52 protein-coding genes (2 of these 52 cut by a window edge) are annotated in these 57,671 nt (G+C 39.0%); 24 read left to right on the forward strand and 28 right to left on the reverse strand.

Annotation, left to right across the window (positions count from 1 at the left end):
- Positions 1-3,425, forward strand: partial view of a hybrid sensor histidine kinase/response regulator transcription factor gene (locus tag DC498_RS04170; RefSeq protein WP_206197523.1) — the 3' portion only. The gene continues 631 nt to the left of window position 1, outside the view; 3,425 of the gene's 4,056 nt are visible here — the last part of the coding sequence; its start codon lies off the left edge, out of view; its stop codon occupies positions 3,423-3,425.
- A gap of 7 nt (positions 3,426-3,432) precedes the next feature.
- On the opposite strand, the gene DC498_RS04175 is transcribed toward DC498_RS04170, so the two are convergent.
- The 5 genes from DC498_RS04175 to proS all read right to left on the reverse strand — a co-directional run bounded on the left by DC498_RS04175 (position 3,433) and on the right by proS (position 6,663).
- Positions 3,433-3,891, reverse strand: a complete 459-nt coding sequence (locus tag DC498_RS04175) for an RES family NAD+ phosphorylase (RefSeq protein ID WP_116872866.1) — start codon at positions 3,889-3,891, stop codon at positions 3,433-3,435.
- Positions 3,891-4,421, reverse strand: a complete 531-nt coding sequence (parS, locus tag DC498_RS04180; RefSeq protein WP_116872867.1) for a type II RES/Xre toxin-antitoxin system antitoxin — start codon at positions 4,419-4,421, stop codon at positions 3,891-3,893. The genes DC498_RS04175 and parS overlap by 1 nt, the downstream gene beginning before the upstream one ends.
- A gap of 68 nt (positions 4,422-4,489) precedes the next feature.
- Entirely contained in the window at positions 4,490-4,837 is a 348-nt protein-coding gene (locus tag DC498_RS04185) for a CCC motif membrane protein (RefSeq protein ID WP_116872868.1), read from the reverse strand.
- Complete coding sequence (locus tag DC498_RS26740; RefSeq protein ID WP_370443894.1) at positions 4,838-5,164, reverse strand: DUF2752 domain-containing protein; 327 nt, start codon at positions 5,162-5,164, stop codon at positions 4,838-4,840.
- A 20-nt stretch (positions 5,165-5,184) separates the two neighbouring features.
- The gene (gene proS / locus DC498_RS04195) at positions 5,185-6,663 is read right to left on the reverse strand and encodes a proline--tRNA ligase (protein ID WP_116872870.1); all 1,479 of its coding nucleotides are present in this window, start codon (positions 6,661-6,663) and stop codon (positions 5,185-5,187) included.
- Between the two features lie 152 nt (positions 6,664-6,815).
- On the opposite strand from proS, the gene DC498_RS04200 reads away from it, so the two are divergent.
- The 5 genes from DC498_RS04200 to DC498_RS04220 all read left to right on the forward strand — a co-directional run bounded on the left by DC498_RS04200 (position 6,816) and on the right by DC498_RS04220 (position 13,296).
- Positions 6,816-7,700, forward strand: a complete 885-nt coding sequence (locus DC498_RS04200) for a hypothetical protein (protein WP_133176759.1) — start codon at positions 6,816-6,818, stop codon at positions 7,698-7,700.
- 121 nt (positions 7,701-7,821) lie between these two features.
- Positions 7,822-9,378 carry an OmpP1/FadL family transporter gene (locus DC498_RS04205; RefSeq protein WP_116872872.1) on the forward strand — a complete coding sequence of 519 codons (1,557 nt, stop codon included), beginning with the start codon at positions 7,822-7,824 and terminating at the stop codon, positions 9,376-9,378.
- A 140-nt stretch (positions 9,379-9,518) separates the two neighbouring features.
- Positions 9,519-10,112, forward strand: a complete 594-nt coding sequence (locus DC498_RS04210; protein ID WP_116872873.1) for a porin family protein — start codon at positions 9,519-9,521, stop codon at positions 10,110-10,112.
- 144 nt (positions 10,113-10,256) lie between these two features.
- On the forward strand, positions 10,257-12,671 hold the full coding sequence (lon, locus tag DC498_RS04215) for an endopeptidase La (RefSeq protein ID WP_116872874.1): 2,415 nt from the start codon (positions 10,257-10,259) through the stop codon (positions 12,669-12,671).
- Between the two features lie 235 nt (positions 12,672-12,906).
- On the forward strand, positions 12,907-13,296 hold the full coding sequence (locus DC498_RS04220) for a response regulator (protein WP_116872875.1): 390 nt from the start codon (positions 12,907-12,909) through the stop codon (positions 13,294-13,296).
- Positions 13,297-13,302: 6 nt separating this feature from the next.
- Here the strand turns inward: DC498_RS04220 and DC498_RS04225 are convergent, their stop codons facing one another.
- A complete protein-coding gene (locus DC498_RS04225; RefSeq protein ID WP_116872876.1) occupies positions 13,303-14,535 on the reverse strand; it encodes a 4-hydroxy-3-methylbut-2-enyl diphosphate reductase in 1,233 nt (410 codons plus the stop codon).
- Positions 14,536-14,632: 97 nt separating this feature from the next.
- Between DC498_RS04225 and DC498_RS04230 the strand changes: the two genes are divergently transcribed.
- A complete protein-coding gene (locus DC498_RS04230; protein ID WP_116872877.1) occupies positions 14,633-15,928 on the forward strand; it encodes an alpha-amylase family glycosyl hydrolase in 1,296 nt (431 codons plus the stop codon).
- Positions 15,929-15,950: 22 nt separating this feature from the next.
- Here DC498_RS04230 and bshC read toward each other — a convergent pair whose 3' ends face one another.
- Positions 15,951-17,543 carry a bacillithiol biosynthesis cysteine-adding enzyme BshC gene (gene bshC, locus DC498_RS04235; RefSeq protein WP_116872878.1) on the reverse strand — a complete coding sequence of 531 codons (1,593 nt, stop codon included), beginning with the start codon at positions 17,541-17,543 and terminating at the stop codon, positions 15,951-15,953.
- A 671-nt stretch (positions 17,544-18,214) separates the two neighbouring features.
- Between bshC and DC498_RS04240 the strand changes: the two genes are divergently transcribed.
- The 4 genes from DC498_RS04240 to rpiA all read left to right on the forward strand — a co-directional run bounded on the left by DC498_RS04240 (position 18,215) and on the right by rpiA (position 23,779).
- Positions 18,215-18,985 carry a 3'-5' exonuclease gene (locus tag DC498_RS04240; protein ID WP_116872879.1) on the forward strand — a complete coding sequence of 257 codons (771 nt, stop codon included), beginning with the start codon at positions 18,215-18,217 and terminating at the stop codon, positions 18,983-18,985.
- A gap of 58 nt (positions 18,986-19,043) precedes the next feature.
- A complete protein-coding gene (locus tag DC498_RS04245; RefSeq protein ID WP_116872880.1) occupies positions 19,044-19,826 on the forward strand; it encodes a polyprenol monophosphomannose synthase in 783 nt (260 codons plus the stop codon).
- Positions 19,827-20,037: 211 nt separating this feature from the next.
- On the forward strand, positions 20,038-22,944 hold the full coding sequence (locus DC498_RS04250) for an alpha/beta hydrolase family protein (RefSeq protein WP_116872970.1): 2,907 nt from the start codon (positions 20,038-20,040) through the stop codon (positions 22,942-22,944).
- A 166-nt stretch (positions 22,945-23,110) separates the two neighbouring features.
- Positions 23,111-23,779, forward strand: a complete 669-nt coding sequence (gene rpiA, locus DC498_RS04255; protein ID WP_116872881.1) for a ribose-5-phosphate isomerase RpiA — start codon at positions 23,111-23,113, stop codon at positions 23,777-23,779.
- Between the two features lie 129 nt (positions 23,780-23,908).
- Here rpiA and DC498_RS04260 read toward each other — a convergent pair whose 3' ends face one another.
- Positions 23,909-25,102: a cytochrome-c peroxidase gene (locus tag DC498_RS04260; protein ID WP_116872882.1), complete on the reverse strand. Its 1,194-nt coding sequence runs from the start codon at positions 25,100-25,102 to the stop codon at positions 23,909-23,911.
- 209 nt (positions 25,103-25,311) lie between these two features.
- Between DC498_RS04260 and DC498_RS04265 the strand changes: the two genes are divergently transcribed.
- Positions 25,312-26,679, forward strand: a complete 1,368-nt coding sequence (locus tag DC498_RS04265) for a glycoside hydrolase family 140 protein (protein WP_206197524.1) — start codon at positions 25,312-25,314, stop codon at positions 26,677-26,679.
- On the opposite strand, the gene DC498_RS04270 is transcribed toward DC498_RS04265, so the two are convergent.
- Positions 26,671-28,215 carry a sulfatase family protein gene (locus tag DC498_RS04270; RefSeq protein WP_116872883.1) on the reverse strand — a complete coding sequence of 515 codons (1,545 nt, stop codon included), beginning with the start codon at positions 28,213-28,215 and terminating at the stop codon, positions 26,671-26,673. The genes DC498_RS04265 and DC498_RS04270 overlap by 9 nt on opposite strands.
- A 135-nt stretch (positions 28,216-28,350) precedes the next feature.
- Here DC498_RS04270 and DC498_RS04275 point away from each other — a divergent pair, with 135 nt between their 5' ends.
- Positions 28,351-28,695: a hypothetical protein gene (locus DC498_RS04275; protein WP_133176760.1), complete on the forward strand. Its 345-nt coding sequence runs from the start codon at positions 28,351-28,353 to the stop codon at positions 28,693-28,695.
- Between the two features lie 80 nt (positions 28,696-28,775).
- On the opposite strand, the gene DC498_RS04280 is transcribed toward DC498_RS04275, so the two are convergent.
- On the reverse strand, positions 28,776-29,228 hold the full coding sequence (locus DC498_RS04280) for a hypothetical protein (RefSeq protein ID WP_116872885.1): 453 nt from the start codon (positions 29,226-29,228) through the stop codon (positions 28,776-28,778).
- Between the two features lie 681 nt (positions 29,229-29,909).
- On the opposite strand from DC498_RS04280, the gene DC498_RS26505 reads away from it, so the two are divergent.
- Complete coding sequence (locus DC498_RS26505; RefSeq protein ID WP_240627852.1) at positions 29,910-30,086, forward strand: HopJ type III effector protein; 177 nt, start codon at positions 29,910-29,912, stop codon at positions 30,084-30,086.
- Positions 30,087-30,117: 31 nt separating this feature from the next.
- Here DC498_RS26505 and DC498_RS04290 read toward each other — a convergent pair whose 3' ends face one another.
- Positions 30,118-31,008, reverse strand: a complete 891-nt coding sequence (locus DC498_RS04290) for a DUF72 domain-containing protein (protein WP_116872886.1) — start codon at positions 31,006-31,008, stop codon at positions 30,118-30,120.
- Positions 31,009-31,182: 174 nt separating this feature from the next.
- Here DC498_RS04290 and DC498_RS04295 point away from each other — a divergent pair, with 174 nt between their 5' ends.
- Together DC498_RS04295 and DC498_RS04300 are read left to right on the forward strand one after the other, a co-directional pair.
- The gene (locus DC498_RS04295; RefSeq protein WP_116872887.1) at positions 31,183-32,079 is read left to right on the forward strand and encodes an ABC transporter ATP-binding protein; all 897 of its coding nucleotides are present in this window, start codon (positions 31,183-31,185) and stop codon (positions 32,077-32,079) included.
- 26 nt (positions 32,080-32,105) lie between these two features.
- A complete protein-coding gene (locus tag DC498_RS04300) occupies positions 32,106-32,915 on the forward strand; it encodes an ABC transporter permease (protein ID WP_116872888.1) in 810 nt (269 codons plus the stop codon).
- Positions 32,916-32,943: 28 nt separating this feature from the next.
- Here the strand turns inward: DC498_RS04300 and ybaK are convergent, their stop codons facing one another.
- The 6 genes from ybaK to DC498_RS04330 all read right to left on the reverse strand — a co-directional run bounded on the left by ybaK (position 32,944) and on the right by DC498_RS04330 (position 36,079).
- Positions 32,944-33,420: a Cys-tRNA(Pro) deacylase gene (gene ybaK / locus DC498_RS04305; protein WP_116872889.1), complete on the reverse strand. Its 477-nt coding sequence runs from the start codon at positions 33,418-33,420 to the stop codon at positions 32,944-32,946.
- A gap of 249 nt (positions 33,421-33,669) precedes the next feature.
- Positions 33,670-34,233 carry a DUF4256 domain-containing protein gene (locus DC498_RS04310; protein ID WP_116872890.1) on the reverse strand — a complete coding sequence of 188 codons (564 nt, stop codon included), beginning with the start codon at positions 34,231-34,233 and terminating at the stop codon, positions 33,670-33,672.
- 50 nt (positions 34,234-34,283) lie between these two features.
- Positions 34,284-34,862, reverse strand: coding sequence for a YdeI/OmpD-associated family protein (locus DC498_RS04315; RefSeq protein ID WP_116872891.1), 579 nt, complete (start codon positions 34,860-34,862; stop codon positions 34,284-34,286).
- A 27-nt stretch (positions 34,863-34,889) separates the two neighbouring features.
- On the reverse strand, positions 34,890-35,276 hold the full coding sequence (locus tag DC498_RS04320; protein WP_116872892.1) for a DoxX family protein: 387 nt from the start codon (positions 35,274-35,276) through the stop codon (positions 34,890-34,892).
- A gap of 5 nt (positions 35,277-35,281) precedes the next feature.
- Positions 35,282-35,749 (reverse strand): SRPBCC family protein, encoded by a 468-nt coding sequence (locus tag DC498_RS04325; RefSeq protein ID WP_116872893.1) that lies wholly within the window; start codon positions 35,747-35,749, stop codon positions 35,282-35,284.
- A gap of 6 nt (positions 35,750-35,755) precedes the next feature.
- On the reverse strand, positions 35,756-36,079 hold the full coding sequence (locus DC498_RS04330; protein WP_116872894.1) for an ArsR/SmtB family transcription factor: 324 nt from the start codon (positions 36,077-36,079) through the stop codon (positions 35,756-35,758).
- Between the two features lie 166 nt (positions 36,080-36,245).
- Here DC498_RS04330 and DC498_RS04335 point away from each other — a divergent pair, with 166 nt between their 5' ends.
- Positions 36,246-38,273, forward strand: a complete 2,028-nt coding sequence (locus tag DC498_RS04335; protein WP_116872972.1) for a M3 family metallopeptidase — start codon at positions 36,246-36,248, stop codon at positions 38,271-38,273.
- 516 nt (positions 38,274-38,789) lie between these two features.
- On the opposite strand, the gene DC498_RS04345 is transcribed toward DC498_RS04335, so the two are convergent.
- Positions 38,790-39,050, reverse strand: coding sequence for a hypothetical protein (locus DC498_RS04345; protein WP_116872896.1), 261 nt, complete (start codon positions 39,048-39,050; stop codon positions 38,790-38,792).
- Between the two features lie 299 nt (positions 39,051-39,349).
- On the opposite strand from DC498_RS04345, the gene DC498_RS04350 reads away from it, so the two are divergent.
- Together DC498_RS04350 and DC498_RS04355 are read left to right on the forward strand one after the other, a co-directional pair.
- A complete protein-coding gene (locus DC498_RS04350) occupies positions 39,350-40,102 on the forward strand; it encodes an OmpA/MotB family protein (RefSeq protein WP_165813743.1) in 753 nt (250 codons plus the stop codon).
- 168 nt (positions 40,103-40,270) lie between these two features.
- Complete coding sequence (locus DC498_RS04355; RefSeq protein WP_165813744.1) at positions 40,271-41,005, forward strand: DUF4241 domain-containing protein; 735 nt, start codon at positions 40,271-40,273, stop codon at positions 41,003-41,005.
- A gap of 11 nt (positions 41,006-41,016) precedes the next feature.
- On the opposite strand, the gene DC498_RS04360 is transcribed toward DC498_RS04355, so the two are convergent.
- Both DC498_RS04360 and DC498_RS04365 read right to left on the reverse strand, forming a co-directional pair.
- Positions 41,017-41,706: a hypothetical protein gene (locus tag DC498_RS04360; RefSeq protein WP_116872899.1), complete on the reverse strand. Its 690-nt coding sequence runs from the start codon at positions 41,704-41,706 to the stop codon at positions 41,017-41,019.
- A gap of 124 nt (positions 41,707-41,830) precedes the next feature.
- On the reverse strand, positions 41,831-43,636 hold the full coding sequence (locus tag DC498_RS04365) for an ABC transporter ATP-binding protein (RefSeq protein ID WP_116872900.1): 1,806 nt from the start codon (positions 43,634-43,636) through the stop codon (positions 41,831-41,833).
- A 100-nt stretch (positions 43,637-43,736) separates the two neighbouring features.
- Here DC498_RS04365 and DC498_RS04370 point away from each other — a divergent pair, with 100 nt between their 5' ends.
- The gene (locus DC498_RS04370; RefSeq protein ID WP_116872901.1) at positions 43,737-44,720 is read left to right on the forward strand and encodes a DUF6454 family protein; all 984 of its coding nucleotides are present in this window, start codon (positions 43,737-43,739) and stop codon (positions 44,718-44,720) included.
- Positions 44,721-44,803: 83 nt separating this feature from the next.
- On the opposite strand, the gene DC498_RS04375 is transcribed toward DC498_RS04370, so the two are convergent.
- Positions 44,804-46,072: a tetratricopeptide repeat protein gene (locus DC498_RS04375; RefSeq protein ID WP_116872902.1), complete on the reverse strand. Its 1,269-nt coding sequence runs from the start codon at positions 46,070-46,072 to the stop codon at positions 44,804-44,806.
- A 48-nt stretch (positions 46,073-46,120) separates the two neighbouring features.
- Positions 46,121-48,694 carry a DNA gyrase subunit A gene (gene gyrA, locus DC498_RS04380; RefSeq protein WP_116872903.1) on the reverse strand — a complete coding sequence of 858 codons (2,574 nt, stop codon included), beginning with the start codon at positions 48,692-48,694 and terminating at the stop codon, positions 46,121-46,123.
- Between the two features lie 214 nt (positions 48,695-48,908).
- Here gyrA and DC498_RS04385 point away from each other — a divergent pair, with 214 nt between their 5' ends.
- Together DC498_RS04385 and DC498_RS04390 are read left to right on the forward strand one after the other, a co-directional pair.
- A complete protein-coding gene (locus tag DC498_RS04385; RefSeq protein ID WP_133176761.1) occupies positions 48,909-49,268 on the forward strand; it encodes an NUMOD4 domain-containing protein in 360 nt (119 codons plus the stop codon).
- 219 nt (positions 49,269-49,487) lie between these two features.
- Positions 49,488-50,786: a saccharopine dehydrogenase C-terminal domain-containing protein gene (locus DC498_RS04390; RefSeq protein ID WP_116872973.1), complete on the forward strand. Its 1,299-nt coding sequence runs from the start codon at positions 49,488-49,490 to the stop codon at positions 50,784-50,786.
- A gap of 730 nt (positions 50,787-51,516) precedes the next feature.
- Here the strand turns inward: DC498_RS04390 and DC498_RS04395 are convergent.
- From DC498_RS04395 to DC498_RS04405, 3 genes are all read right to left on the reverse strand, one after another.
- Positions 51,517-52,212: an SIR2 family NAD-dependent protein deacylase gene (locus DC498_RS04395; RefSeq protein ID WP_116872905.1), complete on the reverse strand. Its 696-nt coding sequence runs from the start codon at positions 52,210-52,212 to the stop codon at positions 51,517-51,519.
- Between the two features lie 38 nt (positions 52,213-52,250).
- Positions 52,251-53,159 (reverse strand): DUF4349 domain-containing protein, encoded by a 909-nt coding sequence (locus DC498_RS04400; protein WP_116872906.1) that lies wholly within the window; start codon positions 53,157-53,159, stop codon positions 52,251-52,253.
- 201 nt (positions 53,160-53,360) lie between these two features.
- Positions 53,361-53,855: a DUF4328 domain-containing protein gene (locus tag DC498_RS04405; protein ID WP_116872907.1), complete on the reverse strand. Its 495-nt coding sequence runs from the start codon at positions 53,853-53,855 to the stop codon at positions 53,361-53,363.
- Positions 53,856-53,963: 108 nt separating this feature from the next.
- Between DC498_RS04405 and DC498_RS04410 the strand changes: the two genes are divergently transcribed.
- Together DC498_RS04410 and lipB are read left to right on the forward strand one after the other, a co-directional pair.
- The gene (locus DC498_RS04410) at positions 53,964-54,758 is read left to right on the forward strand and encodes a TIGR00266 family protein (RefSeq protein WP_116872908.1); all 795 of its coding nucleotides are present in this window, start codon (positions 53,964-53,966) and stop codon (positions 54,756-54,758) included.
- A gap of 282 nt (positions 54,759-55,040) precedes the next feature.
- Positions 55,041-55,790: a lipoyl(octanoyl) transferase LipB gene (lipB, locus tag DC498_RS04415; protein WP_116872909.1), complete on the forward strand. Its 750-nt coding sequence runs from the start codon at positions 55,041-55,043 to the stop codon at positions 55,788-55,790.
- On the opposite strand, the gene DC498_RS04420 is transcribed toward lipB, so the two are convergent.
- The 3 genes from DC498_RS04420 to DC498_RS04430 form a co-directional block, all read right to left on the reverse strand.
- Positions 55,768-56,571 (reverse strand): hypothetical protein, encoded by an 804-nt coding sequence (locus tag DC498_RS04420; protein ID WP_116872910.1) that lies wholly within the window; start codon positions 56,569-56,571, stop codon positions 55,768-55,770. The two genes, lipB and DC498_RS04420, sit on opposite strands and share 23 nt — an antisense overlap.
- A gap of 63 nt (positions 56,572-56,634) precedes the next feature.
- Positions 56,635-57,576, reverse strand: coding sequence for a 1-aminocyclopropane-1-carboxylate deaminase/D-cysteine desulfhydrase (locus tag DC498_RS04425; protein WP_165813745.1), 942 nt, complete (start codon positions 57,574-57,576; stop codon positions 56,635-56,637).
- Positions 57,545-57,671, reverse strand: partial view of a hypothetical protein gene (locus DC498_RS04430; RefSeq protein ID WP_116872912.1) — the end only. 371 nt of this gene lie beyond the right edge of the window; only the last 127 of its 498 coding nucleotides appear in the window; the start codon falls outside the window, past its right edge; it ends in the stop codon at positions 57,545-57,547. Before DC498_RS04430 ends, DC498_RS04425 begins: the two co-directional genes overlap by 32 nt.

The following is a 57,671-nucleotide window of genomic DNA, read 5'->3' on the forward strand; positions in this document are numbered from 1 at the left end:
ACGAGCTCTGGATAACAGTTCCGCTGTCTATAACACATGGCGGCATTTACTATTTTAAACCTTCTTCCAATACGCTTTATTATTTTTCTAAAGAAACTGCCGGTATACAGCTAAACTCGAATATTGTTTCCGGCATTGTACAAGGTAATGACGGTAGAATATGGATCGGTACTGACCATGGTGGCGTAAATATTATTGAGAAGAAAAACATGCAGGTACAATACCTGATGAACGATGCAGAAGATCATACGAGCATATCTCAAAACAGTATATGGAGTATTTATAAAGATAATGCCGGGGTAATATGGTTAGGCACTTTTAAGCAGGGTATTAATTATTATAGCAGTCAATTAGCTTTATTCAGTTTATTCAAACACAAAATATCTGATCCCGGCAGTCTTCCTTTTGAGGATGTGAATAAGTTTGTTGAAGATAAAGAAGGCAACCTGTGGATAGGAACAAATGGCGGAGGACTTCTGCATTATGACAGGCGATCAGGAAAATTTAAAAGTTTCCGGCACGATCCTAAAAACATAAACAGCATCAGCAGTGATGTTGTGGTTAGTTTATGCATTGATCATGAAAATAAAGTATGGATAGGAACATATTATGGAGGATTGAATTGTTACGACGGTAAAAAGTTTATACATTTTCGGCATAATGCGGCAGATACAAGCAGTATATCCGACGACAGCATCTGGGAAATATTTGAAGATGCGGATAAAAAGCTTTGGATTGGAACATTAACCAGTGGAATGAACCTGTTCGACAGAACTACGCAAAACTTCCGGCATTTTGATGTAGAAAACCGTTCGCTTCATTCAAATTATATTTCAGTAATTATTGAAGATAAAGAAAAAAATCTCTGGCTGGCAACATCCAATGGTATTGATGTGATGGATAAAAAATCAGGCGCGTTTCGCTATTATGGCCACGATGATAAAGATCGTTTCTCTTTAAGCAATAACAATGTAATGTCCATCTTGCAGGATAGTCGTGGCAGGATATGGGCCGGCACCCGCGAGGGATTGAATGTATTAGATACTGAAAAGAAAAAATTTACTGTATTCAGAAAAGAAAATGGTCTGCCTGATAATACCATACTTACAATATTGGAAGATGATGCTCATAATTTATGGATAGGCACTCCCAATGGATTAAGCAATGGTATTGTAAGTACCGATAAAGAAGGGAATATCAGTATGCGGTTCATTAATTATGATGAATCGAACGGTTTGCAGGGCAGGGAATTCAATGATAAGGCAGCTTATAAATTAAGATCAGGTGAGCTTGCTTTTGGCGGACCTTATGGGTTTAACATATTCCTTCCGGCAAAATTTCCTTCCGCAAATGAGCTTCCTGAAGTAGTAATTACCGCTTTAAATATATTCAACCAGTCCGTAGAACCTTTTAAAAAAATAGACGGACATGAAATACTTTCTGAAGCTATTACAGAAACAAAAGAAATTACACTAAAGTATAATCAAAATGTATTCTCCATTTCTTTTTCAGCGCTTGGCATAGGTATGTCGCCCAAGAACAAGTTCAGGTATATGCTTGAGGGCTTTAATAAAGAATGGCTTACTACCGATGGACGGCAACGAATGATAACATACACTAATATTGACCCCGGTAAATATACTTTAAAGATAAAACCTGACAGTGGCGACCCTGCGAACATTGCTGAAGTAACAACACTACAAATAAATGTACTGCCGCCATTCTGGAGAACAATACCGGCATTTCTGCTATATGTTGTTGCAGCAATCGGGATATTACTTTTAGCCAGGCGGCTTACCATTCAGAGAGCCAATATGCGTTTCAGGATGGCACAACAACAAAAAGAAGCGGAACGTATTCATGAACTGGATATGATGAAGCTGAAATTCTTTACCAATGTCAGTCATGAATTCAGAACACCTATTTCACTCATTATTACACCGGTAGAAAAGCTGATGAAAGACCCCGGCGAAGATGTTCACAAAAAACAATACCAGCTTATACACCGCAATGCGAAAAGGTTACTCGGATTGGTTAATCAATTGCTCGATTTTCGTAAGCTTGAAATGAAAGAGTTGAGATTGCAACCTTCAATAGGGGATATCATTGGTTTTCTTAAAGAGCTTACATTCTCATTTACCGATCTCGCTGAAAAGAAGAATATCAATTTTACTTTTTGCTCTGCTGCAGAATCAGTTGAAATGCCCTTTGACGCAGACAAGATAGAACGTATAATGTTTAATCTCCTGTCAAATGCATTTAAGTTTACAAGAGAGAATGGTAAAATCAGTGTGCATGTAAATGTAGCAGGTGGTGCAGAAGCTCAAGAAATGCTTGAAATAAAAGTTTCGGATAGCGGTATTGGTATACCAAAAGAAACCATGGAAAAAATATTTGAACGCTTTTTTCAGCATGATGTTCCGGGCAATATGCTAAACCAGGGAAGCGGTATCGGTTTAGCTATCTCGAAAGAATTTGCAAAATTACACGGTGGTGATGTTAAAGTTGATAGTGTAGTAGGGGAGGGGACTACATTTACGGTGTTACTGCCTTTAATCACTTCAGTTACGCATTCATCTTATAAAAACAATATAGAGGTAGAAGAAACCCTGGTGCAGGCGGTTGAAGAAGAAAACGGGCACACCACAAGCCGGAAGAAAAGCATATTAATTATTGAAGATAATGATGATATACGGTTTTATATACAGGATAACCTCCGGAATAATTATACAGTATACCAGGCAGTAAATGGAAAAGAGGGTTGGAAAAAGGCGCAGGAACTGCAACCTGATATGATCATAAGCGATGTAATGATGCCGGAAATGGATGGTATTGAATTATTGAAAAAAATAAAAACAGACCCTAGTACGTCTCATATACCTGTTATATTATTAACCGCCCGTGTAACTGATGATCAGAAATTGGAAGGATTAAATACCGGTGCGGTAGATTATATAACCAAACCTTTCAGTTTTGAAATGTTACAATCCCGCATAAAAAGCTTGTTGGCGCAGCAGGAGTCTATGCGGAATTTATTTCAGAAGCAAATAGAAATCAACCCTAAAGAAATCAGTGCTACGCCTGTTGATGAAAGATTTATTGAAAAAGCCGTTGAAATAGTAGAGCAAAATATAGCTGAAACTGAATTTTCAGTTGAAGATTTAAGCAAAGCTTTATTCATGAGCCGCGTTGCGCTGTACAAAAAATTACTCTCGCTTACCGGGAAAGCGCCTTTGGATTTTATACGTATCATACGAATGAAACGTGCAGCGCAGCTAATGAAAAAAACACAGATGAGCGTATCGGAAATTGCGTATGAAGTAGGCTTTAATAATCCCAAGTATTTCACCAAATCCTTTAAAAAAGAATTCGGGAAATTACCCTCCGAATATATTACGGAAAACAGGAAGACTGCTAAAAGTTAGTATATCGTCATTTTGAGAAAAACCGTTGATCTATAGGGATATTTCTCCTGTACACAACTTTTACCTTAGAAAAATCGGTGTGATTTGGATTGAGCAGCAGGTTAGTTTCCTCAGGCATAATAACCGAAGGCACCTCCAATGCCAGGAATTCGTTTTGCCTTATAAAATTATCACCAACCATTCCCAATGCCCCGGGCGCAGGATTAAAATACCAGTTAGTGGGCATATCTTTTATATCCGTTTTATCAATTTTATCATCCGGAATTTCAAGGCAGATCATGCAATAGTCAATCAGCGGAATTTTTGCCATGTGCACAACACTTTCCAGCAAAGCCAGCGAAGGTGAGCTGGCGGTATATAATATGTATGTTCCCTTGCTGTGCCAGCGCCCTGCAAATGCCGCAGCCCCGGTTCCTTTCAGGTCATCTATATACATGCATTTGCTGATGCGGTAAACATTTCTCATTATGCAAAAATTCCGTGCTCTATTCTGCCAAGTTCATTCATTAACATATCTATGCCTATTGAAGTATCCAGGAATTCTTTTGGTTTTTTATTATCAAGGGCCATTACAGCGCTGTCCATCCAGGTTTTAAAGCCTTCCATACTGCCAAATACTTCTTCACCACGGCTATACAGCCTGGCTAACTCTATTAACCTTTCTGATTGTTCTGGATTTAATTTTTGAGTAGCTGCATATCTTCTTAATGTACGATCTGAAGTTCTGATAATTTTAGTGATTTCTGGTACGGTAATGCCTGTATTATCCATGAGATTGTCAAGGGCTTTTTTAGGAATACCGCTTCTTATTACTGAAATAAAATCAGTAGAATTATTGACTTTGGAAAAAGAGGGAAAACCGGACATGCCTAATAAATGGATAGACCGGGATATAAAATTTTGCAACATTGAATTAGGCGCTGCAGTATAATAAATGGCTGCAGGTTCTTCCACGATGCTTGCTGAATGTACCGGGTGCTCTTTTTTCTTTGCCATCTTTTTTTTGTACTTTCTCCCAAATTTACGGTCATTTGTCCGGATTTAAAAATTTTCTTCTAACTTTTTTAAATTCTTTCAAAAAATTCCTGCGGGTTGGTCAGCATGGAAAACCCTGCGGTAACTATCGCGAAGATGAGAAACAGTAAAAAAAGTATGGATGGAATTAAGCCAATAAGGGCACAGATTCGCCCTGTTTTAAGATTATTGTATGATGATATCGTATATAATTCAGGGTTTTCAGAGTATAGCCTTACATCTTTGCCATATAGTACCAATGCTACTATAGAACATACCACACCCGGAATACCATAGCAACAGCATCCTACAATGGAAACAATACCTAAAGCCAGTACGGCAGATGCATTGGGCAGTGGTTGTTGCGACTGCGGCGCAAATAGTGAAGTATCCTGCATTTAAAGAAATATTTGATGGTGAAATATTTTAAAAAAATAATGCGCAACTATGATTGCCACCACAATAACCTGTAATCCGATAATGACTTTTGTACCAAATGAAAATCGATAAATTAAATGAAAAAAACTAAAAATCACTAAAATAAAAATAGGGATTAAAGCAGGGTATAATTGAAGTGAGTCCAATAAATCTCCCTTTATCAGGGCAATAAAACTCCTTTGCATACCGCAGCCCGGGCATTGCATATTCAAATATTTTACTGAAGGGCATTGGAGCAAATTATGCTCTAACCAATTGATCCATTCAGCAAACAAGAGTAGCTGCAATTGAATTTGTATTACATGTATTAATATGCCTGGGCAAACAATACCCGTTTATCGCTCGGCTTTCCGGTCAATATGCAGGCGCCAGCTTCTTCCTGAACGTCTAAAGGTATACAACGAATAGTAGCCTTCGTCAATTCCTTTATTTTTTCTTCTGTTTCGCTGGTGCCATCCCAGTGCGCCGAAATAAATCCGCCTTTGTTTGCTATCAGGCCTGTAAATTCATCCCATGTATTGGCAGGGGTTATGCTCTCATCCCGGAATTTCTTCGCTCTGTCAAACATATCCTGCTGTATCTGCGTCAGTAAATTAAATATTTGTTCGGATAAATTATCCATGCTGATGGAACTTTTCTCCCTCGTATCTCTTCTTGCTATTTCTACAGTATTGTTTTCGATATCTCTTGCGCCGATGGCAATACGTACAGGCACGCCTTTCTTTTCATACTCGGCAAATTTCCAACCGGGGCGGGAATTATCATTATCGTCATATTTAACGCGTATGCCGGCTAACTTAAGTTCGTGCATTAAATCTTTAACCCGCGAATCTATTAGCTGCTTTTGTTCATCACCCTTATAAATAGGTACAATTACCACCTGCAACGGAGCAATTTTAGGAGGTAATATCAAGCCTTCATCATCACTATGCGCCATAACCAAAGCGCCAATCAATCTTGTAGATACACCCCAGGAAGTCGCCCAAACAAACTCCTGCTTATTTTCTTTTGTCAGAAACTGTACATCAAATGCCTTTGCGAAATTCTGTCCAAGAAAATGAGAAGTGCCTGCCTGCAACGCTTTACCATCCTGCATCAGGGCCTCAATGCAATAGGTATCAACAGCTCCTGCAAATCTTTCATTGGGGGTTTTAATACCCTTAATTACGGGCACAGCCATCCAGTTTTCTACAAATTCTGCATATACATTAAGCATGCGTACCGCTTCTTCTACAGCTTCCTGTGAGGTAGCATGTGCGGTATGCCCTTCCTGCCACAAAAACTCCGCTGTCCGCAAAAACAAGCGTGTACGCATTTCCCACCTTACAACGTTTGCCCATTGGTTTACAAGTATAGGTAAATCCCTGTATGATTGAATCCATGTTTTATAAGTATTCCAGATAATAGCTTCACTTGTTGGGCGTATCACCAATTCTTCTTCCAGCTTTGCCTCAGGGTCAACCATCAGCTTTCCTTTTTTGGCAGGATCATTTTTAAGACGGTAATGTGTTACGATTGCACATTCTTTTGCAAAACCTTCTGCATTCTTTTCTTCAGCTTCAAATAAGCTTTTTGGAACAAATAATGGGAAGTAAGCATTAACATGCCCGGTATCTTTAAACATTTTATCTAGCTGATCCCGCATATTTTCCCATAAGGCAAAGCCATATGGTTTAATTACCATACATCCTCTTACTGCCGAATAATCAGCTAATTCGCCTTTAATAATGAGATCATTATACCATTGTGAATAATCTTGTGCTCTTGCCGTAATTTCTTTGCTCATACAATAATGCTTACCGTTGATTTGTTTTGAATGTTAATAAAATTCTCATATAGTATTTTTTGCATGTATATGAACAACTATTTTGAATATATTAACATAGGAATTGCGCAAATGTAGTAACTTCATATTGTAAATATTAAAACCCTCTTATCATGAAGTCAAGAATTTTACTTTTAGGTGTTGCGCTTATAGGTTTGGGTAGTTGCTCAACTATGTATAAATCAGGCCAAACACCGGATGATGTATATTATTCTCCTGCTCCGCAAATGAGAACGGCGGCTTCATCTGATGATGAAGGTGATTACTATAGTGAAGATGGAAATGATGAATATGTAAATGTTCAGACAGAACAAGACCGCTCAGCATATAACAGCGAGGATAATTACCTGCGCATGAAGGTAAGAAACCGCTCCATGTGGTCTGCTTTTGATAACAATTATGCTATGTATGATGCCATGTATTCTCCTTATTACGGAGGTTTTGGCGGATATGGATTAGGCTACGGCTATAACCCTTATTCATTCTATTCTCCTTACTCCATGTACTCACCTTATTCTTATTACGGAAGCGGTTGGGGATTAGGCATTGGCTGGGGTGGATTATATGGCGGTTGGAATAGCTTTTACAACCCTTATTCATTCTATAATCCATATTATGGAGGAGGTTATTACTATCCCGGTGGTGGCAAAACAGGTGTAACACGGCCGGCAAATTCATACAGGCCCAGAACATATAATTTAGGAAGTTACGGAACCAATAATAACAGCCGCATTAACAATAACACCAATACTCCAAGAAGAGTATTCAGAACTAATGATAATAATTATGTAAACCCGGGCCGGTCATCAAGTACCACAAGCCCCCGCAGGTCTACATACAGTTCAGGTAATGACAGCAGACCTTCAAGAACATATGATTCACCAAGAAGCAGCAGTTCTTCACCAAGCTATACACCAAGTTCATCTGGTAGCAGCAGAAGCAGTGGAAGCAGCGGAGGTGGTGGAGGTAGCGCTCCTTCCCGTCCCGGAAGACAGTAACGAAAAGATATCTGACCATTTAATAAGTTTAGTTTGATTTTTGAAATAAATTAAGAGCGGTAAGCCGCTCTTTTTAGTATAGTTAAGTTTTTTTCTATAGTTGCATAAAATATCTTGAAAAATGAGAGCAATCGTAACGTTAGGCTTTATTTTAACCAGTTCAGTTTTATTTGCACAGGAACCGGCAGATGCCATACGATATTCATGGTTAACACCTCAGGGAACTGCAAGGGCGCAGTCCATAGGAGGTGCAGTAACTGCCCTTGGGGGCGATATAACAGCGTTGTATACAAACCCGGCTGGCTTGGGTATGTATAAAACAAGTGAGTTTATTTTAAGCCCCGGCTTTTCTTTTGCAAATAATAAAACATCTTATCGCGGCTCATCTGCAACAGATTCAAAAAACGGGTTTAATTATGGGCCGGTAGGCGTTGTTTGGGGTATACCTTCTACCAGGAACAGTAATTGGAAAAATGTGAGTGTGGGTATTGCCATTAGCAAAACAGCAAATTTTAATAACCGGGTATTGCTTCAGGGCAATAACAATCAAAGTTCTTTCTCTGAAAAATACCTGGAGACACTTTACAATAATGGAAATCCTGTTGACATGGTATCAGCAGAAAATGATTTTCCATCTTCAGCAAGTCTTGCATATTGGACCTACCTCGTAGATACCATTGCAGATGCAGATGGAAATGTTGCCGGCTATTTCAGCAATGCTTCTGTAGGAACAGGATTAAAGCAACGACAGGTTATCAATACCAGTGGTGGTATATCCGACTTCAGTATTGGTTTGGGAGCTAATTATAATGACGTATTTTATATCGGAGGTTCGTTAAATATCAGCACACTGACTTTTACTCGGACAAGTACATTCCGCGAAGAAGATGCAACATCTGCCACTGATAATTATTTTAATTATTTTGAAGCAGAAGAATATTTGAGAACAAACGGAGTAGGCGCCTCTTTAAAGCTGGGTATAATCTTTAAACCTGTTGATGCCTTGCGTGTGGGACTGAGTTTTCATACTCCTTCCTGGTATTCGTTTAAAGATACTTATACCGGATCACTTACCGCAGATACAGAAAATTATGCCGGTGTACAATCCAAAGAATCTACAGAGCTGACCGATGGATACCCCGGCGAATATAATTACCGCTACAGAACCCCCATGCGTATCGGTGTAGGGCTTGCCTATCTTTTTGGAGCGCAGGGAGATGTAAAAGCGCAAAAAGGATTTATAAGCGCCGATGTGGAATATGTATCCTACAAAGGTGCTGCTTTTAATGCCCAGGATAACAGCAACGCTGATGATAAAGCCTATTTTTCAGACTTAAATAAAACAATAGATAACGTTACGAAAGGTGCTGTAAATCTGAGAATTGGAGGAGAATTAAAATTCGAAACATTAATGGTAAGGGCCGGCTTCGGCTATTACGGTAATCCATACACAAATAATTATTTTGGCAATGCGGCAGATGCTACCAAGGGCAGCCGCATGAACATCAGTGGTGGATTAGGCTGGCGTAATAAAGGTATGTTTGTTGACCTTGCATATATCCACCAGATCATCAAAGATGCTTATTATCCTTACAGGTTAGTTGACAATGAATTTAATGTAGCAAAGGTTAACAGTACTGTTGGAAATGTATTGCTTACTGTTGGCTTTAAATTTTGATTACGATTGTGTAGAGGTGAGACTAATAGATTTGAAAAGCAACAATAACATTTCCCTGTATTTTGCTTAACAAATTACTCTGAAAACCATAACGGTGTGGTCTTAAACTTGTTATATTTTCAGATCATAAAACCTCCAACATGAAACGTATCTTATTATCTTCTGTAGCAATTACCCTTGCTTTATTTATTGCAAATTCATCATCCGCCCAGGGCTTAAGGCTTGCATTGCATGCGGGCGCCAATATGGGTAAGATTGATGGCAAGTCTTTTAAAGATGAATACAAATTAGGGTATCACCTTGCTGTGGCGCCTGAAATAATGTTTTCATCAAAATGGGGAATACAACCCGAAGTAATGTTCAGCCAAACAAATACTTCTTCGTCTACCCAGTTTGAAGACATCTACAAAATCTCTTCTGATGAATTAAAAGATGTCAAATTGAATTACCTCAGCATCCCCCTTTTACTTTCATTCCGCCCTGTTTCTTTTCTTACTTTCCAGGCCGGTCCGCAGTTCGGCATATTAATGAACAAACAAAAAAAGTTCCTCGAGAACGGGCGTGATGCATTTACCGATGGAGATTTTTCCATGCTGGCAGGTGCGCAGATCAATATCCTGAGACTAAGAGTATACGGACGCTATGGTGTTGGTTTAACAAATATCAATGATATTGATAATCAGGATAAATGGAAAAGCCAGACCGTACAACTTGGCGTTGGCTTTGCATTATAATAATAAAATCATTGCTTTATCAAAATCCGGGCATTTGCCCGGATTTTTGCTTTTTACTGGCATTAAAGTTGACCAGTATATAGTCCACAGATTTTAACCCTGTTTTCGTTAAAAGAATGTCATATTGACCGAGAAAAAAATAACATGAAATCAAAAGAATTATTTGTAAGACCGGAAGACGAAATGGAGTTTATGCCCATTATTCCTTTGAATGAAGATGACTCCGAAAATGCCGATGAAGTAGTTATTCCATCTGAAATTGCCTTATTACCGCTGCGTAATACTGTACTGTTTCCGGGTGTGGTTATACCCATTACCGTAGGCCGCGACAGGTCGGTTAAAGCGGTAAATGATGCATATAAAGCTGACAAATTGGTAGGTGTTGTAGCGCAAAAAGACAGTACTATAGAAGAGCCGTTAATAAAAGACCTGGAAATTATTGGAACTGTTGCAAAAATTATCAAGCTTATAAAAATGCCTGATGGAGGCACAACCATTATAATACAGGGCCGCAAAAGGTTTAGTGTAGAAACCATTACCACTGAAGAGCCTTACTTCAGGGCCACCATTAAATTGCTGGAAGAAGAAAAAATAAATCTGGAAGAGGACCAGCATTTTGCAGCTACCGTAAGCTCTATTAAAGACCTCGCTTCGCAGATCATATTGCTGTCGCCTAATATGCCTTCTGAGGCTTCTGTAATACTCAAAAATATTGAGAACCCTGCATTCCTTATCCACTTTGTGAGCAGCAATATCAATATAGACCTGAAAGAAAAGCAGGAGCTCCTTGAAATAAATGATATAAAAATAAGAGCTGAAAAGCTGATGCATTTGCTCAACAGGGAGTTGCAATTTGCTGAATTAAAAAACCAGCTTACCAATAAAACAAAAACAGAATTAGATAAACAGCAGAAAGAATACTTTTTACAGCAGCAATTAAAGAGTATTAAAGAAGAATTAGGCGGAGATTCAAATGAGCGGGAGATCCGGGAAATGCAGAAAAAAGCGGAAACAAAGAAATGGCCGGAAGCTGCAAAGGAATTGTTCAACAAAGGCATTGCCAAGCTTGAGCGCATGCACGTATCAACTCCGGATTACTCTGTAGTATATAATCACCTCGACCTGATGCTTGAACTGCCATGGGAAGAAGGTACCATTGATTCCTACGATTTAAATAAAGCAAAAAAGATATTAGACCGTGATCATTACGGTATGAACAAGATAAAGGAAAGACTCCTGGAATATCTCGCCGTATTGAAATTGAAAGGAGATATGAAAAGCCCCATTCTTTGTTTTGTCGGTCCTCCCGGTATTGGTAAAACTTCGCTGGGAAGAAGTATAGCATCTGCTTTAAATAGAAAATACGTAAGGTTAAGTCTTGGTGGCTTAAGGGATGAGAGCGAAATACGCGGGCACAGAAAAACCTATATTGGCGCTATGCCGGGCCGTATCATTCAATCTATCCGCAAAGTAAAATCCTCAAACCCGGTTATTATTCTTGATGAAATTGATAAGGTGGGCAAGGATTTTCATGGTGACCCGTCTTCAGCATTGCTTGAAGTACTTGATCCTGAGCAAAACCATACTTTTTACGATAATTACCTCGAACAGGAATATGATTTAAGCAAAGTGCTGTTTATAGCCACTGCCAATGATCTTCAGAACATACAGCCTGCACTTCGTGACCGCCTTGAGATAATTGATCTTAATGGTTATGCAGTTGAAGAAAAAGTACAGATAGCAAAGCGCCACCTGGTACCCAAGCAAAAAGAAATGCATGGGCTTAAAAATGTGCCTGTCAAAATAAGCGACCCGGTTTTAACCAAAGTAATTGAGGATTATACCCGCGAAAGTGGCGTGCGTGAGTTAGACAGGCAACTGGCATCAATAATGCGGGCTTTGGCAAAAGAATATGCCATAAAGGAAAAATTAAAGCCTACAGTTACCGAAAAAGACTTACAAAAAATTTTAGGTAAACCAAGATATAGCAATGATTTATACAAAGTTGCAAATATGCCAGGCGTTGCCGTAGGGCTTGCATGGACCTATGTAGGGGGGGATATTTTATTTATTGAAACCAGCCTGAGTGATGGAAAAGGGGAGCTGAAATTGACCGGTAATCTCGGTAATGTAATGAAAGAGAGCGCTATTTCCGCGGTTACATATTTGCAGGCAAATGCAAAGAAATATAGCATTGACCCTGAAATATTTCAGAAAAAGAATATTCACGTGCATGTGCCTGAAGGAGCCGTTCCCAAAGATGGCCCAAGTGCGGGTATTACCATGATGACTGCTATAGCTTCGGCTATTGCAGGAAAAAAGGTAAAACCCTATGTTGCTATGACGGGCGAGATAACCTTACGTGGACAGGTATTGCCGGTAGGTGGAATTAAAGAAAAGATACTGGCTGCTAAAAGAGCCGGAATGAAGGAAGTTATTCTCTGCTGGCAAAATGAAAAAGACGTTCAGGAGATCAACTCTGATTACATTAAGGGCATTAAATTCCATTACGTAAAAACCATGCAGCAGGTACTGGATATAGCATTAAATTACAATTAGTATTAGGTGAGCGGGTAACCATAATTTTTTTAAAGAATAGTACACGGAATACGCGGATGGAACTGAATAGCATGGATACATTCCGTGAGCCTCTGTTTCATCCGCGTTTCATTTTTCCCACCAATGTTGATTTATGGTAATAAACCGGATTCGTATCCAAACAATAGAAGAAAACTGGTGTTTTTACTAAGGGTTTATACGATTTTTGTAATGCACTTTGTAAACCCTTGTGAAAATGATAAAAGTTGCTATTGTGGATGATCACCCGGCAGTAAGGCATGCATGGATGTTATTTTTAAGTACCGACCAAGCGCTGAAAATCTCAGGGGTTTTCAGTAGTGGAACTGAAATAATTGAAAAGCTTACCGAAGTAAACCCTGATGTTATACTTATGGACATCAGCATGCCTGGCATGTCTGGCATAGAGGCTACCAAAAAAATTGTTGGTCTTAATAGAGATATAAAGATTATAGCATTATCCACCCACACTTCATCAATTTATAAAAAAGAGATGATGGATGCCGGTGCAAAGGGTTTTGTATCAAAATTTGCGGTTTCAGAACAATTATTGCAAGCCATTAAAGAAGTCTATAAAGGCAACATTTATATCGGCGAAGAAATATAGAAGCTGCTAATCATTAAAGTTCACAGCCAAAGCATCAATCTTTGCTTCCTGGTTATAAAACCCTGCAAGTTTCCTGATAATATTTTCTACCATTGCATCCGGGCAGGAAGCGCCGCTGGTTATTAATACTTTTACAGGCTGTTTACCGGGCAAAAAACCTTTCGTCAATGTTTCTGTTTTTGTATGAAAATTATAATGAAGGATTTCTTCCGTAGATAAAATCTTTTCCTCGCTTTCAATAAAGAAGGTTGGTAACACCATTTCGCATAATTCTACAAGATGCGATGTATTTGAGCTGTTGTATCCGCCTACTACAATAGCAATATCCGCTTTTGTATCTGCAAGCATTCCGGTTACAGCGGTTTGGTTATCGTTGGTAGCATAGCATAAGGTATCCCTGGTATCGGCAAATCTTTCTCCCACATTTTTCTCATCAAGGGTATAATGATTGATCATCAGTTCCTTTAAATAATCCGCTATACCCTGGGTATCGCTGGCTAACATTGTAGTCTGGTTAACAACCCCTATACGTTGCAGATCCCTTTCCGGATCAAAACCCTGGGAGTATCTTCCTTTAAATTCTACTTCAAACTTAGCCGCGTTTTTTTCTCCGGTAATATATTTTCCCAAAGCGATGGCTTCATTCATGTCGTTTACCACAACAGCAGGAGCTCCTGCCGCGCTATGCGAAAATGTTGCACGGGTTTCCTCATGTTTGGGCTTACCATGAATAATGATTGAATATCCTTTTTGCGCTATCTGCTCTGCCCGATTCCATACTTTTTCAACAAATGGACAGGTAGTATTGTATTTTTTTATGCTGATACCTATATCCTGCAATTTATTTTCAATAGCCAGCGTAGTACCAAATGCAGGAATAATCACAATATCATCTGCCGTTAATGATTCAAAAGGAATCAATTGCTCTCCATAAGTATCCTGTAAAAAACGGATGCCCTTTTCCTGCAGATTTTCATTTACATGCGGATTATGGATCATTTCACTCAATAAGAAAATCCTTTTTCCCGGGTTTTCTTCTACTGTACGGAAGGCAATTTCAATCGCGTTTTCAACGCCGTAACAAAACCCAAAATGACGGGCAAGGTATATCTGTAGCGGACCTAAATCGAGAAAGGTTGGCGTAAAGTCTTTTTTCATTTTATCCTGCTGCTTCCTGAATTTCTTTATAGCAGAGATTAAAGGACTTCTATATATAATGGGAACATTAAACTGCTTCATTCCGGTGCGAAATTAGGAAGATTAAATCAGGATATGAACTTCTGTTCTTACCTCTTAAAAAAACTGTATCTTCCCTCATAACAAAATAAGAATAAATATGAGTGGAGATAGTATCACGGGTTCATTTAAAAGAGTAGAATGGAGCTATAATACCAATATTTATGAGATCAACCTTAGACAATACACCAGGGAAGGCACTTTTAATGCTTTTTTAAAGGAGTTGCCAAGGCTGAAAGCTATGGGTGTGCAAACACTCTGGATAATGCCCATAAATCCCATAGCTAAAGAAAAAATGAAGGGAACAATGGGCAGCTATTACGCCTGTTCTGATTATACTGCGGTAAACCCTGAATTCGGTACGCTTGATGATTTTAAAAATTTTGTAAAGGAAGCGCATAAATCTGGCTTTAAAGTAATCCTGGACTGGGTCGCCAATCACACCGGGTGGGATCATATATGGACGAAAACCAATCCCGGTTTTTATAAGAAAAATGCTAATGGCAGTTTTATGGCAGCTTCAGGTATGGATGATATTATCGAGCTGGATTATGATAACCCCGCACTGGTACAGGCAATGATTGAGGCAATGAAGTTCTGGATCACAACCAGTGATATAGACGGCTTCCGGTGCGACCTTGCCTCCTGGGTTGAATTGCATTTCTGGCAAAAAGCAAGGCCTGAACTGGAAAAAATAAAACCGCTTTTCTGGCTGGGAGAGTTTGATGCTATTGAAAACCCTGATTATATGGAAGTTTTTGATGCAGCTTACGCCTGGAAATGGATGCACGCCACTGAAGATTTTTATAAACATAACAGGAATGTGCAGGTCTTGAGAGATTTGCTGCTGCAATACGAGCATACTAATCCGCCAGGTACAACCGGGTTATATTTTACTTCCAATCACGATGAGAATAGCTGGAACGGAACAGAGTTTGAAAAATATGGAGACATGGCTTTAGCATTGTCTGTTTTAAGCTTTACATGGAATGGTATACCACTTATATACAGCGGCCAGGAAATGCCCAATCATAAACGGCTGATGTTTTTTGATAAAGATGTAATTGAATGGAATGGTAAATATGAATTAGCAGATTTTTTCACAACATTGTTGAAGCTGCATTCAGAACATCCGGCGCTGGCTGCCGGTAGTCCCATGGTGCAAACAAATATCTTATCTGTTTCTACTAATGCCGATGTACTTGTATACCAAAGAACTTACGGCAAGAATAATGTGCTGGTATTGTTAAACCTTTCGCCATATCCGTCAACCGTACAACCTGAAATAAATATTGCCACACCAATGAAAGAGTTGTTTACCGGAGAGTTAAAAAGCTTCATTAAAGACAAAACAATATCCCTGCCGCAATGGGGATATAAAGTATATGTGAATTAATTCAGCGTATATGTGAATTAATTCAGCGCTCTTCTACAATGGTAAACTGCTGTTGAAGTGCAGGAGAGTGGTGATACAACATTTTTATAAAGCCTGCGCCATATTTCGCATAATAGGGCAAAATGTTTTCTACTCTTTCCTGTAAACTATTATTAGGAAAAAGATGCGTTTTTAACTTCAGGATTTGTGTCTCCTGGTCTTTGTGTTTTCTTTTTTCAGCCCTGAGCAATTTCTTTTCTAAATTTTTCAACTGCTTTTCAGTCCTGGTTTTTAATGCATCAACATGTTGCCTTAGCGTAGGGTCTATAGCCGCACTCACATTTTTGATTTGCCCGTATATATCTGCCAAAGCAATCCTTTCTTTTTCTATGGATAATTGTTGCTGGCTTTGTGCTTTAACCAAATGACTGAAGATAGCGTTAGCGTCTTCAAATAAAAGTTCGTCGTTTACCTGAAGTTTAGTTGCCAGCTCAGCCATTTTTTCATCTATAATCAAAAAAGAATTTCTGAGCACCAGGGCAGGGAATGGAATAGTATAATGAACGAACAGGTCTTTCAACTCAAGCCAATAGGCAATTTCAGAGCCACCGCCTATAAAAGCGATATTTGGTAAAATGGTCTCCTGGTAAAGCCCCCGTAGCACAACATTAGGACTGAATCTCTGGGGATTGATCTCCAGTTCTTTTTCTATTTCTTCTTTTGTAAAGTATATCTCTGTGTTGTTTATGCGAAAGTTCCCATCCTGTACAATCCGTTCACGCAAATTATCTTTCATATAAAACAGGTTAATATCCCTGGGATTTACCTGGATATGATATTGCGCTGATAACCGCTTTGTTGTTGCTTCTACAATGTTTTTTGGTGTATGGTTAAACAGGTCGTCTTTAAAAACAGGTATCATCTGCTTTTTCAGTAAAGGCGTATCTGCTATTAAAACAATCACGCCATATTCTTTAAAAAAGAAATCAACCAGCTTAAATGTTGCTTCCTGTACGGTCGCGGATTTTAAATAGGCAGTCTTCAGTGCAGCAATCAGTGTCGGGCCATGTTCAAATATGGATAATTGCCCGCTGATCTGCTCAATAACACCAGCCATACCCTTGGTATGCATTCTGCCCACTGCGCCGGTTTGTGTAGTTTGCCAGGTAAGCCTGTCGCCGTTTAAATTAATATGGTTTAATTCTTCAAGATCATTATCCTCACTTCCCATATAATAAACCGGCACAAAGTTATGCTCCGGGTATTTTTCTTTTAACTCGGCTGCTATTTTTACTGCGTGCAGTATTTTATACACAAAGTATAAGTACCCGGTAAAAATATTAGGCTGATGTGCAGTGCAAACCGTAAATGTATTTTCGAGCAATAATTGCTGAATATTTTCTAAAACCTTTTCTGATGTATCAGTGTTATTATACTGCTCTGTAATCGCCTCTACCAGCAATGCACGGTTCACACCGCTGTTCTGTTTTTCAATTATTGCATCATGTAAGCCTTGCAGGCTGGGAGAATGACTATAGAAATTTTTTAAGAAATCATTTTGCTCAATATAGTCCGTAGCCAAATGGGAGAAAGCCTTAGTTTTTTCGTGCCTGATTCCTCTTGAAGTATAATTCATGACATTATTGAAAATAAAAGCAAATGTATATAAAACAAAAAAGCCACCTCAATTTTAACATTGAAGCAGCTTGTATTCATGTTGTAGTTTGTCATTTATCTATATCCAACCATTCCAGAGTTTGCTTTACAGCCACCTCTTGAAGAGGTACAGGATGTAAACGTGGCTCCAATAGCGATTACGAGCATAATTACAGCAATAACTTTTTTCATTTTGTAAGTTTTAGGTAGTAATAATTTGTTCCAAGCATGGCGCTCGTAGGAGTAGGAAATAATCTCAATTTTTCAAAGGGAGGTTTGGATATTCTATCCGGTAAGGAGTACTGCAAAGAAACAAACCATATGCCAAAGGAACAAGTTAATATTCTATTTACGCTATATCAATAAAAAAGTTGTTTTAATTAATAGTGTGTTTATCAGTATTTTGCAACATAATATACGTATGTTTACCTTAACTGATTTTAACATTCCTCAACAATAAATGGATTGGTCAGTGCAATAAAACCATGAAAACCGGGGATTATCATTAATAATCGCTTTAAACACGATATAATAAACAAGCTTAAATCTTTGTGGAATTTTGTGGCTCTGCATTTTTGTGGTTCAAAAATCTCAAATTTTAAATTTCACAATAATTCCCGAAGTTTGCCAAGTTTATTCTAACATTATAATATGCCATTGCAACTTACTCGTCCGGTAGCCTTTATTGATCTAGAAACCACAGGCGTAAATCTTGCCACAGACCGTATTGTAGAAATTGCCATTGTAAAAGTATCAACTGATAATACAAGGGTTGTAAAAAGAAAGCTTATCAACCCGCAGATGCCTATTCCCAAAGGCGCGTCAGATGTTCACGGTATTACGGATGATATGGTGAAAGATGCTCCTGCTTTTAAACAGGTAGCCAATGAAATCAGGCAGTTCCTTGATAATTGCGACCTGGCAGGTTATAACTCCAACCGCTTTGATATACCGTTGTTAGTGGAAGAGTTTTTGAGGGCAGGTTTGGATTTTGATGTTACCGACAGGCATCTGTTGGATGTTCAAAAGGTATATCATATGATGGAACCCCGCACCCTGAGCGCCGCTTATAAATTTTACTGTGATAAAAGCCTTGAAAATGCGCACAGCGCAGAGGCAGATGCACAGGCAACCTGCGAAATACTGGAATCCCAGCTCGAAAAATACCCCCAGTTAGGTACTTCCGTAGAATCTGTGATGAAATTTACAGGTAGTGAACCAATTGTGGATTTTGCACGCAGGTTTGTGATGGAAAATGGTGTAGAAATCTTTAATTTCGGCAAGCATAAAGGCAAAAAAGTTGTGGATGTATTGAAATTAGAGCCACAATATTACGACTGGATGATGAAGGGAGATTTTGCCATGCATACAAAGCAGAAGTTGACGGAGATTTTAAACAGGACCCTGTTAAAGAAAGCGTAAAATATATTTCAGCAAATAAGTATCAAGTAATTTTATAGTATAAAAAAAGTTATATCCATTGGAAAAACTAGTGATTATACCGACTTATAATGAGAGTGAAAACATAAAGCTGATCCTGCTGGCTGTTATGGATATGCAGCTCGGCTTTCATGTGCTTGTTGTGGATGATAGTTCTCCTGATGGAACTGCTGATGCTGTAAGAGCCTTACAACCGTTATATCCCGGGCAAATATTTCTTGAAGTGCGTAAGGGAAAACAAGGTCTCGGTACTGCATATATTCATGGTTTTAAGTGGGCGCTCGAAAAAGGGTATAAATACATTTTTGAAATGGATGCTGACTTTTCGCACGACCCTGCAGATCTTGAGCGCTTATATAAAGCAGGCCGTGCCGGTGGCGATGTTGTGGTTGGTTCAAGATATGTGAAAGGTGGCAATACAGAAAACTGGGGATTTGAAAGAAATGTGCTTTCAAAAGGTGGTGCATTATATACAAGATTAATTACCTGGATGCCGGTTAAAGATCCCACTGCCGGCTTTGTTTGTTATAAAAGAGAGGTGCTCGAAAATATCAATTTTGATGAGATCAATTTTGTTGGATACGCATTCCAGATAGAAATGAAGTTTGCCGCATGGAAACTCGGGTTTAAAATAGTGGAAGTGCCTATTACATTTATTGACAGGAAATTCGGTTCTTCCAAAATGAATAAGAATATAGTGAAAGAGGGAATTTTAGGAGTACTCAAAATACAATGGCAGAGCCTGTTTAAAAATTACCGCCGTAAAGTGCGCAACAGCTATGTGGAAATTTCTTCAAAAGCGCCGGCGGAAGCCCTGAACTAAAAGGCATATTTAATAAAAACATTTATTTTTTAGCAGAATGGTTCTATTACAGAACCACTATGATTGCTATTGCTGTATTTTTACAAATATTTATTCTAGAATACAGAAAAGCCTGTAAATAGAGGAGCATTTCAATTTTTGCTGGTTGGCGGAGACACCAACCACGCGGAAATTTGAAATGCACTGCAAGGCTTGATCATAAATGATGAGCATGAAAAAAATTGTTTTCTTCCTTTTACTCTTGACAAATGCTTCAGTACACGCCCAAAAGAAACCACTCGATCATACCGTATATGATAGCTGGCAAAGCATCGGAGAAAAAAAGATCAGTAATAATGGTAAATGGATAGCTTATGTAATTAATGTGCAGGAAGGCGATGGCAACCTCGTGATACAATCTACAGATGCAAGCTATAAAAACACTATACCAAGAGGATATAATGTTACCATTACACCCGACAGTCGTTTTGTTATTTTTAAAATAAAACCGCCTTATGCTGATACCCGGCAGGCGGAGATAAAAAAGAAAAAACCGGATGAATTTCCCAAAGATTCGCTGGCAATAATGGAATTGGGGAAAGATAGCATTACAAAAATTGCAAGGGTAAAGTCATACCAGGTTCCGAAAAAAAACGCACAATGGATTGCCTGGCAACTGGAAAAGCCGCTGGCTGACACATCAAAGAAGAAACCCACAGACTCACTTGCGTTGAAAATTGATTCTACCAGGAAGAATACAGCGGCACCTACACCCGAACAGGCAAAAAAACGGCAAAAGATCACCAATCCACCGGCTATAAAAGATTTTATTGAAAATGACTATGCTGATGATGATAAGGATGGTGATGGGAAAGCTGGAGAGGGCACTGCAATATCTATTTATAATCTTAATACCAATACGGCAGAAATAGTGCAGTTTGTAAATGAATATTTGTGGAGCAAAACCGGTAATATACTGCTCATTGAAACAACCCGGAATAAAAAAGATAGTTTGGGTAAAGCCGCAGTGCAAATTTTCAGAACTGCGGAAAACAGGTTTGATACTATTACAAAAGGCGGCAACGATTTTAAAAATTTCGCAATAGATGAAAACGGTACCCAAATAGCTTATGTGGCAGAGAGAGACAGTAGCGCAAAAGCCTTGCAGAAATTTTATAAGCTTTGGTATTGGAAAAACGGGCAGGACAGCGCTATAATGTTAGCAGATAAAAATATTGCCGGTATGCCGATAGGCTGGGGCATAAGTGAAAATGCTGCATTAAGGTTCAGTAAATCCGGCAAAAGATTATTTGCTGGTTCCGCTCCGGTACAGCCTCCTAAAGACACTACGCTAGTTGACATTGACCTGGTAAAAGTGGATATATGGAATTATAAAGATGACTACCTGCAAACAATGCAGTTGAGAAATCTTGATAGGGAATTGAAGAGAAGCTATCTCGCTGTGATTAATCTCGATAACAAGCGGTTTGTGCAACTTGCAGATGTGGAAATTCCAATGGTTCAGGCAGACGCGGATGGAGATGCGGATATTTTTGCCGGTATAACAGACATCAATAAACGAATTGCCATGCAATGGGAAGGCAATACGTTAAAAGATGTATACAGCATAAAAGCTGATGACGGCACAAGACAATTGATTAAAAAAGATGTAAACGGGCAAATAGGAATGTCACCCGGTGGCAAATATATTTTTTGGTATGATGCTAAAGCAAAAACATATTTCACATGGAAAAACGGAGCCCTGAAAAATATTACGGCTAAAATTCCGGTTAAACTTTACCAGGAAGATTTTGATATGCCCACAACGCCTTCGCCTTATGGCATAATGGATTGGACGCAAAGTGATCTCGCCGTATTGATTTATGATCGCTTTGATGTATGGCAGGTTGATCCTGCTGATGTAATAGCACCGGTGAATATTACTAAAACAGGCAGAAAAAACCTGACAAGATACAGGTACATACAAACGGATGAAGACGAACAGTTTGTAACGCCATCCCGGGAATTACTGTTTTACTCTTTTAACGAAACCAATAAAAACTCAGGGCTGGCAAAGCTGAATTTTGTAAGCGATGGAAAGCTTGAACCGGTATTCAGCGGCGCTTTTCTAATTGAAAAAAATGTATTGAAAGCCGCGGATTCTAACGTATATGCCTACACGAAAGAAACATATACTGCAGCTCCTGATTTATACACCAATGCAAACTGGAATAAAGAAATAAAGCTGAGCGCTATAAATCTGCAGCAGGCTGAATACAATTGGGGAACAGCGGAATTGTTTAAGTGGAAAGCTTATAATGGTAAAGAAGCTACAGGTATTGTATACAAGCCGGAAAACTATGATCCCAAAAAGAAATATCCCGCTATCTGTTATTTCTATGAAAAGCTGAGTGACGGATTATTTCAATACATACCGCCTGTGCCTACGCCAAGCCGTTTGAATATTTCATTTTTTGTGAGCAGGGGTTATATTGTTTTTGCACCTGATATTTCATATACGGATGGTTATCCCGGCAGGAGCGCTTACAATTATATAGTAAGCGGCGCAAGGGCATTGGTAAAAAAAGGATGGGTTGACAGCACTCGTATTGGTTTGCAGGGACAAAGCTGGGGTGGCTATCAGACCGCTTATCTCATCACACAAACAAAACTGTTTAAAGCTGCATGGGCCGGAGCGCCTGTTGCCAATATGACCAGCGCATACGGCGGGATACGATGGGAGAGTGGTATGAACCGCCAGTTTCAATATGAGAGAACGCAAAGCCGCATTGGTGCAACACTTTGGGAAAAGCCCCAGTTGTATATGCAGAATTCTCCACTGTTCTATCTTCCAAAAGTTACAACGCCATTGGTAATAATGCATAATGATAATGATGGCGCAGTACCCTGGTACCAGGGGATAGAATTATTTACAGGACTAAGACGCCTGGGCAAACCTGTCTGGTTGCTGAATTATAATGGTGAAGCGCATAATCTTATCCAACGTAAAAACAGGAAGGATATACAAATACGCGAACAGCAATTTTTTGACTGGTTGCTGAAAGGCGATAAGCCAACACAATGGCTGAGAGAAGGAGTGCCTGCAACAATGAAAGGAAAGATTTGGGGGTTGGAGTAGGGCTGATAGCAGTCAGGTGTCAGCTATCAGTTATCAGGTGATAAGAGGTAATAAGGTTTTTTAAGAGGCACTTATAAAAAATAATCATTAAGGCAAACAGCCTTTACATTTAAAGGCTAAGAGCTGAAGGCTGATAGCTGACAGCTCAAAGCAAACCCCAAATAAAATGAACGCTAAACAGGCAGCAGCATTTAAAGCAGTAAGCTATATTAAAGATGGAATGATTGTAGGGCTTGGTACAGGATCAACCGCGTATTGGGCCATTCAATATCTTGGTGAACGGGTACAACAAGGCTTGAAAGTAACTGCAGTAGCTACTTCTGATGAAACGGAAAGATTAGCCAGGGAAGTTAATATTGATGTGCAGCCTTTAGACAAGGTGGATATACTGGATATTGATATTGACGGCGCTGATGAAGTAGATAAAAATCTTAACCTCATTAAAGGGGGTGGCGGCGCTTTGCTGCGTGAAAAAATTGTGGCTGTAGCAAGCAAAATGTTTATTGTAATTGCAGATGAAAGCAAGCTTGTTGAAAACCTGGGCAAATTTCCCCTGCCGGTTGAAGTAATTCCTTTTGGTTATACACACACTGCAAAAAAACTTGCAGCCTTAGGTTGTAAACCTGTATTGCGTGTTAAAGAGGGAAAGACTTCTATAACTGATAACAGCAATTATATTTTAGATTGTCATTTTAATGTAATTGCTGATCCTGCCGCATTGCAGCAACAGATCAATGCTATTGCCGGGGTGGTGGAAAGCGGGCTGTTTGTAAAAGTTGCATCAAAAGTAATTGTCGGTTCCGCAGATGGAGCGGTGAAAGAGATTGCAAAATAAGGGTAGCTGCTCTTAGCTAAGATTTGTTGTGGTTAACGGAGCAAGATAAGTACCTACTCCGTTACCGTTATTTAAATCTGCTTTTATTAGACGCTTGATGACCGAACCAATATTAGGCATAACAGCATTTTACTTAATCATTCCCCCCACAGGCAGCCCGCTCGGAACTTTATCGGGAATCTTCCTGTCATAGTTATCATCATTCAGCGTATTCATAAATTCAACTATCGCGTCAATATTTTTGAACTCTACTTTAACCATTTTGGCCAGGGAATCAAGATTGTCCCAGGTTACACTTTTATTGGGTGGCGGTTTTCCCCGCAGATCTTCATAAAATAACATTACATTATCCAGTGTTTGAATTTTTCCACTGTGCATATAAGGCCTTGTTACGCGCAAATTGCGCAGCGTTGGTGTTCTGAAAGCATGTGTATTATTATAACCTGAATCAGGTAGCAGGTTTTTCTCATTTTCCTGCACGCCCAATACATGCAATTTAAAGTCAGAGAGCATTGGGCCGCTATGGCATCTTGCACAACCGGCTTTAATAAACTCTTTCATACCATCCAGTTCCCTTGCTGATAAAGCATTTTTCTCTCCCCGCATGTATTTATCAAACCTGGAATTATTGGCAACCAATGAGCGCTCAAACGCGGCAAGTGCTTTTGTAATATATGCTATTGTAACCGTTTCACATTCAGGAAAATTCTTTTTGAATAATTGTTTATACTCCGGTATTTTATCTACCCGCTTTGCAACCTCATTGGCTATACTATCTTCCTTAAAAGAATGCCCACGCATTTCTTCTAATGTTTTTACAGGAAATGTTGCCTGCTCTTCCAGTCCTTTGGCACGCAAATCCCAAAACATCGGAGCCTCTTCAGGTATATAATTTCCATCATTATCAATACCGTTAAATGCAACATTCAATAAAGACTGTGCGTTACGTTTAGTGAAAGGAATATTATTATGCCTGTTAAAGGCTCTGCGCTCACCCAATCCTTTTCCATTTACGCCAATAGATAATTCAAGGCTTTCCGCATAGCCAAACTCAGGGTGATGACAGGTAGCACAGGCTACATCTTTACCACCTGATAAAATAGGATCGTAAAAAAGTAATCGGCCTAATTCTATTTTTTCCGGGGTTGATGGATTATCTTTTGGAGATTTATATTCAAGCGGTAATGCATCAATTTTCCCAAAATCATCTGCAACGCTTTTAGATTTAACAGGTGTGCCTTCTTCCTTTGGAGACTTGCACCCATCAACAATAATCGTAAAACCGGCAACCAATAAAACAATCGTTAATACTATTCTCAACATCTCTCTCAATATATATGCAAAAGTGCTTCTGAAAAACTATGTAAATGTAATTTATTCAGGATAATTGGCCGATAAAGCATACGGCAAACACAAGTTGCAACTTAGTAAATCATTTTTTTATGATTGAGGTCATATGCAATTATAAAATTGCTGTAAATTGAAGTTGGGGACTCTACAAAGAAGCTCATAACAGAAAAACAAAATACATTATGAAAAGATTGCTTTACTTAATCGTTATTTCTTTTTTCTCCACTTTACTTTATGCTCAAATAAAAATCAGTGCAGATAAGCACTACTTTTTAACGAAAGCCGGCAAGCCTTTCTTGTGGCTGGGAGATACGGCATGGGAGTTATTTCATCGCTTAACAAGAGAGGAAGCTATTACTTATTTGCAGAACAGGGCTGATAAAGGTTATAATGTTATACAGGCTGTGGTACTGGCTGAACTTGATGGTTTAAATACGCCCAACGCATATGGTGATAAGCCTCTGCTAAATAATGACCCCGCAAAACCAAATGAGGCATACTTCAGGCATGTTGATTTTATTATTAATGAAGCTGGCAAAAGAGGTATATACATCGCATTGTTACCAAGCTGGGGTGATAAATGGAAAAAAGATACATGGGGAACAGGACCGGAAGTATTTACCCCCGGAAATGCGAAATTGTTTGGAGTATGGATAGCAAAGCGATACCTGAAAACAACCAATATAATCTGGGTTATGGGAGGAGACAGAAAACCTGATACTGACGCACATTTTGCTATTATCAGGGCAATGGCAGAAGGCGTGAGAAGCGTTGATGGCGGCAACCATTTGCTTACTTTTCATCCACCAGGAGCGGCAAGCTCCTATAATTATTTTGCTGATGATGAATGGATAGATTTTCACATGTCGCAAACAGGACACAGGGCTGCAAGCCCGGATTATAAAACTAACATACAGGCATACACGCTAACCAAACTAAAACCACATGTAATAGGCGAACCTAATTATGAAGATCACCCCAACGATTTTAATCCTGTTCAAAAAGGATGGATGGATGATTTTGATACCCGTGAAGCAGCATATTGGAATATGCTTTCAGGTGGGGCAGGGCATACTTACGGCAACCATAACATCTGGCAGATGTATACGGAAGAAAGAGTGCCGGTTAATAATGCACGCATCCATTGGAAAACAGCCATGGATCAGCCCGGCGCTTTTCAATTAGGGTATATGCGCAGGATGTTTGAAAAACGACCCTGGCAAAAATTAGTCTTAGATCAATCTGCCATTACAGGCGAAAATCCCGAAGGGGTTGAATACAAAATGGCTGCTGTGTCATCTGGTAAAGATTTTATGATGGTATATATTCCTTATGGGCAAAAAACAACTGTGCTCACTTCAAAACTTTCTGCTGATAAAATAAGGGGTTGGTGGTTTAATCCCAGGGATGGCAGAACAATAACGCTTGGAGAATTTGATAATACCGGAACAAAAGAATTTACACCTACTTCGGTTGGCCGTGGCAGTGACTGGTTGCTTGTGCTTGATGATGCTGCAAAAAAATATCCTGCACCAAATGGGTTATTGTAGAGACGATGCATGCATCGTCTCTATCTTGTTTGTGGATTTATCTTTTACCTTTTGTAATAAAGCAGAAAGCGTTTTAACTACTGAGGGATACTTTTCAGCAAGATTATTTTTCTCACCAATGTCTTCAGACAGATCATATAATTGTGCTTTCGGTAAATTGCCAAGCTCAATATTCACCTGTTTGTTTATTGCCGGGCCATTGTTCGGTTCTATATATTTCCATTTGCCTCTAATAACAGATAGTGTATTTGCATGTTCAATTACATATTCCCTGTTTTTATCCGATCTACCAAGCAGTACATCCAACGCGTTAAAACTGTCGCCGGCTTCACCGGAAGTTAATTGCTGACCGGTTAATGCGGCAAAGCAGGAGAGAAGGTCAACCTGGCTGAATAAAGCATTGCTGGTTTTGCCAGCCTTTATACCTTTGGTCCATTTCACAATAAACGGAACTCTTGTACCTGCATCAAATGCACTGTATTTGCCTCCGCGTAAGGGACCTGAAGGGGTATGACCATTGAGCTTAATTACAGCGCTGTCTGCATATCCATCATCAACTACCGGCCCGTTATCACTGCTGAAAATGATCATTGTATTATCAGCTATACCCAGGCTGTCTAATACCTTTTGTATTTGCCCAACCGTTGCATCCAACTGGAGAATAACATCACCTCTTGTACCTAAACCGCTTTTATTTTTAAACCTGTCATGAGGGGTGCGGGGAACATGCACATCATGTGTTGTCAGCATCAGGAAGAATGGTTTAGCTTTATTGGAAGAGATAAATGCAGTTGATTTTTCTATCAGCTTATCTGCTATATCATCATCGTTCCATAACGCTGCTTTGCCACCTGTCATAAAGCCAATACGGCTGATGCCATTAATTATCGTTTGATCATGACCGTGAGACGGGCGCAGTTTTAACAACTCAGGGTATTCCTTACCGGTAGGCCAATCACCAACTTTTTCATTATAGTTCACTGTAATAGGGTCGGCAGGGTCAAGATTGGCTACACGGTGATTTTCTACATATACACAGGGAACCCTGTCAACCGTAGCCGGAAGAATAAATGAATAATCAAACCCCAATTCGTTTGGCCCTGGTTTAATTTCTCCATTCCAATCCGGGCCATCAGCACCTCCGAGACCAAGATGCCACTTGCCGACAATAGCCGTTGCATAGCCAGCTTTCTTTAGTATTGATGGTAAAGTTATTTTATCAACAGGTATAATTAATGAAGCATTACCGGGCGCTATACCGGTGCCTTGTTTGCGCCAGGCGTATGTACCCGTGATAATAGAAAAACGAGACGGGGTGCAGGTAGCAGAAGTGGCATGGGCATTAGTGAAACGTATACCATTTGCCGCCAGTTTATCTATATTATCTGTTTTAATTTTTGTTGCACCATAACAACTTAGATCCCCGTATCCAAGATCATCAGCATAAATAACAACAATATTTGGACGCTGTTGCGCTGCCGACGTAAATACAAACAGTATCAGGAATAATAACAGCTCAAAAACTTTTTTGCTCATGACGTAGCTTTTAAACTTAATGAAAGATAAATGTAAGCGTAAAAAATGGTTTAAGTAATTAACAAAGCTTTTATAAACCTGTGAGCTTTTAAATAATCTTATACAGCAATTACTAACTTTTAAACTTGAATGATTATGAAAAAGATTTTTACACTCATGCTTTCAGTTACCCTGGTTTCAGTTGCTTTTGCACAGCACGGTAATAATGATTTTTACAGAGGCAAAAAATATGATCATGGCAAGCCGGGCTATTCAAAGAATTTTGACATGCAGCGCAGGAATGATATGATAGCAAAAGTTAATCATGAGTATGACCAACGTATTTATTGGGTTAAAGAAAGCCGCATGCGCCTGCGTGATAAGAAAAGAGAAATCGCCAGGCTTGAAAATGAAAGAAAAGATCGCCTTCGTATGATATATGCCCGTTTTGACAAAAAAGGACCTAACCCTCACTGGAAAGATGGTTATGTTATTCACTAAATACAAACCCCTGGATATTGTATATATGCAAAGGCTGCCGGATATGGCAGCCTTTTTATGTTGAGGACATTTATAGATATTTACGCTATTTTTTTCTCCGCTGCTTCAATCTTTGGACTATGTTTCCATAAAGCAGCAGAACTTACCGGTTGATTGGTGATGATTGCTTTGTTTTTTAAATGTCTTTTGAAAAGATGCATATAAGGGCAATCCTGGAAGTTAGCAAGGTATACTTCGTTAGGCGTTTCCGCTGAACCGCCCAGCCCTAACACAAAAAAAACAGGTATATTATTCCTGTTTGCAACGAATGTAAAACTATTTGAGATTAAACTATAATGATGTCTGCATACAAGATGAAATTCAAATCCTGTTGCATTGTCTCTCAGTTTTAATCCGGCACTGCCGATTACCGTATATAACTTTGGCGGAAATAAATTAGTCAATACAAATTTTTCAAACTGTTCTGCCTTACGAAGGCTATCAGGAATTACAAACCTGTTGTATTCCGGCTTGGGAGGAATTATGGCTACCATGGGGTATAGGGTTCGGGTAAATAAGGAAACTCTTTATAAGAATGGTTATTGTTGTAACAACAAAATAAATGGAGAATTTAACCGGGGTCAAATAGATGCTTATATCTCGCCCGGCAGATATCTCACTCGTGCAAAAACGATGACAGCATAATCCTGTGTTGCTTGTTCAATATGGCGCAAACCTCAGCCGTCATTTCGAGTACCAAACCTGATTCAGGAAAAATATAAGGATGACATTTGCTTTCTTTCTACAAACAGTTAGCCGCTATGCGGCAGGATGCCGGTTACAGCTTATAAGTTCCCGGCTTACCGGTTGCATTATTCACTGGTTATTTCACAGAGGTACACGAAGGCTACACAAAGAGCCGCAAAGAATAATAAATCGCTCTGTGTAACTTTGTGTATGCTTTGTGGCCCTTTGTGTAACAAATCCTGTTTCGCCGATGCGAACACCGGAATTCGTGGCAGGAAATATATCAGGGGTTATTTAAAAATAACTTCGGGCATGCCCAATACGCAGAATGGAACACAGATAAAACGGATATGGCCGATATTTACGGAATGTATCGTTGTTTATCAGTATCTGGCAGTTATTGATGAACAATACACACATACACCTGCTGCTTTTAAAATGGGGGACAATACAATAATGCTACAGAAAACCAGGGAAGCGCAAGGGTATTGTATTTTGCATACCTGCATAAATTAAGCAAAGAAGAATCGCTTAGCCTGTTTGCAGAACATTACCAGGATGTATTAAATAATCCGGATGCAATTAATCACCAGAATATCCGCCAGTTTATGAAGCATGGATGGAGCGGGGTTGAATTTGAAGGAACAGCTTTATCTCCAAAATAGCTTTGCAAATTATATAACAGTATCGTGTACCCTAAAATAACGACGACTGGGCGCCGGGCTTATCCGGCACTTTCAAATCCAGCTTAAACACCCGGTTCATTTCTTTAATAAAATGCGCGGCTAACAGGGGAGACTCTTTTTCGATATTCTGATGCACAAAAAAATATAATTTTTGAAGCCCTGCCTTGCGCCATTTAGCAATATGAAGAATCCAGTCATCAAGTCTTGTAATGTCTGAGGGGTGATTAGCACCTACATAGCGGATAAAAGCTGCGGGTGTTGTCAGTCTCATGTGCAACATATCTCTTCGTCCTGCTGTATCAACAATAATATTTGTCATGCGCAGCTTTTCCAGCACATTGCCAAATGCTTTGCTTATTTTCTTATCGTTAAACCAGGCTTCATTACGTACTTCAACCGCCAGTGGAATTCCTTTTGGAAAATCTTCTAAAACAGATTTCAAGCGCTCAAAATCCTTAGGCGCAAAATTATCATGCAGCTGCAGGAATGCCATGCCAAGCTTTTCTTCAAAATTGCTGATGGCGTTGCAAAAATTTTCTACAGGTTCCTGCACATTAATTAGCCGGCGGTAATGTGTAATTAAATCTGTAACCTTAGGAAAAAACTTAAACCCTTCAGGTGTTTTGTTTTTCCAGGTTTCCACCTGTTTAACATCAGGCATTTTATAAAAAGTGGCATTTAACTCAATACAATTGAACTGCCTTGAATAATAACTCAATTCATCTTTGGTACCTCTTGGATAAAAACCTTTCAGATCGCTCCTGTTCCATTTGGCGCACCCCACATATACTTCAAAAGGTTTATCGTTTTTGAATGACTTTAACAGCGCCGCGGTTTCCGGAGCGTCTTTCGGCAATGTGAAATCAACTTTTCCGGGATTGGATACTTTTCCAAATTGCATGGCAGATATTTTGAAAATGGAATATTTATATTGCCATGCAATGTTACGATATGTTGTATTGATATGGTAACATGGTGTATATACAGCAGGAGTAAGAAGTATAAAAAAAAGTTTAAAAAAGAAAATTTTATAGTTACTTTGTAACTCAAAGCGCTTTTAAGAAAACCAATAGTAATGCAACCAGTTCTCTCATTGTCAGGCATAACAAAATTTTATGGCCCGGTACGAGCCTTAAACAATATCTCTTTTTCGGTTCCCCAGGGTAGTGTATTTGGAGTATTGGGGCCTAACGGAAGTGGTAAAACAACTTTGTTGAGTATTATTCTTGATGTGCTGAAGGCAAACAATGGAAATTTTTTATGGTTCGGTCAGCCCGGTTCGCCGGATCAACGAAAAAGAATAGGATCGCTGTTGGAAACGCCCAATTTTTATCACTATTTATCTGCTGTTGATAATTTAAAAGTTACACAAAGCATCAGCGGCAGGGGAGATGCTGCTGGTATTGACCGCGTATTGAAAAAGGTGAAATTATACGATCGCCGGAAAAGCCGCTTTAAAACCTATAGTCTTGGCATGAAACAACGCCTGGCAATTGCCTCCACGTTATTAGGTGATCCCAAAGTGCTGGTGTTAGATGAGCCTACCAATGGACTTGACCCTGTAGGTATTGCTGAAATACGTTCACTTATAATTGAATTGTGCCATTCGGGTCATACCATAATCATGGCAAGTCATTTATTGGATGAAGTAGAAAAAGTCTGCACTCATGCAGCTATACTTAAATCTGGTGAACTGGTAACAACCGGGGAAGTGAATGAGATATTACAGGATGAAGATGTGGTAGAGCTAAGTGCGGTTGATCTGAACTTACTTGCGGGTATAATAGAACCGATAGGAAATCGTGTAAATATTGATAAAGAAGCGAACACAATACAATTATGCCTTCCTAAAGGAACAGCAAAACTGGATGAGATTAATAGTTTTTGCTTTAATAAAGGTATTGTGCTTAATCATCTTTTACTAAAGAAAAAGCGATTGGAAACAAGATTTTTTGAATTAACCAACGACTAAGGCTTTGATTTTTTCAATATAATTTTATGCGGAAACTTTTGCGGACCGAATGGCTTAAGATAAAAAAATATCCTGCTTTCTGGTGGATGCTGGGAATTGTTTCGTTATCCTATCCCGGAATGAATTATGCCATTTATGTGAATGGTTACAAAGACCAGTTGAATGATAAAAACATGGGATTGATACTGGCAATGCTACCTAATCCGTTCACATTTCCTGATGCATGGCAAACAGTAGCTTTTATTTCTTCATTATTTGTGTTTCTTCCTGCCATTGTGGTAATCATGTTCATTACCAATGAATATAGCTATAAAACAAACCGGCAAAATATTATAGATGGATGGAGTCGTAATGATTTTATGATGAGTAAAATGATTGATGTCATCATTATAACAATGATTATTACGATACTCTATGCAATAACAGCCTTTATAATTGGCAATATCAATTCCGGGGAAACAACAGGAAGCGCGTGGGAAGGTACAAGATATATCGGGTTGTTTTTTCTGCAACAGTTTTCGCAGTTATCTCTTGCATTATTGATTGCGTTCCTTGTACGAAAGGCATTTATAGCACTTGGTATTTTTCTTTTCTATTATTTTCCGTTGGAACCATTACTGGTACAGTTAGGTAAAAAATACGCAAATGGTTATGGTGAGTATCTACCCCTTGAAATTTCTGACAGACTTATTCCGTTTCCAAGGTGGTTTATCAAAGATGAGAACGAATGGAAAGCAGTAGTTGCACAAAGTAATATACATATTTTGTATACTTTTATTCTCCTGGCTGTAACATGGGGCATATGTTTCCGGGTAAATAAAAAAAGAGATTTATAGACAAAAACATTTCCTGTTTACGTTATCATCACAGTACTAAATCTGTGAACGATAATTCAATTACTTTTGCCAGATCAGCCGGATTAATTACAATTTGCAGACCTCTTTTTCCTGCACTTATTACAATAGCGTCTTCTAATGTTGACAATTCTTCAACAAAAGTGGGAAACTGTTTTTTCATTCCGATAGGAGAACAGCCGCCACGTATATAGCCTGTTATGGCTTGCAGGTCTTTCATTGGCAGCATTTCACAGTTTTTATTACCGGAAGCTTTGGCGATTTTCTTTAAATCGAGATTGGCATTGCCGGGAATAACAGCAACTATATATGGGTCTTGTTGCCCTTTTAGCACAAGTGTTTTGTAGATTTTTTCCGGGGCAATACCTATGGCTTCGGCTACATCTACAGCACTCTGGTGCTCATCCATATCTACCTCGTAAGTCCTTAGTTCGTATGGAATGTTCAGTTTATCCAGTATCCGCGCTGCATTGGTTTTAACTATCATGGTTATCTGAACACTGATTTTATGAGTATTAATATTGTTGAGCCTAACGCAACAATCCATAAAAGTATTCTAAAAAATACAGGTATCCTTTTATTGGGTATCAATTTTAGGGACGTAATCTAAGTGGTTCAAAAATTCTGTTTTGCTGTTAGCAATGCCCATTTTATAATTGTATCACGGTTAATGACAGCCGGAAATGCATGAATTAAATTTTTTAAATTATTTATTAGTGGCTTTGTGGCATTCCGTTTACACTTTCAATACTCCCCTGAATCCTCTTGCAGCATAATAGGATTCTGCTCCGTTATGATAGGTAAATACTGTATCGTAGCGCCGATCACAAAATAAAGCGCCACCGAGTTTTCGGATGGGAAGGGGAGTAAGCACCCAACTGGATGTTTTCAAATCAAATGTGCCGAGTTGTTGCAGCCAGCGATATTGTTCTTCATTTAAAATATCTATACCCATTTCATCTGCCATACCAATAGCGCTGTGTGCCGGTTTATGCTCTTTTCGTGAGGCGAGTGCTTCAGCATCATAACAAATGCTTCTGCGTCCTTTAGGCGTTTCAGCGGCGCAATCATAAAAAATATATTCACCTGTTTGTTTATCATATCCAACAACATCTGGTTCACCACCGGTCATTTCCATTTCGTTCAGCGACCACAACTTGCCGGGGTATGCTTCAAGCTTTGCCTGTACTGTATTCCATTCAATGGCGTTATGCCTGCTTTTGTTTTTTTCAAAACGGGTCTGTAATATCTTCAGCAGTTCTTTAGTCAGTGAACCGGTAAGTATGTTATCAGGTTTCATATGTTGTTTACTGTTATTGAAATTAACGAATCTGGTGTTGACAATTTCAGTTAATCATCCAACCCTTTTCCTTCGAGGATTTTTGGTATATATTTTTGTACCCTGTCTAAACGGGTTTTGGATTGCTTAGCCTGGGAAAAATAAAAAAGATAAGCGCGTTGACGACCTGGGGTTAATGATTCAAATGCTTTTTTGAGCGTGGCTTTTTTATTAAGCTGCGTTTGAAATTCTTGAGGAATGTTATAGTCTGATGTTTTCTTCAATTTTACTTTCAGTCCGGCTTTTTCTATTTCAATAGCCTGATAGATATATGCTTTGAGGATTTTTTTGTGCTTTTCAATTTCTTTTATGCCTGTAAAGCGAACCTGCCGTGCAGATTGTACATTTTGGGTTTGTTGTATCAGTATGCCCTTCTCATCCTTTATTAGTGCGCCTTTAAAAAAAAGAAAAGCGCAATATTCCTTAAATACATGTATCAACACAATATTGGCGTCATTGTATTGATAGCAGGGGCAGCCCCATTTCAATACTTCTTCAAGTCCGCAATCAAGAGCAATGGACCGCATCTGCCTGATCTCTTTCTGCCATTTTTCATTGCCTTCAAAATAAAAATCTACTTTTGGATTCATATGCTTTGTTTATATGTTGTCATATTCTCATGTGGCAGTGGTTAAAACCGCTTTTCTGTTTAAAGGTCTGAAATACCAGGATATTACGGTTAGTATAATCAACAATACCGGGCCAAAAAATTCTTTACCGCTGTCTCCAACGGCTGCATGAGAAAATACAGCCCCGGACATCACGAAAAAGAAACCAGCATATGCCCATTCTTTGAGTACCGGAAATGCAGGGATCAAGACTGCAATTACGCCCAAAATCTTCCAGGCACCGAGTATGGTCAGTATATAAACCGGGTAACCTAAATGGTCCATCATATCTGTTTCCTCTTTCAATTTCAATAACTGTACTATCCCGGTAGAAGTCATGCCTAACGAAAGCCAGGCAGTAGCGATCCAGTAAATTATTTTATTTCGTTTGGTCATACATGTTATTTTAAAGCGTTTGCGATTTGTTGCAGCCTGTCATGCGCCATATTGATACCCCATGCAAAAGGCAGTTTTAATTGCGCATCCCTGTACGCAACAGAGCGAAATACCGATTGTATAATGAGCTTACTCGTATTATCGGTTAATGCCTCAAATTCAATAAATTCAGTTTGCACATCAAAACCGGCATTCGCCATTTCAAAAGTGCGTATGATCTTTTGATCAGCAATGATATCATGTATGGTGCCGTGTGCTTTAAACAACACATTTCCCTGCGGATCTGTAGTTTCAAATGCATAAGCACCATGTTTTTTACTTTCAAGTTTTAATACTTTGGTTCCCATCCATTGCTCAAGAATATCGGGTTCAGTATATGCCTTAAATAATAATTCAACGGGAAGATCAAATTCCCGCGTTATCAGTATATTCTGTGTGCCTTCTTCGGCATGCACTTTTGTTTTTCGTTCCATATGGCTTTATTTTTTTGTCTTGTATTGCTTCATTATCGTTTCCAGCTTATTAAACCTATCATCCCACATGCTGCGGAAAGGCTCAATAAAATCAGCTATTACTTTCATTTTTTTAGGATTGAGGTGATAATAAATTTCCCTGCCGTTCTGTTGCTGAGTCAGCAGTTCACACTCAGCAAGTATCTGTATGTGTTTAGAAATGGTTTGTCTTGTTGAATCAAAATTCGCGGCGATAGCGCCGGGTGTCATGGCATGGGCAGCTAAAAGGGTGATAATTGCACGGCGCGTGGGGTCTGCTATTGCCTGGAAAATGTCTCTTCTTAAATCCATTATGCAGCTATTTGACTGCAAATATATGCGCAGTTATTTAGCTGCGCAAATTTATTTTATTCACATGCCTTCACAGAATGTTTTTATGCTGCAATTGCTTTAACATACTTTCTGCCATTTCACGCACTACTTAAAGTATATTTGTGACGGCAATTAAATGAAACAGATGAGCACAATTTTCTCCCGGACTTTTAATACTCCTTTCGAATCCGTTCCTTTTAACAGCATTCCTTCAGAGGCATACGAGCAGGAGATAAAGCAGACTATTGCTGCTGCCAGGAATGAAGTAGATGCGATTGCAGATAACACTGCAACACCTGATTTTGAAAACACTGTCGCTGCATTGGAAAGATCAGGCAGATCACTAAGTCTTGCTTCCGCTGCTTTTTTCAATCTCACTTCTGCGGAAACCAATGATATCCTTGAAAAAACAAAAGCAATAGTATCACCATTGCTTGCCGCATTTGGAAATGATATTACCCTGAATGAAAAATTATTCCATCGTATAAAAGCTGTGTATGATCAGCGTGATACATTCAGCCTTATACCCGAAGAAAAACGGCTGCTTGATAAAACTTATAAACGTTTTGTACGTAACGGCGCATTGCTTTCTGCCGTGCAAAAAGAGAAGTTGCGCAACATTGACCAGGAGCTTGCAAACCTGACGGTAAAATTTTCGCAGCATGTTTTGCAGGAAACCAACAATTATTTTTTGCATATTACCAATAAAGAAGAATTGCGCGGGCTTCCTGATTCTATTTTGCAAATGGCGGCTGCTGAAGCCGGTTCCCGAAACCTTGAAGGATGGGTTTTTACCTTGCAGTTTCCCAGTTATGTTCCTTTTATGACCTATGCGGCCAACAGGGAGCGAAGGAAGGAGTTATATCTTGCCAATGCACGAAAAGCTTTTGGAAATAATGAACGCAATAATGAATCTATAGTAAAAAGAATAGTTGCATTGAGGCAGGAACGGGCAAATGTGTTGGGCTTTACTTCACATGCCGATTTTGTTTTGCAGGAAAGAATGGCATCATCCCCTGAAATAGTTACAGATTTCCTGAATGATTTGCTGCAAAAAGCAAAACCTTTTGCCATTAAAGATATTGAGCAATTAAAAAGCCTGGCCGCTGCTGATGGCATCAATGAATTGATGGCTTATGATCATAGTTACTATGCAGAAAAACTAAGGGAAGCAAAGTATAATTACGCTGAAGAAGAAATCAAACCATATTTTTCATTACCGCTTGTACAGCAGGCAGCGTTTGATGCTGCCGGCAAGCTATATGGCCTGCATTTTAAAAAGCGGGATGATATAGCTGTTTATCACTCTGAGGTTGAAGTATATGAAGTGCTGGAAAACGGGGCACATAAGGCGCTGCTGTATACCGACTGGTTTCCACGTAATGGAAAAAGGGCAGGAGCGTGGATGACTTCTTTCAGGGGACAGTATATTAAAAATAATATCAATCATCGTCCTCATATAAGCATGGTGGGCAACTTTTCACGTCCTAATGGCGACATGCCATCCCTGCTCACTTTTAATGAAGTTACTACTTTGTTTCATGAATTTGGACATGCGTTGCACGGTATACTGGCTGATACTGTGTATGAAAGCCTGAGCGGCACCAGTGTATACTGGGATTTTGTGGAGCTTCCTTCACAATTCATGGAAAACTATTGCTATGAAAAATCCTTCCTGGGCACTTTTGCCAAACATTACCAAACAGGAACGCTGCTGCCTGAAGAAAAGATAGATAAGATCGCGGCATCGGCCAGCTTTATGGAAGGATACCAGACATTGCGTCAACTGTCTTTTGGTATATTGGATATGGCATATCACAGCAACCGGTTTAACGATTCGGATAGTATAGAAGCTTTTGAAAAAGCAACCATACAACAAACCGTTTTATATCCCAATATAGAAGGCACGGCTTTAAGCCCTTCTTTCTCTCATGTTTTTGCAGGCGGATACGCGGCAGGCTATTATAGTTATAAATGGTCAGAAGTACTGGATGCCGATGCTTTTGAAGCATTTAAGGAAAAAGGGATTTTTGATACAGCTACGGCAGCGAAATTTAAAACGCTGTTAAGTAAGGGAGGTACTGAAGACCCCATGGATTTGTATCTTGCTTTCAGAGGCCGTAAGCCTAATCCTGAAGCGCTGTTGCGCAGGGCAGGGTTGCTGATACAATAATTGATGCTAAAAAAACAGTTGAATTTTTGTGTACTTAGCTGTAGTGCTACTATTAAGCTGCAGTGGCCACGCTCGCTTGTACTATAGTAATACTATTGAGCTTTACCGTATTAATATTGTTGGTACACGTCCTATATTAGGCATGGGCTGCTTGTGTAGTAACAATGTATAAATTAAATAGGGTTTGCTGTTTTACTTCCGGCATTTATTTTTTTAAGTTTTTACCAGTAACCGGGTTAGCCGCCTCTTTTTGTCTGGTTTCGCCGAAGGCGAAATTGAAAAAATGCGAAGCATATTTTTTCAAAAGACAAAAAGCAGCGGCGTTCCGGTTACGCAGCCCGCCGGCTGTGGAGGCAAAAATGGAGTTAAACAGCAAGCCCTAAATAACTTGTTCGCCACGTCCCCTTCAACTATGTGCTAATTATCAACTTTTATAATATGTGGGAGACGTGGCGGCGAAGGAAAAATCGAATTCGTTCATTTGCTCCATCCACGGTAGTTACAATACACATTTTCTTAAAGATATTTTCGCATTGATATCGCATGTATTCGCTTGTATTCACTGGTCAAATATGCAAGCGCAGCAGCCCTTTTTTTCATTTTTCGCTGGTTACGCTTCAAAACAACTTTAAACCTATCATTGCGTGGCAATACAATACTATCTTCCACATACTGTATACTACGGAGTTCATGAAATAATTTCGCCTCCATATAAACAATCAGTTTTGCAATTTGCGCATTGTTTAAGAGTGTTACTCTGGTTTTTAAATCTTCCATAACTAACAGATTTTTTAAAGTAAAAGAATTGAAATGTGTGCCTTTATAATTTCCATTTCACCAACAATTTCAAAGAGCTTAACCCAAATACTTATTAATCAACCATTTACAATCTGCCTCTTTCATTTTCCTATAATTTATATTATGTTAAATAAAAAATTTTGCTTTATTCCATTGCTCCTGCGAATTAGCTTACCGTCCTTTACGCAATGCATAAAAAATCATTTGCTTGTCTGTTCGGCATCTATTTTGTTTTAAGTATGTACCGGTTCATATTAGTAAATGTTTAAATGATAATTATGGTAAGAACTTATGTTACATTATTAGTCATCGGCGGCTCTTTGATCTTTGCATCCTGCGGGCCCAGTAAAAAAATGAGAGCTGCTACAGCCCGGATAGATTCATTAAGTACTGCAAATGCAGATCTCCTTAAATTAAAAGGCAGCCTTGAGGATAGCGTAAAAGCCGGCCAGGATGCGCTTAAGACAGCAAATGAAGCATTGCAAAATTCAAAAACAGAATTTGAAACTGCAAAGACTGAGTTATCTAAAACCAAAACACTTTTAACCGAAGAACAGCAAAAAATGGATGCATTGCGCAATCGCCTGTCTGATGAGTTGAAAGATTTTTTGGGTGATGGCGGTGAGGTAAAATTTGAAAATGGTACAATAACAATAGAAATGCTCAGCGGGCTTTTATATCCCAGTGGCAGCGCTGTAGTGAATGCCAAAGGGAAAAAAGCACTGGATGCATTGGCAGGAGTTTTAAACGATTATCCTGATCTTGTGGTAAATATTGTTGGCGGAACAGATGACAAACCTTTCAGAAGAGGAAATAATGATAATTGGGGATTGAGTACACAAAGAGCCAACAGCGTTGTACGCATCCTCACAAAAAAATATAACATTGCTCCTACCCGGCTTGTCGCATCAGGCAAAGGAGAATTTGATCCTGTTGCAGATAATAGTACAGCCGGTGGCCGTGCCCAAAACAGGAGAACAGAAATTGTAATTAACCCGGATATTGATAAGGTCTGGAGCGCTATACAATAGAAGTATATTTTGCCGGTAATTCATCAAGTAAAGCCGCCTTTTGTCAGGCGGCTTTTTTAATATATTTTTGATGAAAATTTACAACCTTTTCTGCTATACCAGAACTATATGTGGTTCATTTCATTGCGGCAACTTATACAAAGATTCAGCATTTTAAATACCAGCATTTTGATTTTCATATTTGGAGCCTGCCATAGCCCGGGTTTTTCAAAAGTCGCTGCAGGTTTTGATACATTGCAAATACAGCCGTATGACGTATTAGCCAGTCCGTCAATATTTGAAAAAGCATTTTTTAAAGGAGCTTTTTCAGTAACAGAAGATAGAGATTCTGTTCATTTTTTTCAATTGAATATTGGTAATATCAATATAGAAACCGGAAAAATTATTGCTGCAGATGTTGTAACCCAATATGATATGCCGCCATTTACACAAAATTTTCCTATTGGCAGATTCCCGGTACTCCTGTCTGTTGCCCGATTGCGGAATAACGATGAAAGAATTGCTTTCAGCCAAATCGTATTTCCCCAGGACACCATCACTCATTGGGAATACGCATTACACGGTAATCAAAAGCCGGCATCTATATTTTCTGATACATTATACAGCTATGGCGTTGATGCAGGTGTTGGATTGTTTATAGATGAAAAATCTAATAATGCCTTTAAAAAATTATCAGATAACATTGCTGATCTTATGCAGAAATATATTTTCAAAGGTCTTAACGATCAAACACATACCTCCTGGCAATATAATATTCAATCCTTTCCGGGAGGAAATCTTGCTGCATTTTCCACGGGCTGGGGCGACGGCCATTATGCTACCTATATTGGTTTTAATAAGAACGAAAAGCCTTGCAGATTATTAACTGATTTCGCATTAATAAACTGGTGGAAGAACGAATGATAACACACCTGCTATTTCTTTCCTCCAAATAAAAGCCGGGCTCCAATTGACCACTCCGTATTAGCTCCTATATTAGCACCAATGTTAAAATTATTCGATTTTATGCTTGAAGAAGGGTCATTTATATAATCTGCTTTTGCATTACTATACATAGCATAAACCAAATTATTCAACCCGGTTTCAATGTGAAACATGGGTGTAACTGCATAGGAGATTCCGGGGGATAAACTCAATTGAATATTTACACCTTTTTCTTTTCTGTTTGTATAGATATTGGATGACGAACCTTGCCATTTATTTTCCCCTTTGAACAGATCAGCGCCTGCAGCTCCCTGCAGAAAAAGATAAAAACCTGAGTTTCCAAGATTTTTGTATTGACGTGCAAAAATATTTAGTCCATACCCATTACGTTTTTGCAGCGTGAAGTCATTGGTAGAATTTCCGTTTTCATATTTTGTATTATTAAAAGCGAGGCCCCCACCTACAACAAGATTTTGTTTAACAAAATATCCATAGGATGGATATATACCGGTATTTGAGCTTTTACTTGTAACGGTGCCATTATTGGTCTTGCTTTTACCTGTGCTGTAATTAAAGCTGAAACCAGCCATACCAGTGCCTGCACTTATTTGCGCCTGTGCACGATCAATGAGAATAAAAACAAAAGCAGACAGCATTGTGAAGTAGAATTTTCTTTTCATTGGTTAAATATTTGTTTTCGCAAATATGGGAGAAATAACAAGCAACAAATTCGAGTCATTTTTATTTAACCATCTTTTATACAAATCTGCTGTGAAATTTTATAACCGTGCAGCGTTTTCCTTTTTAGGAAATCTGCTGGTGTTTCCACAATTCTTTAAATGTTTCGCTGTTATTTAAAAGATATTCAAGGCTGCCTTCTACTACAATGCATCCACCTTCTATTACACAGATATGATCAAAATATTTCAACAGGTGTAAACGATGCAAAGCAGATACTACTACTTTATTTTTAAACAGGGCAAACATGTGTTCATAAATTTTCAATTCCGTTTTCGGGTCAACGCTGCTGGTGGGTTCATCCAGTAATATAATATCACTGTCTTTAGCAGCAAGCATTCCTCTTGCCAAAGCCAGTCTTTGCTTCTGTCCACCCGAAAGGTTTACACCTTTTTCTGCAATATTGCTTTGTAATCCTTTGGGTAATTGTTTCACTACTTCCCAAAACTGAACAGCGCTGCAAATGCTTTCAATTTCAGCGTTGCTGTAATCAACCCCAAGCGTTATATTGTATTCAATAGTATTTTCAAATATTTCAGGCTCTTGCGGAAATAATGTTACATGAGACGCGATCATATTAATACCACCGGGTTGTGCTATACCATCAATATTTATAGAGGCACTTTGTGTCGCAGGATACAAACCACGTAAAACTGCCAGTAATGTACTTTTGCCACTACCACTCTCCCCTATCAGCGCTATCCTTTTACCTCTCTGTAACATTAAATGTATGTTATGAAGCCCGGCAATTTTCTCTGTATTGATATCGGCAGGCAAGAAATCTTCATTGCCTTTATGGGAAAAAGATAAGTTTTTGATTTCAATTTTTTGCCAGTCCCCGTGTAACGCAGTATCATTTTCAGGCAAGTGGTGCTGGTCGTATGCTTCGCTGATAATAAAAGCAGTTCTTACATTGGTTGCATCTTTTACAACATCAGTATATAAATATGCCACATTGTGAAATACGCTTGTAAACCGCTCTACATATCCCATCAATGTGACCAAACCACCGAGCAGCATTACCTGCCCGGGTTGCCAGTTTTGCCATACGTACCCTATTAATATCACCACATATATTAATGCAACCAGCATATCTGTAACAAACCATTTCCATTCATTAACAGATACATTTTTCCGGAATGGTGGCCATACTGCCATAATCCGGCTTATTAAAGTCTGTTGCAGCCGGCTTTGCAAACGCAGGGTTATCACAGTAACTACATTGGATAAACTGTCGAATAAAGAGGCGGAAACCTTATGTTCTTCTTCATTCACTTCTTCCAGTGTTTTAATATAAGGTTTATCAAACTGAAAAATGGTAAAGATGACGATTATGCCCAGCACCACCGCCACCCCACCAAATAGCGGTGAGAAATACAGCATGGCCGCAAATGAAATAAAGAACTTTGCAAGCGTATGTACATATTCAAACCCTCGTTCAAAAAAATTCCTGATAGATTCGTATGCTTTGCGTATACGATTAATAATTTCACCTGAGTGATGGTCCTGCTGCCATTTTACAGGCAATTGCAATACTTTATGATAGTACTCCTCCATAAAGTTTTTCGCGATAAAGAAAGCAAGCTTTCGCTCTACTATACGTGCAGGCCCGTGAAAGCTCCAGTCTGCAAGTTTTACCCCGAGGTATACAAGTGCATATATCCAGGTACGCCGCAACGCGTCAGTACCGTTTTGCTGAAGATCGTTGATATACACTCCCCATATAACAGGCAATGCGGCCTGTACCAGATTGCTTAATGCGAAGGCTGTATAAATAATGGCATATTTAAACCGCATTTTACCGGCATAGCGCCAGCATACCTGTAACAGAAACAGGTAAGGATTGTGGAAATAGTTTCCGCGGTAACTCATGCAGGTAGTGATATGACCTGCAAATTAGGGAGCAAAATGCATAATTTAATATTTCATTCAATTGTTTTGGTTTCCATTACTCCGGCAGGCAATTATAAAAATGATAACTTTCAGCTTTAAGGATAAGATTATGATCATTACAATAAGACTAAAGTATTTTGCAATATTATATGCTGCAATATTTCAGGTATGTACACTTTCTGCGCAGCAGAAAAAACAATCAACCATCGCTCAATATTTAACCAATATTCAACCGGAGCCTTTATGGCATCTTGCAGATAGTATTCCGCTGAATTTCGACACTTACCATACCCAGGGACTTACCAAAGCGGGCAATTATTTTTATCTTACTTCGGTTAAGGTTAACCGTTGGCCACAGCGATATGCATCTCCCAAGGATGGCTTTGACCGTGACAATGGAGATGGAGTTGGCTACCTGTTTAAATTCAATGAAAATGGGAAGCTCTTAGATAGTATACGTTTGGGGAAAGATGCTGTATATCACCCCGGTGGAATTGATTTTGATGGGAAATATATATGGGTGCCTGTGTGCGAGTATCGCCCGTTTGGCAAATCGATGATTTACCGGGTGAACCCTGAAACAATGCAAGCCACCTTAATTACTACAATTACTGATGCGATTGGAGCCGTTGCCTATAACAGGGATGCTAATGAACTTATTGGCATGAACTGGGGCAGCAGGGTATTTTATACATGGAAAATAAGCAATGCAGGCAATAAAATACAGGCGATTTTATTACATCAAAAAGGAGATTTAAATCAGCATTTTTATGTTGACTTCCAGGATTGTAATTATGCGGGAAATGGAAAAATGATCTGTTCCGGCCTGCGCAGCTATAAAAATGCAAAAGGTGAATCAATAAAATTAGGCGGATTGGAGCTGATTGATATGCAAACATTTGATGCAGGATTACAACTGCCGGTAAGCCAATATACAGCAAAAGGTGTTGTTATAACCAATAACCCTTTCTATATAAGTATTGCAAATAATAAACTACAGTGCTATTTCATTCCGGAGGATGATAAGTCCGTATTATATATACACGAATTGAGACAGCAATAAAACAGCTGCAATGCTCCTGGTTATTATAAACAAAAAGAGGGCATTACCCTCTTTTTGTTTATATCGTGAGATAGTTTACAATTTTATTTTCTGCTGTCAATCTCATCATATTTCTTCTGGTAGAAATCTGATTTTGCTTTGTCTTTTTTCCTGTCATAGCAATATGCCAGGTTATTACAAGCTGATTTTAATTCAGATTTTTCAGACAGTTTCAGCGTTTCTTTTGTTATAAGGTTATTATAAACGGCTTCAAACGGAGGAATAGCTTTGTCACAAAGCGCAACAACCTGTGCCTTCAATTCTTCTTTTTTCTTTACATCTTCAGGTTTTGTGCTCTTGATCTTGTTAGCATCTTCTTCAATAAATAAAGCCTGGTTAAAATAATGCTTGGCAAGATTCAGATTTGCTTCTAAAGCTTCAGGCTTTAGAGCCAGTGCTTTTTTATACAGATCCTCAATTTTAACAATACGCTCATCGTAATCAGCAGGTCTGTCTTTTACATCGCTAACATGTGTTTCATTAAAAAGCTCATTGGCATAATCAATGATCATTTCATAATTCTGGGGATTAGAAGCAATAAGCTCTTCGTATTTAGCATAGATGGCTTTTTTATCACCCTGGTTACGCAGGTAGTCAAACTCTACCAATGGTAAATAATCGTCTTTAGGGTATAATGCCTGTCCTGTTTTAATATATTTCTGCATGTTTGGCACATCTTTTTTATCAAGATAGTATTTAGCGAGGTAGCGATAAATTGTTACATATTCTGGTTTGCCGCCAATGTTCGCGTCGGCCAATTTTTGAAACAAGCCTGTAGCTTCCTCTTCTTTCTTTGCATTCATAGCAGAAAGCGCAGCATAGTAGGTTAATGTAGTATCTAATTGAGAAAGTCCCCAACCCCTTGAGAAAATATAACTGCTCACATCATTTGATTTTTGAAAGGTCGCCAATGCATCTTCGTATTTTTCTGCATTATACTGGCTGGCACCCAAATCAAAATAACCGGCATATAAATCATAAATCGGCTTGTAGCTTTCAAGCGTTAATTGTTTTACAAGCTCATTCTTGTCAATTTCTTCAGCTTTTTTAATAGCCGCAAAAGCATCAGCTCTCCCATCAGGAACCAGGGTTTTAAATTTATCATTTGCCGCTATTGCCGCATACACTTTAGCTTTAGTTATCCAGGCTTCCACTTTCTTTTGCTGTTTTGCATTTGTCAACAACTGGTCAACACCTTCCTTTGCTTTGTCAAGCTCACCGTTCTTAACCATGTCATTTATTTTGTCAATATTCTGGGCAAATCCGCCTATGGTGCAAATCGCCAGGAAAATAACAAGCATTGCTTTTTTCATGTTGTGTATTGTTTTGTTATTTATTGATTTTAAGTTTATTATAAAGCTTTATTGAATATTATTTTCAGGTTCACCAGGTTGTACTTCGTCGCTTTTTTGTTCTTCTTCATTATTACTTTCAGCACCATACCGCGATAATTGGGTAATAGCAGCTATTGCATCGTCCTCATCAAGCCTGATCAGTTTTACGCCCTGCGTTGCTCTACCCTGCTGGCTCACCTGGTCCACAGCCATCCTGATGGTTATACCGGATTTACAGGTTATCATCAGATCTTCTTCCTCGCTTACATCCAGTATACCCACCAGCGCACCGGTTTTATCGGTAACATTAATGGTTTTAACACCCTTACCACCACGGTTGGTTATACGGTACACATCTTCACCCGATTCATCTGTAAAAGCAGTTCTTTTTCCAAAGCCTTTCTCGCTCACAACCAACACTGTACGAGATTTATCTTCCCTTTTGACACAAATCATGCCAACCACTTCATCGTTTGTATTATCCACTTCTATACCCGCTACACCAATAGCACCCCTGCCTGTCGGGCGAACCTTGTTTTCCGGGAAGCGTATTGCTCTTCCGCTTTTTACAGCCATCATAATTTCACTCTCGCCGTCTGTCATTTTTGCTTCAAGCAATTCATCACCTTCAACGATGGTAATAGCGTTCACACCGGTTGCACGTGGTCTGCTAAAGTCTTCTAAAAGTGTTTTTTTAATAATACCCTTCTTGGTGCAAAGTACGATATAATGTTTCTTTACAAACTCCTCATCATCTAAATTTTTTACATCAATAATCGCTCTTACTTTATCATCCTGAGGAAGTTGTATCAAATTTTGTATTGCTCTTCCCTTGCTTGTTTTATCGCCTTCCGGCAATTGATAAACCTTCAGCCAATAACATCTTCCCTTTTCAGTAAAATAAAGCATGGTATGATGGGTAGACGCCACGAACAGGTGTTCAATCCAGTCCTCCTGCTTGGTTTTTCCACCAATGGCACCCCTGCCACCACGGTTTTGCTGGCGATATTCTGATGCTGAAGTTCTTTTAATATAGCCCTGGTGAGAGATGGTGATGACTACATCTTCTTCCTCAATCAGGTCTTCGATGCGCATTTCATCAGCCAGGTATTGAATTTCACTTTTGCGCTCATCTCCAAACTTATCTTTTATTTCGAGCAGTTCAGTTTTTATCACTTCATAGCGTTTGCCTTCATCAGCCAGCAGATCCTGCAGGTATGCTATCAGCTTCATCAGTTCATCATATTCTTCTTTGATCTTATTACGCTCCATGCCGGTAAGGCGCTGCAACCTTAATTCAAGTATTGCTTTGGCCTGAATTTCATCTAATCCCCAGCCTGCATTAATAAGGTTTTCTTTGGCAACCTCAGGAGTAGCAGAGTTGCGGATAAGTGAAATCACCTCGTCAAGATGATCGAGCGCTATAAGATAACCCTGTAAGATATGCGCTTTTTTCTGTGCTTCCCTCAGCTCATACTGCGTTCTTCTTACCACTACCTCATGCCTGAATTCAATGAATTCGCTGATAAGATCCCTTAAGTTAAGGATCTTGGGGCGGCCTTTTACAATAGCTACATTGTTTATTCCGTAAGAAGTTTGCAGCTCAGTATGTTTATAAAGCTGGTTGATAACAACATTCGCGATAGCGTCTCTTTTCAGATCTATCACTATCCGCGTACCATCTTTTTCTGTAGACTCATTGTTTACATGCGCTATGCCTTCAATAATCTTTTCGTTTACCAACTCACCTATACGGTTGGTAAGCGTATCACGGCTTACCTGGTAAGGTACTTCCGTAATGATTACCTGCTCGCGGCCGCTTGCTTTTGTATCTACGTGTAATTTACCGCGAAGCACAACCCTGCCTCTTCCTGAATGCATAGCGGCACGCACGCCTTCGTATCCGTAAATAATACCACCGGTTGGAAAATCAGGGGCTTTTACATATTTTATAAGCTCATCAACCGTAATTTCTTTATTATTGATGTAAGCGATACAGCCATCAATAACTTCGGTAAGGTTATGCGGCATCATATTGGTGGCCATACCCACGGCAATGCCACTTGAACCATTTACCAGCAATTGTGGAATGCGGGTAGGAAGTATAGAAGGTTCTTTTTCTGAATCATCAAAATTCAGGTTGAAATCAACGGTGTCTTTTTCAATATCATCGAGCATGTGCTCGGCAAGCCGCTGCAATCTTACCTCAGTATAACGCATTGCTGCGGGACCATCACCATCCTGGTTACCAAAGTTACCCTGTTTATCTACCAGGGTATAACGCATGCTCCAGTCCTGCGCCATACGCACCATCGCGTCATATACAGATCCATCGCCATGAGGGTGATATTTACCCAGTACTTCCCCTACCACACGGGCAGATTTCTTAAAAGGTTTGTTGTGATTAAGCCCTAATTCATTCATCGCATATAAAATGCGGCGATGCACAGGCTTCAGCCCATCACGCACATCGGGCAAAGCTCTTCCCACAATTACGCTCATCGAATAATCGATATAAGCGGTTTTCATCTGCTCCTCAATGTTCACCTGTATTATGCGGTTATTATCGTTGGTTTCCTGCGGCGTTAGATTTTCTTCCATAAATTATTTTTCCGTTCTTATTGCTATACTTTTTACTGGAAATTAAAATGCCTGCAAATGTACCGTTTTTAAAGGGCTTTTGAGCTAAAAACAATACGTTTTGTACCCCTTTTTTCCACTTACTTAAAAGTGAACATCTATTTAGAAAACAGAAGCAAAACTTAGTGTTAATTTGTATGGTAATAATAATGCTAAAACATTAAAGGTTGATTGTATGATCAAATTAGATTATGATTATTTAAACCTTACATTATCTGACCTGCCGGGTGAAATATGGAAAGATGTACCGGGGTTTTTAGATTATTACCAGGTATCAAATTATGGCAGGGTAAAAGCGTTGGAAAGATGGATAGAAAGAAATAGTGGCAAAGGCGATCTTCATTTAAAAGAACCAATTTTAAAACAAACTGTTCATAAAGGACTAAATGCCTATACTCAAGGGTACAAAATTGCATTAGCTGTGAGCATGAGGAAAGACGCAAAAAGAACTGGTATTACAACAGCAAGATGGGTTTGCCATCTTTTTGTAAAAAAGTTTGACATGTCAAACAAAAAAATTAACTGTATATGGTGATAATCTCAATATACGTTTCACTAACCTGGAGCTTATAACAAAGTCTGAAGTACAGGTAAAAACATATAAACAGGAAAAGAAAAGTGGATGGATATGGTGATTTGGAAGCAGAAAAATTAACAGGCTTTGATTATATTGGTATTGCAGATTGTGCAAAAAAGAGAAGGGAAACTTATAAAGGGTCTGTTTGGAAATATATTGATTAACAAATTTAAATGTTTGAAAAAGATTTTACTATTCGGCGCCGGAAAATCTGCCACTGTGCTTATTGAATATCTGAAAAAAAAATGCCTGGAATATACCTGGCAACTTACTGTGGCAGATAATGATCTGAAGCTCGTTGAATCCAAACTGCGCGGAGCGCAGTACACTACTGCGGCGGCTATTGATATTAATAATGGAGAACAAAGAATGCAACTGATTTCACAGGCTGATATTGTTATTTCCATGCTGCCGGCATCCCTGCATTTTTTAGTAGCGCAAACCTGTATTGAAACCGGCAGGCATCTGCTTACTGCTTCTTATGTTGACAAGAACATTCAAACATCTGCATCCCTCATAAAAGAAAAGGGCTTATTGTTTTTATGTGAGATGGGGCTCGACCCCGGCATTGATCATATGAGTGCCATGCAATTGATTCACCGCATAAAAAATGATGGTGGAAATATTACTTCATTTTATTCTCATTGTGGCGGGTTGGTAGCGCCGGAAAGTGATGATAACCCTTGGCATTATAAAATAAGCTGGAACCCGAAAAATATTATACTGGCAGGTAAAGCCGGCGCGGTATATAAAAAAGATGATGAAACCTTGTCTATGCCTTATGAATTATTGTTTGATGAGAACAGGACAATACATATACCGGATTATGAAAAATATGCATGGTATCCTAACCGGGATTCCTTAAGCTATAGTGTGCTGTATGGGCTTGAGCGTTGTGGTACTTTTATACGAACTACGCTCCGCCATCCTGATTTTTGCTATGGCTGGAAACAGGTTGTTGCATTAAAGCTAACGGATGAGGTTAAACGATATGATACTGATCAATTATCTTACCGCACTTTCTTTCAGCAGCACCTCTCCCACCATGGATTAACAGATAATTCCTCACCAAAGCAAAAAGAAATGCTTGCTTACCTCAAACTATACAGCGATGATGCAATTGGTCAGGGGGTACTTTCTGCCGCTGAAATTATACAGTTAAGCGCAGAAGACAGGCTGATGTTGCATACAAAGGACAGGGATATGATCATCATGATGCATGAGATAATGCATAAAGAAAGCAACGTACATAAAAAGATTTCAAGCTCGCTGGTTGTAAAAGGAGATAATAAGCTTGAAACAGCAATGGCGAAAACTGTTGGCCTCCCGCTGGGAATTGCCGCTGTAATGATTTTGAAAGATGAAATAAAATTAAGGGGGTTGCATATTCCTGTTGTGCCTGAAATATATGAGCCGGTACTGGAGGAATTGGGGAAAGAGGGAATTGTTTTTAGAGAGGAAGAAATTGAACTATAAAAATACAAGGGCATCATGAGGGCGGGTTCGAATACGATGAACGCGCCGTATTCCAGGGTTGCGGGTTCCGTCATTTCAAATACCAAACCTGATTCAGGAAAAATATAAAGATGACATTTGCTTTCTTTCTACAAACAGTTAGCCGCTATGCAGCAGGATGCCGGTTACAGCTTATAAGTTCCCGGCTTACCGGTTGCATTATTCACTGGTTATTTCACAGAGGTACACAAAGGCTACACAAAGAGCCACAAAGAATAATAAAAGGCTCTGTGTAACTTTGTGCATGCTTTGTGACTCTTTGTGTAGCAAATCCTGTTTCACCGATGCAAACACCGGAAAAATAATAGCTGTTTTATAAACCATTAAGAAGTTAAGGTACATGAAGGCTTTTACTTAATTTTCTTAATTCCTTAATGGTTTCTTTCCTGTGCCATCGGCGCTACCCCATGGCATACAAAAGAAGGCTGCTAAAAAGACTGATTTTCAATTCATCCGTAATGATGTCATTATAAATCCCGCCTCATGAAGATAAAATTAAAAGTATTTCGCGGCGGGAGAAGCAACCTCTATTCCGAAAGCCACAGGAGAATATCAATCTTTTACATACGGTATCGTAATGTTTGAGCGTAATTGTGTTTGTGCAATTACAGATCATGCATAAAGGTTTCACCTTTTCTTATTTCCACAATAGCCTTATTTATTTCTTTATTACAAACTTCAATTTTATGGTCTACATTTTCAATTTCTGCAATAGCGCTGCCAACTCCTTCACTCCTTCCGTTGCCGACTTTTCAATAGCCACTATATCATGCAATGAAGATGTATACGGGATTTTCTTATCAACAATAAATTTCGGAATACCCTGCGGCGTATAATTGATCAATCCTGCGGCAGGATATACAGCCAGTGAAGTACCAACCACCAAAAAAATGTCTGCTTCTCCGGCTAATCCGATAGCAGGCTCTATCATCGGCACCGCTTCTTCAAACCAAACAATATGCGGGCGCAACTGTGCGCCATCTTCCGCAGTATCTCCCGGCCTAATATCGTCCTGTATATTATAAATAAGCCGCTCATTTTTCTCGCTGCGCATTTTTAATATTTCGCCATGCAGATGCAGCACTTTTGTTGAACCGGCCCGTTCATGGAGGTCATCTATATTCTGTGTAATGATATGCACATCAAAATCATTCTCCAATTCGGCTAATCCGATATGCGCTGCATTTGGCTGTGCCTCCATCACATTTTTGCGGCGCATATTATAAAAGTCCAAAACGAGTTGCAGATTTTTTCTCCAGGCTCGCGGCGTGGCAACATCTTCAATATTATATCCCTCCCACAGGCCATCAGTATCCCTGAAAGTTTTCAGTCCGCTTTCAGCGCTTATGCCGGCGCCGGTAAGCACTACAAGCTTCTTCTTTTTCATATCATCCGATTAAGAATCCGAATGTATCAAAAAGCACGCTATTTTGTTTGAATCAATTTTAATTTTCTGCGCCGGAATATGAACCAAACACCTATACCGATCAGCCAGAAAGGCCAAATACTTACCAGCATAATAATCAGCGATTGTATGATAGTCCAACCTGTTTTAACACTATTCAGTATTTCTAATCCAAAGCCCGGAGTTGTATTGGGCGAAGTTGTAACAGGTATATCCTGGTAAAACACTAAATGAATGCTGCTTAATGCAGATTGATGTTGTATATAATTTATTCTTCCTGTAGCGGCTTCAATATCTTCCTGCAAACCGGTTATTTCCCGCTGCACTTTTAATACTTCCTCAATGTTTTTAGTACGTTTTAAAAATTCAAAATACTGGTCTCTTGTTTTTTCCTTTACCAGTATCCTTGCTTTCGTGTCAGTATATTCATCTGATACATCTTCGCTTGTAATGTTTTTTTGTATAACGCTATCCGCATAGCCAGATAACCTGTTGAGTAGCTCCTCAAACTTTTCTCTTGGCACACGTACCAGCATTTCACTTTTAAGCTGAGTACTAAGCTGAACTTCCGAAGCTGAAGCGATATATCCGCCTGATGATCTTACCGCTTCCTGTATGGCATCAGTTGCAGGTTTTAATGCTTTCACGCGTATTTGCAGTTCCGCGTTCTTAATAATCCGTTTATCCCAATCTGCAGGAACAGGCGGCGGTGTTTTTTGAAGAGGCGATGTGGGCTTTTGTTGTTCAGGTTCTTTGAATGCTCTCTCCTGTTGTACTTCTTCATCCTTGTATACTAAGCCTGATGATGCATTGCTTTGCAGTTCGTCCAAAACTATTTCCTTCATAGCAACTTTTTCATTTTGCTTTTGATGACATGACAATAAAATAGCTGTTGCCGCTATAACGGCAATCGTTAAATGCATTTTCATAATGCGTAATTTAGATAGTGTTTAATAGCTTTCAGGTATCAGTTGTTAAGCTAATAGCTGATACCTGAAAGCCGATAGCTGAATACCAGATGCAGGAATTTGAATTTTACATAATCCGGATGTACATACATACCTGTGCCATTATTACCACAATGCAAAAAAGGTAACCGATAAAAAGAAAGAAAAATTTGTAAAATACGATTAGCGATTAAGCGGGAAAGATTCACGCTCGGCGTCAAACATGAAATTGTCTTTATTAGAAAGGATAAGATTTTTATAATCATTAACTTTTATCCAATATAGAATCCAGCAAATAATACCTGCTAAAGAAAATATTGCTCCTGTTAAAGGAATAAACCTTAACTGGTACAGGATTGATCCGGTAACATAAAATATACACATGATTAAACCAATACCATAAGTAGGACGACCTTCATCTGTAGTAATATGTAATCTCATGCTTTCATTTTTAATAGAATCAGCTATGCGGCTGACAGTAATAAATAGCCATACCAGATTAAAAAAAGGAATGAGCAATAACCAAACCTGTCCAGGCCGCATTCGCCTGCTTTCAGGTGATATTACATTTAGTGTTTTTTGGAGTGTTAACACAAAAAAAATAGCTGGAACCAATGCAGCAATAAATATCAATAATGCAAAAAGTATTGTAAAATATGGTACCAGGTTATCATTCATGATATATAGCTTTTATTAAAATAACGTATTAATATTCATATTTCTTTTATAAACGGTATTTCTTATTTCTGCACTATATGTATTTTTATTAAAAGAAAACTTAGAACTATGCAAACAGCACATGAAATTGATTATCGCATTTATGGAGAAGAAATGCAGTATGTAGATATAGAGCTGGATCCGGGTGAAACCGCGATGGCAGAAAGCGGTGCGTTTATGATGATGGATGACGGTATACAAATGCAAACCATATTTGGTGACGGCTCGCAAAAATCATCAGGCGGGTTTATGAATAAATTATTCAGTGCGGGTAAAAGGTTATTAACAGGTGAAAGCCTGTTTATGACGGCATTTACCAATGTTGGTCAGGGTAAAAAAAGAGTTGCATTCGCATCTCCCTATCCCGGTAAAATTATTCCGCTTGATCTGTATGAATTGGGAGGAAAGATTGTATGTCAGAAAGATTCTTTTTTATGTGCGGCACGGGGCGTTAGCATTGGCATTGAATTTCAAAGAAGGTTAGGCACAGGTTTATTTGGCGGTGAAGGTTTTATTATGCAAAAGCTCGAAGGGGACGGGATGGCTTTTGTACATGCGGGCGGACATGTATTTCAAAGAGTATTAACCCATGGAGAAACGCTCAGGATTGACACAGGTTGTTTGGTTGCCTATACAAAAGATGTTGATTATGACATCCAGTTTGTAGGAGGCATACGCAATACCATTTTTGGCGGTGAAGGTGTATTTTTTGCAACACTTCGCGGGCCAGGAAAAGTATGGATACAAACGCTGCCTGTAAGCCGTTTGGCAAGCCGTATTTTATCTTATGGTACGGTTAACCGCAGGGAAGAAGGCAGTATACTTGGCGGTTTGGGCAATTTATTGGATGGTGATGGAAGATAATAATTGAAATAGTACACGGATCGCACAGGGATTTTGCTTTTAGCAAAAGCAACAAAAGTTATAGATTGATTTATACCCAAATCAAATCGCACAGGGATTTTGCTTTTAGCAAAAGGTGCAATATTTTGCTATCAGTACTAAATAAAAGTAGATTACCATTCAACCACTCGCCCTCATTGCGCGGCAAAGCAATCTACCCCTCACAAAACTTCTTTTATCTGTGTATTCCGTGTGCTATTATCTTCACACCTACCAAACAAATTTTGAAATAACTTAGCACCCATGCAGGAAGTTTTTTTTAAAGATCTTGGAGACATTGCATATAAACAGGCATGGGACTACCAGGAAGCATTATTGCAACAGAATGTAGAAGCCAAGTCGCAATATGCCACTTCTCAAAATACAGTACCGGTAAACACTCAAACAAATAATGCTTCAGAAGCAGCAACCCGTCATTATTTGCTGCTTTGCGAGCATCCTCCCGTATACACACTGGGTAAAAGCGGAAAAGCTGCTCATATTCTTATAAGTGAAGAAGATCGCGTTAAAAAAGGCATTGAATATTATCCTACCAATCGTGGCGGGGATATTACTTTTCACGGCCCTGGTCAAATAGTTGGATACCCGGTGCTTGACCTGGAAAAATATTATACAGATATTGGTAAATACCTGCGTAATCTCGAAGAGGTTATTATATTTACACTAGCTGCATACAATATAAAAGGTGAACGTTCTGCAGGAGAAACAGGAGTATGGATTGAACCTTCAGTGAAAGGACGGGAAAGGAAAATTTGTGCGATGGGCGTACGTTGCAGCCGCTGGGTTACCATGCATGGATTTGCTTTGAATGTAAACACCAACCTTGATTATTTCAATTATATTATACCCTGTGGCATACAAAACAAACAGGTTACTTCCCTTGCAAAAGAATTAGGCTTTGATGCCGATATGGAAGAAGTTAAAACAATTTTGAAAGAAAATTTTGAAAAAGTGTTTGATTGTACCCTTGTCAGCGGATGGTCGGATCTTTAGGAATGGTTACTTTATTCTTCTCCCTGAGCACATTGTTCTCATATAATTCAAACCGGTAAATACCTGCCCGCATAAAATTTGATTTATCAACCACAATCGTATGCTCTTTAAGATTATTCAACTGAAACAGCTCATCTCCATTGCTATCAAAAAATTTTATGGTAAAAAGTTCTGTCTTGCCCTTAGGCAATATCACGGTAACATTCCCCTGTGGGTTGGTAAATATAAATCCTGATGGCGTAACGTTTTCAGGACGTACCATATTCACACTATCTGCTTTTAAACCGTCGCTCATTTTTTTGTTGGACACTTTGGTAGTCTCCGGTCCATAAATTTTAGAAGGTGCCTGTTCAGCAGCCTCTGTCTTTTCGGGGGTTGTTACAGCCAGTTCTACAGCAGGTGTCTCTTTTTTAACTACCGGTTGTGGAGGCGGAGGTATATCTTTTTTAGGTTTTTGTGATTTACTGAATACATACTTACCACTGTCCAGCAGGATATACAGTTTATAAAAAGACACGGTATCCGGTGCATTATTATCTAAAAAACCATTTGTAACAGAAGACGGATCAGGAAGTGTGAGAATGGTTTTAAAGCCTTTTAAACTATCTGCAGAGCGTTGTATACTTATTTGTTTAACAACTTTAAAATGGTTCACCCAGCTCAATATCACTTTCCCGCTCCTGTGCTTAACTGTAAATGCCGGTAATGTATCCTGAGCATTTACAATATTCCCTGAAACAAAGAGGCTTGCAACAAAAAAAATCCGGAGCAGCATTTTCATACAAAACTGGATGTCGGGTGGTATTTATTTTAAGGAATACGCAAAGATAACGCAGTACATGCTCTAAAATTTTAAAAGTCCGGGCTTTGTGGAAAGATTACCCTGCAAACCGCCTGTATGTATCATTAAAATTTTTGATCCGGGAGGGAAATAATCTTTTGCAACCATATCCATAATGCCATACATAGCTTTTGCTGTATACACAAAATCAAGGGGAATACGCGAAGCAGAAAAAAAATCATTCATCCAGCACAATAATTCAGTTGTATACTTTGCATAACCACCAAAATGATAATCATGATTAAGCGTAAAATTAGCAGGAAGTGAATCAACCTGCAGCAATGCGCTGATTTCTGCTGATAACCCGGTATTATTCTTCATAGCGCTTATGCCAGTAATATGCTGTTGCGGCAAGGCCGCTTTTATAATACCGGCTATCGTGGTTCCGGTTCCCACTGCACAAACAATGTGGGTAAAGAATGAAGTGTCAACAATCTTTAGTATATCTGCTGCCCCTTTCATACCCAATGCGCCATAACCACCTTCAGGTATAGTATAGTTATTGCCAAACTTTTTAAGCATAGTACTATCACCTGCTCTTTTCAATACATTATATTCTTCCCGTGATACAAAATACAACTGCATACCATTTGCCTTTGCTTCAAGCAAGGTATGGCTCCATGATCCAGGCGCCTCCCCTCTTATTATGCCGGTTGAATACAATTGTTGTGAAGATGCCGCAAACGCAGTAGCAGCTATATGATTAGAGAATGCGCCGCCAAAAGTGAGTATGCTATTATAGCCTTTGGCTTTTGCATCCTGCAGATAATATTTAAGCTTAAACCATTTATTGCCGGAGATTACAGGATGAATTTTGTCAAGCCGGAGAACGCTGATCGTAATATCTCTTGAAAGTTTTCCTCCGGATTCAATACTTTCTATTGATACATTATTAATATCGATATGAGCCAAGTTAATTACTTTTACAAGAAATGATGGTTTCATTCCTGAACCTGTTACCATCAAGATCATATCTTATTTCTTCTCTCCTGATCACCAATTGAGTATTAGAAATTTCAAGCAATTTAGTTAGGCCGAAC

It is taken from the genome of Terrimonas sp. (genome assembly GCF_003075435.1).
Taxonomy (GTDB): domain Bacteria; phylum Bacteroidota; class Bacteroidia; order Chitinophagales; family Chitinophagaceae; genus Agriterribacter.

What these genes read in the sequence shown, in the direction of transcription:
- DC498_RS04175 (WP_116872866.1), bottom strand. Translation starts at nt 3,891, where the DNA reads ATGAGAAATGTTTACCGCATCAGCAAATGCATGTATATAGATGACCTG.
- parS (WP_116872867.1), bottom strand. Translation starts at nt 4,421, where the DNA reads ATGGCAAAGAAAAAAGAGCACCCGGTACATTCAGCAAGCATCGTGGAA.
- DC498_RS04185 (WP_116872868.1), bottom strand. Translation starts at nt 4,837, where the DNA reads ATGCAGGATACTTCACTATTTGCGCCGCAGTCGCAACAACCACTGCCC.
- proS (WP_116872870.1), bottom strand. Translation starts at nt 6,663, where the DNA reads ATGAGCAAAGAAATTACGGCAAGAGCACAAGATTATTCACAATGGTAT.
- DC498_RS04200 (WP_133176759.1), top strand. Translation starts at nt 6,816, where the DNA reads ATGAAGTCAAGAATTTTACTTTTAGGTGTTGCGCTTATAGGTTTGGGT.
- DC498_RS04205 (WP_116872872.1), top strand. Translation starts at nt 7,822, where the DNA reads ATGAGAGCAATCGTAACGTTAGGCTTTATTTTAACCAGTTCAGTTTTA.
- DC498_RS04210 (WP_116872873.1), top strand. Translation starts at nt 9,519, where the DNA reads ATGAAACGTATCTTATTATCTTCTGTAGCAATTACCCTTGCTTTATTT.
- lon (WP_116872874.1), top strand. Translation starts at nt 10,257, where the DNA reads ATGAAATCAAAAGAATTATTTGTAAGACCGGAAGACGAAATGGAGTTT.
- DC498_RS04220 (WP_116872875.1), top strand. Translation starts at nt 12,907, where the DNA reads ATGATAAAAGTTGCTATTGTGGATGATCACCCGGCAGTAAGGCATGCA.
- DC498_RS04225 (WP_116872876.1), bottom strand. Translation starts at nt 14,535, where the DNA reads ATGAAGCAGTTTAATGTTCCCATTATATATAGAAGTCCTTTAATCTCT.
- DC498_RS04230 (WP_116872877.1), top strand. Translation starts at nt 14,633, where the DNA reads ATGAGTGGAGATAGTATCACGGGTTCATTTAAAAGAGTAGAATGGAGC.
- bshC (WP_116872878.1), bottom strand. Translation starts at nt 17,543, where the DNA reads ATGAATTATACTTCAAGAGGAATCAGGCACGAAAAAACTAAGGCTTTC.
- DC498_RS04240 (WP_116872879.1), top strand. Translation starts at nt 18,215, where the DNA reads ATGCCATTGCAACTTACTCGTCCGGTAGCCTTTATTGATCTAGAAACC.
- DC498_RS04250 (WP_116872970.1), top strand. Translation starts at nt 20,038, where the DNA reads ATGAAAAAAATTGTTTTCTTCCTTTTACTCTTGACAAATGCTTCAGTA.
- rpiA (WP_116872881.1), top strand. Translation starts at nt 23,111, where the DNA reads ATGAACGCTAAACAGGCAGCAGCATTTAAAGCAGTAAGCTATATTAAA.
- DC498_RS04260 (WP_116872882.1), bottom strand. Translation starts at nt 25,102, where the DNA reads ATGTTGAGAATAGTATTAACGATTGTTTTATTGGTTGCCGGTTTTACG.
- DC498_RS04265 (WP_206197524.1), top strand. Translation starts at nt 25,312, where the DNA reads ATGAAAAGATTGCTTTACTTAATCGTTATTTCTTTTTTCTCCACTTTA.
- DC498_RS04270 (WP_116872883.1), bottom strand. Translation starts at nt 28,215, where the DNA reads ATGAGCAAAAAAGTTTTTGAGCTGTTATTATTCCTGATACTGTTTGTA.
- DC498_RS04275 (WP_133176760.1), top strand. Translation starts at nt 28,351, where the DNA reads ATGAAAAAGATTTTTACACTCATGCTTTCAGTTACCCTGGTTTCAGTT.
- DC498_RS04280 (WP_116872885.1), bottom strand. Translation starts at nt 29,228, where the DNA reads ATGGTAGCCATAATTCCTCCCAAGCCGGAATACAACAGGTTTGTAATT.
- DC498_RS04290 (WP_116872886.1), bottom strand. Translation starts at nt 31,008, where the DNA reads ATGCAATTTGGAAAAGTATCCAATCCCGGAAAAGTTGATTTCACATTG.
- DC498_RS04295 (WP_116872887.1), top strand. Translation starts at nt 31,183, where the DNA reads ATGCAACCAGTTCTCTCATTGTCAGGCATAACAAAATTTTATGGCCCG.
- DC498_RS04300 (WP_116872888.1), top strand. Translation starts at nt 32,106, where the DNA reads ATGCGGAAACTTTTGCGGACCGAATGGCTTAAGATAAAAAAATATCCT.
- ybaK (WP_116872889.1), bottom strand. Translation starts at nt 33,420, where the DNA reads ATGATAGTTAAAACCAATGCAGCGCGGATACTGGATAAACTGAACATT.
- DC498_RS04310 (WP_116872890.1), bottom strand. Translation starts at nt 34,233, where the DNA reads ATGAAACCTGATAACATACTTACCGGTTCACTGACTAAAGAACTGCTG.
- DC498_RS04315 (WP_116872891.1), bottom strand. Translation starts at nt 34,862, where the DNA reads ATGAATCCAAAAGTAGATTTTTATTTTGAAGGCAATGAAAAATGGCAG.
- DC498_RS04320 (WP_116872892.1), bottom strand. Translation starts at nt 35,276, where the DNA reads ATGACCAAACGAAATAAAATAATTTACTGGATCGCTACTGCCTGGCTT.
- DC498_RS04325 (WP_116872893.1), bottom strand. Translation starts at nt 35,749, where the DNA reads ATGGAACGAAAAACAAAAGTGCATGCCGAAGAAGGCACACAGAATATA.
- DC498_RS04330 (WP_116872894.1), bottom strand. Translation starts at nt 36,079, where the DNA reads ATGGATTTAAGAAGAGACATTTTCCAGGCAATAGCAGACCCCACGCGC.
- DC498_RS04335 (WP_116872972.1), top strand. Translation starts at nt 36,246, where the DNA reads ATGAGCACAATTTTCTCCCGGACTTTTAATACTCCTTTCGAATCCGTT.
- DC498_RS04345 (WP_116872896.1), bottom strand. Translation starts at nt 39,050, where the DNA reads ATGGAAGATTTAAAAACCAGAGTAACACTCTTAAACAATGCGCAAATT.
- DC498_RS04350 (WP_165813743.1), top strand. Translation starts at nt 39,350, where the DNA reads ATGGTAAGAACTTATGTTACATTATTAGTCATCGGCGGCTCTTTGATC.
- DC498_RS04360 (WP_116872899.1), bottom strand. Translation starts at nt 41,706, where the DNA reads ATGAAAAGAAAATTCTACTTCACAATGCTGTCTGCTTTTGTTTTTATT.
- DC498_RS04365 (WP_116872900.1), bottom strand. Translation starts at nt 43,636, where the DNA reads ATGAGTTACCGCGGAAACTATTTCCACAATCCTTACCTGTTTCTGTTA.
- DC498_RS04370 (WP_116872901.1), top strand. Translation starts at nt 43,737, where the DNA reads ATGATAACTTTCAGCTTTAAGGATAAGATTATGATCATTACAATAAGA.
- DC498_RS04375 (WP_116872902.1), bottom strand. Translation starts at nt 46,072, where the DNA reads ATGAAAAAAGCAATGCTTGTTATTTTCCTGGCGATTTGCACCATAGGC.
- gyrA (WP_116872903.1), bottom strand. Translation starts at nt 48,694, where the DNA reads ATGGAAGAAAATCTAACGCCGCAGGAAACCAACGATAATAACCGCATA.
- DC498_RS04385 (WP_133176761.1), top strand. Translation starts at nt 48,909, where the DNA reads ATGATCAAATTAGATTATGATTATTTAAACCTTACATTATCTGACCTG.
- DC498_RS04395 (WP_116872905.1), bottom strand. Translation starts at nt 52,212, where the DNA reads ATGAAAAAGAAGAAGCTTGTAGTGCTTACCGGCGCCGGCATAAGCGCT.
- DC498_RS04400 (WP_116872906.1), bottom strand. Translation starts at nt 53,159, where the DNA reads ATGAAAATGCATTTAACGATTGCCGTTATAGCGGCAACAGCTATTTTA.
- DC498_RS04405 (WP_116872907.1), bottom strand. Translation starts at nt 53,855, where the DNA reads ATGAATGATAACCTGGTACCATATTTTACAATACTTTTTGCATTATTG.
- DC498_RS04410 (WP_116872908.1), top strand. Translation starts at nt 53,964, where the DNA reads ATGCAAACAGCACATGAAATTGATTATCGCATTTATGGAGAAGAAATG.
- lipB (WP_116872909.1), top strand. Translation starts at nt 55,041, where the DNA reads ATGCAGGAAGTTTTTTTTAAAGATCTTGGAGACATTGCATATAAACAG.
- DC498_RS04420 (WP_116872910.1), bottom strand. Translation starts at nt 56,571, where the DNA reads ATGAAAATGCTGCTCCGGATTTTTTTTGTTGCAAGCCTCTTTGTTTCA.
- DC498_RS04425 (WP_165813745.1), bottom strand. Translation starts at nt 57,576, where the DNA reads ATGAAACCATCATTTCTTGTAAAAGTAATTAACTTGGCTCATATCGAT.